General features: G+C 62.3%; 31 protein-coding genes and 1 pseudogene (1 of these 32 running past the window's edge). 14 read left to right on the top strand and 18 right to left on the bottom strand.

All coding sequences use genetic code 11. The features are described from left to right. Positions 1 to 189: 189 nt before the first annotated feature. Genes NTY77_14025 through NTY77_14010 form a run of 4 tightly spaced genes read right to left on the bottom strand, consistent with a single transcriptional unit; the run spans position 190 to position 3,519 of the window. On the bottom strand, positions 190 to 564 hold the full coding sequence (locus tag NTY77_14025) for a metallopeptidase family protein (GenBank protein ID MCX5796607.1): 375 nt from the start codon (positions 562 to 564) through the stop codon (positions 190 to 192). Beyond that, positions 561 to 1,271, bottom strand: a complete 711-nt coding sequence (locus tag NTY77_14020; protein ID MCX5796606.1) for a glycosyltransferase family 2 protein — start codon at positions 1,269 to 1,271, stop codon at positions 561 to 563. The genes NTY77_14025 and NTY77_14020 overlap by 4 nt, the downstream gene beginning before the upstream one ends. Positions 1,272 to 1,276: 5 nt before the next feature. Continuing rightward, the gene (locus tag NTY77_14015) at positions 1,277 to 2,200 is read right to left on the bottom strand and encodes an SDR family oxidoreductase (protein MCX5796605.1); all 924 of its coding nucleotides are present in this window, start codon (positions 2,198 to 2,200) and stop codon (positions 1,277 to 1,279) included. Then, on the bottom strand, positions 2,200 to 3,519 hold the full coding sequence (locus NTY77_14010; GenBank protein ID MCX5796604.1) for a UDP-glucose/GDP-mannose dehydrogenase family protein: 1,320 nt from the start codon (positions 3,517 to 3,519) through the stop codon (positions 2,200 to 2,202). Before NTY77_14010 ends, NTY77_14015 begins: the two co-directional genes overlap by 1 nt. A gap of 67 nt (positions 3,520 to 3,586) precedes the next feature. On the opposite strand from NTY77_14010, the pseudogene NTY77_14005 reads away from it, so the two are divergent. Then, positions 3,587 to 4,842: pseudogene (locus tag NTY77_14005) on the top strand (nucleotide sugar dehydrogenase). 20 nt (positions 4,843 to 4,862) lie between these two features. Further along, positions 4,863 to 6,806 carry a PAS domain-containing sensor histidine kinase gene (locus NTY77_14000; GenBank protein ID MCX5796603.1) on the top strand — a complete coding sequence of 648 codons (1,944 nt, stop codon included), beginning with the start codon at positions 4,863 to 4,865 and terminating at the stop codon, positions 6,804 to 6,806. Between the two features lie 96 nt (positions 6,807 to 6,902). Here the strand turns inward: NTY77_14000 and NTY77_13995 are convergent, their stop codons facing one another. The 14 genes from NTY77_13995 to NTY77_13930 all read right to left on the bottom strand — a co-directional run bounded on the left by NTY77_13995 (position 6,903) and on the right by NTY77_13930 (position 29,237). Next, on the bottom strand, positions 6,903 to 7,574 hold the full coding sequence (locus NTY77_13995) for a hypothetical protein (protein ID MCX5796602.1): 672 nt from the start codon (positions 7,572 to 7,574) through the stop codon (positions 6,903 to 6,905). Between the two features lie 41 nt (positions 7,575 to 7,615). Beyond that, positions 7,616 to 8,332, bottom strand: coding sequence for a ComF family protein (locus NTY77_13990; protein MCX5796601.1), 717 nt, complete (start codon positions 8,330 to 8,332; stop codon positions 7,616 to 7,618). 128 nt (positions 8,333 to 8,460) lie between these two features. Beyond that, on the bottom strand, positions 8,461 to 14,289 hold the full coding sequence (locus NTY77_13985; GenBank protein MCX5796600.1) for a hypothetical protein: 5,829 nt from the start codon (positions 14,287 to 14,289) through the stop codon (positions 8,461 to 8,463). Positions 14,290 to 14,446: 157 nt separating this feature from the next. Further along, on the bottom strand, positions 14,447 to 16,018 hold the full coding sequence (locus tag NTY77_13980) for an LmeA family phospholipid-binding protein (protein MCX5796599.1): 1,572 nt from the start codon (positions 16,016 to 16,018) through the stop codon (positions 14,447 to 14,449). Positions 16,019 to 16,057: 39 nt separating this feature from the next. Then, positions 16,058 to 16,576 (bottom strand): hypothetical protein, encoded by a 519-nt coding sequence (locus NTY77_13975; protein ID MCX5796598.1) that lies wholly within the window; start codon positions 16,574 to 16,576, stop codon positions 16,058 to 16,060. Positions 16,577 to 16,664: 88 nt separating this feature from the next. Then, positions 16,665 to 17,771 (bottom strand): glycosyltransferase, encoded by a 1,107-nt coding sequence (locus NTY77_13970; protein MCX5796597.1) that lies wholly within the window; start codon positions 17,769 to 17,771, stop codon positions 16,665 to 16,667. Between the two features lie 75 nt (positions 17,772 to 17,846). Further along, complete coding sequence (locus NTY77_13965) at positions 17,847 to 18,983, bottom strand: DegT/DnrJ/EryC1/StrS family aminotransferase (GenBank protein ID MCX5796596.1); 1,137 nt, start codon at positions 18,981 to 18,983, stop codon at positions 17,847 to 17,849. Beyond that, positions 18,980 to 20,449, bottom strand: a complete 1,470-nt coding sequence (locus tag NTY77_13960) for a sugar transferase (GenBank protein MCX5796595.1) — start codon at positions 20,447 to 20,449, stop codon at positions 18,980 to 18,982. The genes NTY77_13965 and NTY77_13960 overlap by 4 nt, the downstream gene beginning before the upstream one ends. A 201-nt stretch (positions 20,450 to 20,650) precedes the next feature. Beyond that, positions 20,651 to 21,088: a hypothetical protein gene (locus NTY77_13955; GenBank protein ID MCX5796594.1), complete on the bottom strand. Its 438-nt coding sequence runs from the start codon at positions 21,086 to 21,088 to the stop codon at positions 20,651 to 20,653. 729 nt (positions 21,089 to 21,817) lie between these two features. Then, entirely contained in the window at positions 21,818 to 24,088 is a 2,271-nt protein-coding gene (locus NTY77_13950) for a glycosyltransferase (GenBank protein ID MCX5796593.1), read from the bottom strand. Continuing rightward, complete coding sequence (locus NTY77_13945) at positions 24,085 to 25,407, bottom strand: O-antigen ligase family protein (protein MCX5796592.1); 1,323 nt, start codon at positions 25,405 to 25,407, stop codon at positions 24,085 to 24,087. The genes NTY77_13950 and NTY77_13945 overlap by 4 nt, the downstream gene beginning before the upstream one ends. Beyond that, a complete protein-coding gene (locus tag NTY77_13940) occupies positions 25,404 to 27,269 on the bottom strand; it encodes a nucleoside-diphosphate sugar epimerase/dehydratase (GenBank protein ID MCX5796591.1) in 1,866 nt (621 codons plus the stop codon). Before NTY77_13940 ends, NTY77_13945 begins: the two co-directional genes overlap by 4 nt. Before the next feature lie 40 nt (positions 27,270 to 27,309). Then, complete coding sequence (locus tag NTY77_13935) at positions 27,310 to 28,260, bottom strand: glycosyltransferase family 4 protein (GenBank protein ID MCX5796590.1); 951 nt, start codon at positions 28,258 to 28,260, stop codon at positions 27,310 to 27,312. Between the two features lie 17 nt (positions 28,261 to 28,277). Further along, positions 28,278 to 29,237: a hypothetical protein gene (locus NTY77_13930; protein MCX5796589.1), complete on the bottom strand. Its 960-nt coding sequence runs from the start codon at positions 29,235 to 29,237 to the stop codon at positions 28,278 to 28,280. 213 nt (positions 29,238 to 29,450) lie between these two features. Between NTY77_13930 and NTY77_13925 the strand changes: the two genes are divergently transcribed. The 12 genes from NTY77_13925 to NTY77_13870 form a co-directional block, all read left to right on the top strand. Then, positions 29,451 to 30,281 carry a glycosyltransferase family protein gene (locus NTY77_13925; GenBank protein MCX5796588.1) on the top strand — a complete coding sequence of 277 codons (831 nt, stop codon included), beginning with the start codon at positions 29,451 to 29,453 and terminating at the stop codon, positions 30,279 to 30,281. A gap of 2 nt (positions 30,282 to 30,283) precedes the next feature. After that, positions 30,284 to 31,300 (top strand): glycosyltransferase, encoded by a 1,017-nt coding sequence (locus NTY77_13920; protein ID MCX5796587.1) that lies wholly within the window; start codon positions 30,284 to 30,286, stop codon positions 31,298 to 31,300. After that, a complete protein-coding gene (locus NTY77_13915; GenBank protein ID MCX5796586.1) occupies positions 31,297 to 32,343 on the top strand; it encodes an N-acetylneuraminate synthase family protein in 1,047 nt (348 codons plus the stop codon). The genes NTY77_13920 and NTY77_13915 overlap by 4 nt, the downstream gene beginning before the upstream one ends. Next, the gene (locus NTY77_13910) at positions 32,340 to 33,038 is read left to right on the top strand and encodes a hypothetical protein (GenBank protein ID MCX5796585.1); all 699 of its coding nucleotides are present in this window, start codon (positions 32,340 to 32,342) and stop codon (positions 33,036 to 33,038) included. The genes NTY77_13915 and NTY77_13910 overlap by 4 nt, the downstream gene beginning before the upstream one ends. Continuing rightward, positions 33,028 to 34,053 (top strand): DegT/DnrJ/EryC1/StrS family aminotransferase, encoded by a 1,026-nt coding sequence (locus NTY77_13905; GenBank protein ID MCX5796584.1) that lies wholly within the window; start codon positions 33,028 to 33,030, stop codon positions 34,051 to 34,053. Before NTY77_13910 ends, NTY77_13905 begins: the two co-directional genes overlap by 11 nt. A 1-nt stretch (position 34,054) precedes the next feature. Beyond that, positions 34,055 to 34,780: a WbqC family protein gene (locus NTY77_13900; GenBank protein ID MCX5796583.1), complete on the top strand. Its 726-nt coding sequence runs from the start codon at positions 34,055 to 34,057 to the stop codon at positions 34,778 to 34,780. Further along, positions 34,777 to 35,529 (top strand): class I SAM-dependent methyltransferase, encoded by a 753-nt coding sequence (locus tag NTY77_13895; protein MCX5796582.1) that lies wholly within the window; start codon positions 34,777 to 34,779, stop codon positions 35,527 to 35,529. The genes NTY77_13900 and NTY77_13895 overlap by 4 nt, the downstream gene beginning before the upstream one ends. Before the next feature lie 13 nt (positions 35,530 to 35,542). Next, positions 35,543 to 36,214 (top strand): class I SAM-dependent methyltransferase, encoded by a 672-nt coding sequence (locus NTY77_13890; GenBank protein MCX5796581.1) that lies wholly within the window; start codon positions 35,543 to 35,545, stop codon positions 36,212 to 36,214. Beyond that, positions 36,211 to 36,891, top strand: coding sequence for a PIG-L family deacetylase (locus NTY77_13885; GenBank protein ID MCX5796580.1), 681 nt, complete (start codon positions 36,211 to 36,213; stop codon positions 36,889 to 36,891). The genes NTY77_13890 and NTY77_13885 overlap by 4 nt, the downstream gene beginning before the upstream one ends. Before the next feature lie 16 nt (positions 36,892 to 36,907). Then, positions 36,908 to 38,299 carry a radical SAM protein gene (locus NTY77_13880; GenBank protein ID MCX5796579.1) on the top strand — a complete coding sequence of 464 codons (1,392 nt, stop codon included), beginning with the start codon at positions 36,908 to 36,910 and terminating at the stop codon, positions 38,297 to 38,299. A gap of 160 nt (positions 38,300 to 38,459) precedes the next feature. Then, positions 38,460 to 39,449: a GDP-L-fucose synthase gene (locus tag NTY77_13875; GenBank protein MCX5796578.1), complete on the top strand. Its 990-nt coding sequence runs from the start codon at positions 38,460 to 38,462 to the stop codon at positions 39,447 to 39,449. 77 nt (positions 39,450 to 39,526) lie between these two features. Further along, a protein-coding gene (locus NTY77_13870; GenBank protein ID MCX5796577.1) for a glycosyltransferase family 1 protein crosses the window boundary here: on the top strand, positions 39,527 to 40,516 show its 5' portion. Its footprint extends 138 nt past the window's final position; 990 of the gene's 1,128 nt are visible here — the first part of the coding sequence; it begins with the start codon at positions 39,527 to 39,529; the stop codon falls past the right edge of the window.

Raw genomic sequence — 40,516 nt, 5'->3', positions numbered from 1 at the left:
CAATTCACGTTATCCCCAATCATCCACACCTATTCACAGAAAGAAAAAGAAGCAAAAAGAAAGAGGACCGGCCTATGACGGTCCTCTCTCTCGTCCCAACGACCGGACACTTTAATAAAACGGATTACCGGACATTTCTATTCTCTTGCAACATCGCCGCCGCGGGCGGTCTGGCGGCGGCCGTCCAGGCTAGGCGCCTTCCGGCCACCTCTCCTTGAGGTCCTGGTCCGAGAAGCCGAAGTGGTGCGCCAGCTCGTGGCGCAAGGTCACGCGGATCTGCCGGGAGAGCTCGGCCTCGTCACGGCAGAGGGACTCGATGTTGCGCTGGTAGAGGATGATGCGCGCCGGCGGATGGGTGCCGGAGTAGGGGCTGAGCATCTCGGCCCGCTGCAGGCCGTGATAGAGGCCCAGGAGCGTCTTCGAGCCGCGCCAGCGCCCGGACTCCGGCCCCGGCACGGCCTTGACCGAGATCTCCAGGTCCACCAGGAGGTCGCGGAATTCCCCTGGGATATCGGCCAAAGCCGCTTCGGCCATGCGTTCGAAGCGCGCGCGAGAGAGCTTCACCTGGACTTGGCCTCGCGGCGCAGCCGCAGGGCCAGGCGGCCGTAGCGCCAGAGCTCCCGCAAGGGGGAGAGCTTGGAGGCCCCCTGCCGGCGCGCGGTCAGCACGACCGGGACCTCGGCCACGCTCTTGCCCGCGGCCAGGAAGCGCGCCGCGATCTCCGCGTTGATCTCGAAGCCCATGCTCTCCAGGCGCAGGGAGCGCAGGGTCTCGGCGCGGTAGAGCCGGAAGATCGGCGTGTAGGCCGTGAGCTGCGGCCCGCAGAGGCGGCGGTAGAGGCCGTTGACCCAGAGGCTGGGCAGCCGGCGCCACCAAGGGACCTGGGACGCGCCCGCGGCCGATAGGAAGGGCGACCCGCAGACCATATCCGCGCCGGTGGCCTTCTGGCAGTCCAGCAGGGCCCGCAACTGCGCAGGGTGGAAGGTCAGGTCCGCGTCCAGAGTGGCGATCCAGTCCCCGGACGCCTCGGCGAAGCCCGTGCGCAGGGCCGCGCCCAGGCCGCGGTTGCCCGCATGAGCCATGGCCTTGAAGTTGCGCCGCTCACCGGCGAGGTTGCGCAGCACCCCGGCCGTGTCGTCGTAGGAGCCGTCGTCCACCGCGATGACCTCGTAGGGGATCGCCAGCGCGTCGAGCGCCGGGAAGAGCTCATCGACAAAGCGCCCCGCGGCGGCCTCCTCTTCATAGCAAGGCAGGATGACGGAGAGCAGCACGGCGGCTAGGCCTTGAAGTAATCGATGGTCCGGCGCAGGCCGTCTTCCAGCGGGACCTCGGGCTTCCAGCCCAGCTTGGCGCGAGCCAGGCGGATGTCCGGGCGGCGCACCTGCGGGTCATCGGCGGGCAGGGGCTTGCGGGCGATGCGGGACTTGGAGCCGGTGAGCCGGATGATGGTCCGGGCCAGCTCCGCGACGGTGAGCTCGTGGGGATTGCCGATGTTGACCGGGGTGTTGATGTCGGAGGAGAGCAGCAGGGCGATGCCTCGCACCAGGTCCGAGACATAGCAGAGGCTGCGGGTCTGGGTGCCTTTGCCGTAGACCGTCAGCGGCCGGCCCTTGAGGGCCTGGGTGATGAAGTTGGGCACGGCCCGGCCGTCGTTGCGGCGCATGCGCGGCCCGTAGGTGTTGAAGATGCGCACGATGCGCACCGGGATGCGGTGGAAGCGGTGGTAGGCCATGGCCATGGCCTCTGCGAAGCGCTTGGCCTCGTCGTAGACGCCGCGCGGGCCGATGGGGTTGACGTTGCCCCAGTAGCTCTCGGGTTGGGGATTGATGCGGGGGTCGCCGTAGACCTCCGAGGTGGAGGCCAGCATGAACACCGCGCCCTTGTCCTTGGCCAAGCCCAAGGCCTTGTGCGTTCCCAGGGCGCCCACCTTGAGGGTGGGGATGGGGAAGTGCGCGTAGTCGATGGGGCTGGCCGGGCTGGCGAAATGCAGGACGGCGTCGAGCTTGCCCGGGACATGGATGTAGTTGGTCACGTCGGCCTTGATGAAGGAGAAGCTCGGGTCTTGGAAGAGGTGCGCGATGTTGTCCAGGCTGCCCGTGAGCAGGTTGTCGATGACGATGACCTTGTGTCCCCGCGCCAGGAAATGGTCGGCCAGGTGGCTGCCTAGGAACCCCGCCCCGCCCGTGATGAGCAGGCGCATCAGGGCCGGCCCACGCTGCAGTAGGTGAAACCCGCCGCGCGGACGACGGCCGGGTCGTAGAGGTTGCGGCCGTCGAGGATCAAAGGTATGCGCATCAGCTTTTTGACCTTCTTGAGATCCAGGGCCTTGAACTGGGGCCACTCCGTCACGATGGCGGCCGCGTCGGCCCCGGTCACGCAGTGGTAGGGGTCGCGGCAGAACTTGACGCCCTTGAGCTCCGGCATCCTTTGGGCGATGGGCTGGGACACCGGATCATAGGCGCGCAGGCTCACCTGGCGCGCCTTGAGCATGCGCACGATGTCCACGGAGGGGGCGAAGCGCATGTCGTCCGTGTCGGGCTTGAAGGCCAGGCCCAGCAAAGCCACGGTCTTGCCTTCCAGGTTCCAGAGGTTCTCCTCGACCTTGCGCAGCACCCAGGTCTTGGAGAACTCGTTGATGTCCTTGACGGTCTTGAGCAGATGGAAATCGTAGCCTTTCTGTCTGCTGAGCCAGTAGAAGGCCTCGAGGTCCTTGGGGAAGCAGAAGCCTCCGAAGCCCAGGCCCGGCCGCAGGAACTGGTTGCCGATGCGGTGGTCCAGACCCATGCCTTTGGCCACCATGGTCACGTCCGCGCCGACCTTCTCGCAGACCGCGGCCACCGCGTTGATGTAGGAGATCTTGGTGGCCAGGAAGGAGTTGGCGGCGTGTTTGATGAGCTCCGCCGACTTGACGTCGGTCACCAGGATGGGGGCCTTGATGCCCGCGTAGACCTTGCGCATCACGGCTTCCGCCCGCGGGGAGGTCACGCCGAAGACCACGCGGTCCGGCTTGAGGAAGTCGTTGACCGCGGTGCCTTCGGCCAGGAATTCGGGGTTGGACACCACATCGTAGGGGACGCCCTTGCGGCTGAACCGGGCCACGGTCTTGGAGACCCATTCCCCGGTCTCCACGGGCACGGTGGACTTGTCCACCAGCACCGTGTAGTCGCGCATGCTCTTGGCCACGGCCTCGGCCACGGCTTCAACGGCGGAAAGGTCCGCGGAGCCGTCGGAACGGGGCGGGGTGCCTACCGCGATGAACACGACCTGGGCCCGGCGCCCCGGCCTGCCCATGCCCTCCTCGACCGAGCCGGCGAACCGCAGGCGGCCCGACTGGATGTTGCGATGGAAGAGTTTGTCCAAGCCCGGCTCGTAGATGGGTATCTTCTTGGCCCGCAGGGACTTGAGTTTCTTGGCATCGGAGTCCACGCACACGACGTGATGGCCCAGTTCGGCCAAACAGGTCCCGGTCACCAGTCCGACATAGCCGGCGCCAACGACGCAGATTTTGAATGTTTCCATAGGGGGCGCTAGATTTTTGCAAAATTAGCCTAGTGGAGCAAGGGATTTATAGTAAAATCAAATCCTTATGGGATTGGGTGAAAGGATTCAGGACCGGTCGGCGCGCATCGGCGTACTCGGCCTCGGCTATGTGGGGCTGCCCTTGGCCATGGATTTCTGTCGGAAGGGCTTCCGGGTCACCGGTTTCGAGGTGGACCGGCGGCGCTTGGCCGATCTGGGCCGGGGCAAGTCCTACATCCGCGACGTGGACGCGCAGGAGCTGCGTAAGTGGCAGTCGGCCGGCCGCTTCCGGGCGACCGGCCGCTTCGCCGATCTCTCCCGGCAGGACGCGCTGCTCGTCTGCGTGCAGACGCCCCTGCGCAAGAGCAAGGAGCCGGACGTCTCCAACATCCTCGCCGTCCTGGGCGAGGTGGCGCGCCGGCTGCGGCCGGGGCAGCTCATCGTCATCGAGAGCACCACCTATCCCGGCGCCACCGATGAGGTGATCCTGCCGGTCCTGAACCAGGCGGGCCTCCGGCTGGGCAAGGATTTCTTCCTGGCCTTCTCCCCGGAGCGGGTGGATCCCGGCAACTCGACCTGGGGCATCGCCAACACGCCCAAGGTCGTAGGCGGGGCGGACCCGGCCTCGACGCGGCTGGCGGCGCAGCTCTACGCCCAGGTCGTGAACCGAGTGGTGCCGGTCTCCAGCACGAGGGCGGCCGAGACCGTCAAGCTCCTGGAGAACACCTTCCGGTCGGTGAACATCGCCTTGGTCAACGAGATGGCGCAGGTCTGCCACCATCTGGGCCTCGACGTCTGGGAGGTCATCGACGCCGCGGCCAGCAAGCCCTTCGGGTTCATGCCTTTCTATCCGGGGCCGGGCATCGGGGGGCACTGCATCCCCAAGGACCCGCGGCTGCTGAGCTGGAAGCTCAAGACCCTCAACTTCGACGCGCGCTTCATCCAGTTGGCCTCCACCATCAACGAGGGCATGCCCGGCTACGCCGTGGAACGCGTCGCCGAGGCCCTCAACCGCGCGCGCAAGCCGCTGCGGGGCAGCCGCATCCTGATCCTGGGCCGGCTCTCGACGTCATGGACCTGCTCCTGCGCGCCGGGGCCAAGGTCAGCTATCACGATCCCTTCGTGCCCAGCCTGGAGGTGCGCGGCCGGCGCTTGCGCTCCGTCCCCCTCACCGACCGGACCCTCAAAGCCGCGGATTGCGCGGCCATCCTCACGGCCCACACCCAGGTCGACTACCGGCGGGTCGTGCGCCTCTCGCGCTTGGTCTTCGACGCCCGCAACGCGGCCAAGGGGGTGCGCTCGCCCAAGCTGATCCGGCTCTGACGTTATGAGAGTCCACCGATATGACTGATTCCAACCCCACCCCGTTCGACCGCCTGGCTCTCGACGTGCTCATGCGTCTGGCCAAGACGCTGGGGCAGATGAACCTTTACAAGGCCGGCCACCCGGCCGTGGCCGCCACTCTGCGGCTGGCCGAGGAGAACCTGGCCCAGGCGCTGGAGCAATCCGGGGGGGAACTCAGCTTCTCCATGGACCAAGGCAAGTGGCTGGCCAACGGCCGAATCATCGCGGCTACGGACCAGACGCCCCAGAGCATGCCGGCGCTCTTCGACCGCTTCAAGCTCCACAGCATCACGTTCAAGGCCGGCGTGACCAACGCGGAGCTCGTCGCGTTCTGCGAAATGGCCGCGCTGCGGCCGGAGCCGGGCCAGCCCCTGAACCCCAAGGCCTACCTGGAAGGCCGCGGGGCCGCGCATATCGCCGTCGACGAGGCCATCTACGCCAAGATGGACAAGGCGGGGACCCAACCGGCGGGCGCGGCTGAGGCCGGACTGGGCTTGGGCGCAGGCCCGGGCGGCGGCGGCTCGGGCGAAGGTGGTCCGGGCGGCGGTGGTCCGGGCGGCGGTGGTTCGGGTGGTGGGGGTCCGGGCGAAGGAGGCTCCGCTGGAGCGCTCGCCGGCATCCCCGGCCTGGCCTCCGAAGGCGCGACTATGGACGGAGCCATACAGGCGCTGGTGAGCAAGGCGGTCCCTGATCCGGCGCTGCGGGCGCAGGTCATAGAACGGGTGATGCAGCTGCTGAAGGCCGACATCCAGAAGCGGGTGCAGGAAGTCACCAAGACCATCACGCAGGAGAAGAACGTCCTGCAGAACGAGCAGATCCGGACCCAGACGGTCATCGGCAACATGGTCGAAGGCGTGGTCGTGGTGGACGATCAGGGCAAGATCCTCATGATGAACCCCGCGGCCGAGCAGATCTACGGCACCACTTTGGCCCAGGCCGCAGGCAAGCACCTCACCGAGAAGGCGAGCGCGGAGCATGTGGTCACCCTGGCCGCGGAGCTGAGCGCGCCCGGGGACCGCGAGATCAACAAGGAAGTCAGAACCACCGCGGCGGACGCGACGCGGCGCACCCTGCGCTCCGCGGGCGCCGTGGTCCAGAACGAGGCCGGCAAGGTCGTGGGCATGGTGTCGAGCCTGCCCGACGTGGCCAAGCACAAGGAGCTGCAGAGGATACAGAACGATTTCGTGGCCCATGTCACGCATGAGCTGCGCGCGCCGCTCTTCGCCATCAGCGCGGCCCTGGAGATCATGGACAAGGAGTTCAAGGGGAAGCTCAAGCCCGACGAGGAGAAGATGATGTCGACGGCGATGCGCAACTCCGACCGTCTGGCCGACCTGATCAACAGCATCCTGGACTTCTCCAAGATCGAGGCGGGGCAGATGACCGTGGCTCAGCGCCAGACCAATCCGGAGAAGATCGCGCGCGATGCCGTGGAGAGCCTCACGCCCTGGGCCGCCAAGAAACATATGGAGCTCTCCCTTTCGGTCGCGCCGGGCCTGCCCCCGATCTATGCGGACGACAAGCGGACCGTCCAGGTGCTCGTCAACCTGCTCTCTAACGCCATCAAATTCACCCCGGCGGGAGGCAGCGTCAAGGTGGCTTTGGGTCCGTCGCGGGATAACCGCGACAAATTCCTGGAGTTCTCCGTGGCCGACACCGGGCCCGGCATCGCCAAGGGGGACCAGGGGAAGATATTCGAGAAGTTCATGCAGATCGCCGGAGGGGAGATAACGGCCCCCGGCACCGGGCTGGGCTTGTCCATCGCCAAGGCCCTGGTGCATCTGCAGGGCGGCGAGCTGGGCGTGGACAGCGGCGTGGGTCGCGGCGCTGTCTTCACCTTCACGCTCCCCATCTTCGTCTCGCCTCGCGAAGAGGGGGATTCCCGGGCTCCCGCTGCCAAGGATTCCCGGCCTTGGTGGAAGCAGCTCTTAGGACTCAAGTAGCGTCTAAAATCGGGGACACAATACTTAATTCCCCTGCGCGGCAGAGAGCTAAGTATTGTGTCCCGGAATTCTCTAGGTCTTAAGTAGCCCGGCGTCCTATCTGGGCAACGCCCACAGCAGGACCTTCACCTCGTCGAGGAACGAGGGGAAGTCCGCGGGCTCCACCAGCCGGTCATGGCGGTAGGCCGCCAGCCAAGCCCCGCGGCCGTCGAGGCACCAGTCCGGATGGCTCTCGAAATACTGGCGCAGGTTCAGGCCGAAGAGGGAGCGGACCGCGGCCTCGTCCGTGCCTCGCAGCAGGTAGCGTCTGGAGAATTCCGGGCTTTCCTTGAAGTCGATGTCCTGATAGCCGAACAGAGAGCCGAGCTTGTGGAAGACGTTCTCCGGCCTGAGCTCGAAGCGGGGCAGGCCGCCCTTCGGATAGGACAGCAGGGCCACGGTCTGGCGGTGGGTCTGGGCGTTCTTCCCGTCCCCGGTCTTGTATTGGTAATCGCAGATGATCAAGCCGTGGGTGCCCTCGGGCTTGCCGCTGAGGATGTTGCGATAGGTCCGGTAGCTCCCCTGGGTGAACAGGTGCAGGCTGCGGTAGTCGTCCGCGGCCAAGCCCGCTGCGGTCACCTGGAATTCCAGTCCCAGGCGCTGGGCGGCCGCGGTCAAAGCCAGACACCGCTGCTTTTCCCGGCGCAGGCTCCAGACCAGGCCGCCGATGCCGACAGCGGCGGCTCCGGCGAATATGGCCCAGGGCAGGTATATCTCGAAGCCGGTCATACTCCTATTCTACGAATTTCAAACCGCCCACGCCCTGCGCCTCAGAGGGTCTGGCGCGCGAACACGTAGGCCGCGACCCGCGACGCTCCGGCCCGGCGCAGGGCTCGGCCGCATTCCTCCAGAGATGTTCCGGAAGTGCAGACGTCGTCTATGAGCAGCACGGACTTTTCGCGCGCCTGGGGGGAGGCCCAAAAGGCGCCGGCCAGGTTCTGGCGGCGGGACTGTCGGTCGAGGTCCCATTGGGGGCGCGTGGGCCTGGCGCGTTCGAGCAGGTCCAGCACCGGCCGCCCCGACAGTCGCGCGAACTCTTCCGCCAGCAGCCCCGCCTGGTTGTAGCCGCGTTCCTGCAGACGCCGCGGATGGAGAGGCACGGGGACCACCGTGTCGTGGCCGGAGAGCTCGGGGAACCTGGGCAGCAGGCAGGCCATCCAGCGGCCCGCGGCGCGGGCCGCTGCCCGTCTGCCTCGGTACTTGAAGGCGTGCACCAAGCCCGGTACCGGGCCTCGGTAAAGGAAGGCGGCGCGCACCAGCCGGCAGGCGAAAGGCCGGCCGGTACATGAGCGGCAGAGGGCTTTGCCGCCGGCGATCGGCTCGGCGCAGCGCTGGCAGAAGGGGGGCTGGCAAGGGCTCAGCCTGCTCCGGCAACGTTCACAGAGAGGCGTGCCCTCCTCGGGCGGGAGGTCCTCCCGGCAGTGCGCGCAGGTCTGGGGCGACAGCCAATGCGCCGTCAGGGCGCCGAGCCGCCGCAGCCTCTCCATACTTCTTATACGAGACCGGCGGCGGAAAGTTCCAGGGGTCTTGAAATTTGACTCTTGGAAGGTCCCTGCAGATTGTCAAATGTCAAGACCTGACCCCCAGCACAGCCTTTCCCCAGCCTTTGCGGCGGCTAGAACTGGAACGTCAGGGTCGTGCCCATCGAGTAGGAGATGTACTCCTCCTGCTTGAGGTACTTGTGCCAGAGGCGGGAGAAGGCTCCGTTCAAGGTCAGGCGCAGGTTCTTGGCGATCTCGTAGTCCCCGCTGGTGTTGAGGCTGGCGAGGTCCGAATTGTCGGTCTGCGCCACCGGCGAACGGCGGTGCGCCAGCGAGAGCGTCGTGGTCCAGATGATGCGGTTGGAGAACAGGATCGCCTTCTTGGCTCCGGGCAGCAGCAGGCCCCGGGGCAGGGCCACGTCCATGCGCGTCAAGAGGCTCGGAGTGATGACCGTGACGTCCTGGGTCTTGACCCCGGTGCCCAGCGTGGTCTGGTCGAAGGAGTAGTCCACCTTCGGGGTCAGGTAGACCTTGCGTATGTTGAAGTTGACTTGGACCGTGGCGTCCTGGTGCTGGGTCTTCTGCGTGTTGGCGTCGACGAACAGATCGAGGTTCTTGGAGTCGCGCCTGTTGTAGCTGACCAGGGTGTCGTAGCGCTTGCGTATCACCGAGCGCAGGTCCGTGCTGAAGGACTGGTCCGTGGCGATGGAGGCGCCTACGTTCTCGGTCTTGTGAGCGGAGTAGCGGAAGTTGATCTGCGTGTTGCTCATCCAGCGTTCGCTGTGCACCAGGAGCTCCACCTGGCTGATGCTGGCGACGAGGTCCGGGAACGTCGTGGAGAGGGTCTTGGAGAGCGTCCCGGTCACCTCCGAGCGCTGGATGCTGCGCACGTAATTGTTGGAGATCGACAGGGTCTTGAGCGGCGCCCAGCGGCCGGTCAGGTCGTAGGCGGAGAGCGGCGACCAGCGCTGGGTGGAGTTGAAGGTGTCGCGCAGGGTGCGGTTGGCCAGCTGGGCCGCCGGGTTATGGACCTTGAGCGGGGTGCGCACCCAGAGGTTCAGGTTGGATTGATAGCCGCTCTCCACGTTGTTCCAGACGTCGCCGTCCTGGAGCTGGTAGCCGTTGACGATGTTGACGGAGCGCAGGAGCCGGATCTTCGGGACGATGTCGGCGACGTTGATGGGCAGGCTCACCGAGCCGTTGGCGGAGCGGTTGACCGTCTTGATGTCCCCGATGTCGAAGAAGTAGGTCGTGTTGGTGATGACGGTCGAAATGTTGAGGATGGTGTTCTCGATGATGTCGGCCTGGTAGTTGACCTGGGGGTTGAACCAGGACAGGAATCTGAAATTGGAGGCGACGCCCGCGCTTTGGTTCATGGACTTCGGGAACTGCCGGTTGTGCTCGGTGACGCCGTCGCTGTCGAGGTCGGAGCGGTGTTCCGTGACCTTGGTGAGCGTGTAGCTCGGGTTCAGCGAGGAACCCGTCCAGGGGATGAAGGTCAGGCGCGCCCCGTAGGTCTGGCTGATGTCGCGCGTGTTGGGGTTGCCGACGATCTGGCGGATCGCCAGCGAGGAGTAATCGGTCAGATCGGTCCTGTGGCCGTAGTTGAGGTCCACGGTCTTGGGCAGGAAGCGCGAGTTCACGGGCACCCCGTACTGCATCGCCCCGGAGTAGTCGATGCTGTCGTCGATGCGGGTCAGGGACTCGTACTCCGTGCGGTTGCGCTTGTAGGACAGGCTCAGGCGCGGCCAGGCGCCCCGGGCGAAATTGCCCTGCGCCGTGCCGTTCCAGGTCGTGACTTGGCCGTTCTGGAGGTTGTTGACCAGGTTGGAGAGATTCCCGGTCAGGGCGGTGTTGGGGGTCACCGTGATGGTGCGGGTGAGGTTGAAGCTCATGGGGAAGAAGGAGATGCGCTTGAGGTTGACATAGGCGGAGTCCAGGCGGTTGTCCTGGTTGGCCACCACCGCGGTCGGGGTCTGGAAGTTGCGGTCCATGTAGCGGTCTTTGAAGCCGAAGGTGGCCCAGTTGGTCCAGTCGAAGTCCGCGGATATGGAATGCGCGTCGCCCACGCGCACGACCGCGTTGGCCAGGTATATCTCATCGACCCAGACCCGCCCCTTGGTGGGCAGGCCGGTGCCGACTCCGTCGGCGAGCTTTCGGACCCCGGCCACGAGCTGGGCCACCTGCTGGAGGCTGGGAGCCCCGGAGCTCACGATGACCACGCCGTCGGTCCCCGACTTCCAGATATCCTGCACCCCGTTGTTGGCGGAGCTCAGCTGGTTGATTGTGATCTTCTTCCAGCCTTTGAAACTGAGCGGCACCCGGGCCTCCCAGAAGTTGGTGTCGTTGCCCACGCGCAGGAAGAACTGGTGGTCCGGGTTCTGCGTGTTCAGCCCGGGGTCGCAGAAGGACTGATCGGTGTCACAGTTCACATTGCCGTAGAGCAGGAAGACGAACTGCTTGTGCTGGCTGATGTCCACGGCGCGCGTGAAGATGCGCTTGGTGAAGACCGTGGTCGTCGAGCCCGTCACGGCGCTCAAGGTCATGTTCGCGAAGTCCATCTGGAGGGATTGCTCCGAGAGATTGTTGGTCCCCTGCTGCCTCTGCTGGTCGGCGACGCTGCCGTAAAGGTCGTTGTAGACCGCGGCTGCGTCGCCGCCCGCGTTGAAGATGGGCGCGTAGTTCGGATTGTCCACGGAGTTGACCGGCACGACCACCAGGTCCTCGGATTGGTTCCGGGACTGGGCCGTGGACGGATCTCCGGCCAGGCCCTTCTGCCAGGTGGTGCCCACGACGCCGATGTGGGCGAACTTGAGCATGCCGGTCGCGGCGCCGCCCGGGGCCCGGCGCACGGAGATCCGGAGGTCCTTGATGACCTGCCAGGAGGTCAGGTTCGCCGTGGAGATGTTGAGCGGGATCTGGAAGGTCTGCCAGCCGTTGGCGTTGCCCGAATACGGGCTGCCGAAGTCGATCTTGGTGTGGGTGCCCGAATCGAGGCTGAAGAGCTGGCCGTTATTGCCGGATTGCGCGCAGCCCACCCCGCCGGGCTGGCCGACCGCGCACATGTAGCCGAAGTCCCCGCCGTTGCCGTCGTCGGAGTCGAGCCGGCCGTTCTTGTTGAGGTCGGCGGCGTCGACGATGCCGTTCTTGGCGCCGTAGCGCGAGCATGCGGGGTCTCCAGCGAACAAGCCCTGCGCGGGACGCTGGTAGCACCAGCCGACATCCTCATCCGCGTCGAGCACGCCGTTGCCGTTGACGTCCTCGGTGCGGCTGTCCTGGATGTTTCCCGTGTTGAGCTTCCCGGAGCCGTCCGCGTTCTCGTCCACGCCGCCGAGCCGGAAGTTGAGGAGATTGTTGGAGTTGTCTCCCAGCATGACCACCTCCAGGACGGTCTTCTGCGAGAAGTCCAGGCCCGAGACCGAGAAGGGGTAGACGATCGATATCTCTTGGGTGGAACCCGCGTGGGAGAAGTCGTATTTGACGTCCAGGACCTGCTGGATGTCGTCGGCGCCGGCCTGGGCGTGCTTGTTGATCTCCAGGAGCTTGACGCCCTCGCTGGCCCAACTCCAGTTGAAGGGGCCTCCGGTGGCCGAGCCGTTGCTCCCGGGGTCGGGGGGCACGGAGCCCGAATAGTTCGGGTTGGAGGCGATCTGCCAGGACGTGGCGATGAGGGGGGGCATGTCCTCCTGCTTGATGCCCTCCATGTTGTCGATGAGGGCGTTGCCGTTGAGGTTGGGGTTCTGGCGGCTCTGGGAGTACTCCCCGGCGAAACTGGCCTTCAATTTGGGCAGCAGGCGGATGTCCTTGAGCTTGAGGTCGAAGTCGTAGACCAGCAGGCTGCTGGCCAGCTCGGTGATGTTGGGCACGGTCTGGGACTTGGCCCCGGCCTGGTAGAGCAAGGTCGAGCCCAAAGAGATGTTCTTGGTGAAGTCGTAGGAGACGCGCCCTCCCAGCAGCGACGTGTTGGAGATGCCGCCCAGGGGGGAAACCTCGTAGCTGAGGTCGACCCGGGAGTTGGGGCCGATGCGGTCCGGGTTGAAGAAGGTGACGAAGCCCGAATCGTAGTCGATGAAGTAGTCCACGTTGCGGTTGAGCTTGACGCCGTCGACCGTGATCGTCTCGCTCTGCGCCACGATGGAGGGTTCGAGCTGGAAGGTGCGCAGGCGGTAATGGTACTCCACGTGGATGAGGCGCTGGGAGATGGGGGTGGGGGAATAGATGTTCGGGTCCGCCGTGGAGGAGTCGCCCACGACCGCGAAGGGCTTGGTCAGCCGGAAGTTGCCCAATTCGAAATCCACGTTGATGGTGTCCGGGTACTTCTGGATCGGGTTGAGCCCGGAGCCCACCTCCACGCGCTGCTGGTTGAGGACCTGGAGGACGAAGTTGCCGTGGCCGTCGTCGCGCACGATCTGGGGCTGGCCGAGGTTGTAGACCGTCTTGAGCTCGCGATTGTAGCCCGTCTCCGTCGAAGTCGAGGTGAACAGGTCGGAGGGGGTCTTGATGACCTTCAGGGCCCCGTCGGCGCCCGCGGTCCCCGCCAAGGTCTGGTTGGACAGGGCCTGGCCGGTCGCGTCGATGTAGTCTACGGCGATCGCCCACTCGGCCTGCATCGCGTTGCGGAAGGATATGATGCCGTTGACATAGTCTATGGTGTAATCCGCCCCGGGGGAAAGGCGCGTCCACTTGTCCGAGGTCACCGCCCCGGTGGATTGGTTCGGGTAGGCCAGGTCGTGGGCCGTGAAGGAGGACTGGTTGACGTTGGGCGTGCCGGCGTTCATCTGGCTGAGCCAGACCTGCTCGGTCCCGGTCCGGATGGGCAGCCGATTGCGGGAGGTGCCGATGCCGAGGATGGAGATGCTTCCGAAGCCGATGTCGTAGAACTGGCGCCGGACGTAGGAGGTGTCGAGCAGGTCGATGGCCACGAACTGGGTGTTGCCGATGAACTCCCTGAATTTGCTGGTGCCCTTGGTGCGGCTGGCGATGAAGGAGGCTTTGAGGCCCTTGAACTTGATATCCGCCCGGATGCCGAAGAGCTGCTTGTTGTAGGAGACGAATTCCGTGGGGGGCAAGGAGAGGTCGATGTCGCCGAAGGAGACGTTCTGGACCACCTCGTTGGGGTCGCCCTGATAGACGATGGAGATGTCCTGCTGGTTGGTCTTGGTGTCGTCGTAGTCCACGTTCACGGTGATCTTGGGCCCCACCTTGCCCTGCATGCGCAGCTGCATCTGCTGCTGGATGTCCCATACGCTGGCGCTGGCGGGCCGGCCGGTCTGGCTCTGGTCATGCAGGTAGCGCTTTTCGGAGAAGTTGAACCCGATGATCTTGCGGCCCGTGATGGAGAGGCTCATCTGCTGGGCCGGCATCTCCAGCTCCGGAGGGGGCGGCAGGAGCGACGCCGCGGTGGAGATCGCGAGCTCCTCGGCTTCCGAGCCCAGGAACGGCGAGGGCTCGCTCGGAGCCAGACCCTGCTCGATGCGGGTGCGCGCCTGGGTGAGGCGCTCCGGGCGATAGGCGAAGGGCTTGAGGCCATCCACGAAGTCAAGGAATTCATGGGCCGTCCCCTGCCGGAGAGGAACAACGGCGCCCTCCGTAGACGGCGGGCCCTGGCCCGCCGCTGGCGCCAGCGGCTCCAGGATGTGCTTGGGGTCCGGCCGGTCCAGGAGCAAGAAGGGCCCGGCTCCCGGGATGACGACGACCGGGGCCGCTTCGGCCTCGGGTGCCGCGGGCGCCGCAGAGGCCGGACGGCCCTCAGCCGCTTCCTCCGGAGGAGGCGCCGAGGGCTTGGCCTGCTGGGAGAAATCCGGGTCCCAGGGGGCGGAGAATTGGCCGTATGCCGCATCGCGCGCCGGCGCGAGCGATAATAACAATACGCATAAGGCCAGGAGGCGCAGTCGTCGCAGTCGCAAGAAGATGTCGTCCCGGTCCCGCGCCTCGGCATGCGCGTGGATGCCCGAACGCGGCACGCGGAATCGGCCAATCTTGCGTTCGAGCGTTCTGAGTATATCTGTGACGTGTTACAGTGTCAAGACATTTTCGCGGGGGATAAAACACTATCGAGAATAAGGAGCCGAGAGCGACGGCCGCGCCGATAGACGGCCGCAGTGACCTGAAGGGAAGCTGTCAGGGGACCGACAACCAGCCGCCTGCGACGGTGAGCCCCGCGACCCGGATGGAGAAAGGCATATCCCGGGTGGGCACAAAAGGCTGCGTGAAGCTGCGCAAAGGCCGCAGCAGGAATCCGGGCACCGGCGCGGCTCCGAGCCGGACCTCCCGAAGGCCGATCTGGATGGCGGACGAGCCGAGGATCTCCGCGGCGATTTCCGCGGAGAGCGGGAAGCCCCGGAAAGCCCCGCGCAGCTTCAGGGTCTTATCCAGGTCCAACTCCGAGATGCGCAGGCCCGGGACGCGGTTCTCCAGGAAAGCCCGCAGCGCGGCGCCATCGACTCGGAGCTTCTCGATGCGCAAGGTGTCCATCTTGAGGAAGCGCAGCTCCCCCAAAGCGTTCAGGCTGCCTGTGGAGACGGGCACGAAAAGCAGTCCTTCCATCTCCAAGCGCAGGTCGTTGAGGCGCAGGCCGCGCAAGTGCACCTCGCGGGCCGAGACCTTGGCCCGCCGGTAGACGCCGCGCTGCGCGTCCCAAGCCCCGAGCTCGACGACCAGGTCCTCGGCCGCGAACGCCCCGTCGGCGTAGTGCCGGGATACGAACCTCCGGCCCGGGAAGGGCGGCCGCGCCAGGTGCCTCTGCTCGTAGAGCACCGCCGTCGATCCGTCGGGCAGCGGCCAGCGGCGGACCGGCTCATAGAACCGCCCGAACCAGCCCTGGGGGTCCTTGACGGTCTCGGACGCTTTCGGCAGAGGGCCGATGACGCTCGGGGGCCCCAGGTAGCCGTCTTTGAGCACCAGGAACTGGGAGAATTCGCACAGCCGGCTGTTGACCCCGCGGATCTGCACGTGCGCAAGCTCGCGGAGCTTGGTCAGCCAGTTGAAGTTCACGCAATTGAAGAAGGTGTCGTTGGCGACCAAGGTGACATCGGCGATGGGCCGGCTCGGGTCGGCGCGCGCCTCGGCTTCCGAAAGGATCTCCCCGATCTTCCAGTCGTCTCGCGACGGGGGCTGGCTGGGGAACAGCGTCACGCTGCGCATGGGCACGGGGATGGAGATCGGCCGCAGCCAGCCGGAAGTGAAGTTGAGCATGGTGAAGAACTGCACCGCGGCCAGGCCCCACACCACGGCCCTGGGCCACGGCCAGGCGCCGATGCCCGCCACGGCCAAGGCCGGCAGACCGGGCAGCAGGTAGCGCAGCTGCCGGTTCGGCACGATCGTCCAGAATACATACGACGATATGAACCAGGCCGCCAGCACCCAGCGGCGGTCCCAGTCCCGCCGTTTCTGAGGGACGCAGATCCCGACCAAGGAGAGGACGAGGAACAGCGGCCCCAAGCCGTCCGCCATCTGCCCAAGATAGTTGAGCACCGCGGTCCCGCGCCAGAATGGGACCGCGAAATCAGCCGAAGCCTGGAACAGCCGCGGGATTATGATGGGTAGATGGACCGCATACCAGGGCATGAAGATCGCCAAGGAGACCCCGGCGGCGGCCAGGACCTGGCGGCGGCTCTCCGGCCGGGCCAGAGCCTTGAGGGCGAGGTAGTAGATCGGCAGGAAATAGCTGAAGAAGCTCCACTTGTGCATCATGCCCAGGGCGAAGAGGGCCCCGAAGGCGAGGGACCCGCCTCAGCGCTGGAAATCCTCGCTGCGCATGAAGGCCCAGTAGGCCGCCGCGGCCCAGGCCACCAGCGACAGGTCCACGAGCTGGGTATGCAGAAGGTCCTGCACCGCCGGCGAGCCGGCGAAGATCACCACGCAAAGCAGAGCCGTCTCGTCGGGGCGGAACCGCCAAGCCAGCCCGAACAGCGCGACACAAAGGATGGCGAGATAGAACCAATTCAGCCACAGGGACGCATTGGCCGGGTCGGAGCTGACGTAAGCGGTCTTGAGCAGGAGCTGATAGAGCGGCGGGAAAGGCGGCATCCCGGGCTTGGGGGCCAGGTGGATGACCTCGGACCAATTGCCCGCCCGGATGGCATTGCGATAGTCCAGGGCGATCTCGAGATGGATCGCCTGGTCCCAGGCCGGCGGCCGGCTCTCCACGCGCACATAGGAGCGCAAGGCCAAGGCCTCCCACGCCAGGAAGACCGCCAAGCCCGCCAAGCTCAGCGCCAGCACACGCGCCTTGGGCCGCACCTCGACCATAGGTCGTCAGTATATATTTTTTGGGCTTCTGGGAACGAAGCGAGTGACTCCTATTCGCCGTGCTTAGGGGGGGATTCCGAGGCGGATCCTAGGTCAGGACATCCCGGTATGCGGCCTCATAGCCGGCGAGCATGGCGGGCAGGGTGAAGCTTTCGGCCACGCGGGTCCGCGCGGCCTGGCCCAAGCGGCGGCGCAGTCCCGGGTCGTCCATGAGCGAGACCAGGGCCTTGGCCAAGGCCCTAGGGTCGCCGGGCGCCACCAGCAGCCCGTCCTGCCCGTCAGTGACCGCCTCGGGGACCCCGTCCACGCGGGAAGCCGCCACCGGCAGGCCCAGGGCCATGGCCTCCAGCAGGGCGTTGGGCAGCCCCTCCCAAAGCGAGGGCAGCACGAAGATGTCGCTGGCGCAGAGCCAGGAGCGGACGTCGCCGCGTTCGCCGGGCAGCTGCACGAGCCGGTGCAGGCCCAGGCGCTCGACCTGGGCCAGCAGCCTGTCGCGCAGCGGGCCGTCGCCGATGATGGCGCAGCGCGGCTTGCGGGAGTCCTTGAGCCCGGCCACGGCGTCGATGAGCACGCCGTGGCCTTTCTGATCGTCGAGCCGGCCCATGGCCAGCAGGAGCGTCTCGTCCTCGCGCAGGCCCAGCTGCAGGCGGGCGCGCTTGCGCTCGGCCTCGGACGGGGCCTCGGGGAGCTCGACTCCGTTGTGCACGGTCTTGACCCGGTCCGCGGCGTAGCCCAGCCTGCGGGTGAGGAAATCGCGGGAAGCCTCGGACTCGGCGATGAGCAGGTCGTCGGCGCCCCGGAGCCAGCGGTCCACGAGCAAAGACCAGGAGGACCGGGTGCGGTAGTTGACCCTCGGGGAGCTCACCAGCTTGAAGGGCGCCTTGGCGCGCCGCTTGACGAAGCGGCAGAGCTGGATGGCCTGGTACATGATGGCCTGCACCAGGTCGGGCCGGGTCTCCCGGATGATCCGCGCCAGGGCGTCGGCGTCGCGCAGCGAGGGCCAGCCGACCAGGCCCAGGCTGCGGGTCGCGACCCCCTGCGCCGCCAGGCGTTGGGCGTAATGGCCGGGAGCCTTGAGGCCGACCACGCCGGCCACCTGGAACCGCTCGGCGTCGAGCCGGGTGGCCAAGGTGAACAGGGTCTTCTCGGCCCCGCCTATGGTGGTCGAAGTCGAGACGAAGAGTATCCTAGGCATCGAGTTTGGGGACACAATACTTAATTCGAGGCTTTCGGGCTGAATCCGCGGGAGTTAGGTATTGTGTCCCCGAATTCAGGTCCCCTTGAAGAAGTCCTTGACGGCCTGGCACACGGCGTCCACGGCCGCCGGCTCCAACTCCGGATACATGGGCAGGGCCAGCGCCGTGCGGCAGGCCTCCTCGGTGTGGGGCAGGGCCGTGGGACGGATCAGGACCTCTTGGTAAGCGGGCTGGCGGTGGACCGGGATCGGGTAGTAGACGCCGTTGCCGATGCCGCGCGCGGTCAGGTGCTTGGCCAGCTCGTCGCGCCGGTCGCAGCGCACCACGAAGAGGTGGAAGGTGTGCGCGGTGCCGGTCCGGCCCGGATCGGGCAGGAAGATGGGCAGGCCCTGGAGGTTCTGGATGTAGCGCAGGGCCACGGCCCGGCGCTTGGCGGTCCACTCCGCCAGGTACTTGAGCTTCACGCGCAGGACCGCGGCCTGCAGCTCGTCGAGGCGGCAGTTCTGCCCCACCCGGACGTGGCGGTAGGCCGCCCCGCCCGTCTCGCGGCCGCAGTTGCGCAGCTGGCGCACGGCTTCGGCCAGGTCGGGGTCTCCCACCGTCACCGCGCCGGCGTCGCCGGCCGCGCCCAGGTTCTTGGAAGGGTAGAAGCTGAAGGCCCCCGCCTCCCCGATGGTCCCGACCGTGCGCCCCTTGTAGGTGGTCAAGTGCGCCTGGGCGCAGTCCTCCACGACTTTGAGGCCCTTCTCCGCCGCCAGGGCGCAAAGCTCGTCCATATCCGCCGGATAGCCGAAGAGGTGCACGGGGATCATGGCCTTGGTCTTGGGGCCCGCGGCGGCGGCGGCGGCGGCGGGGTTCATGGTCATGGTGACCGGGTCGATGTCCACGAAGACGGGAGCGGCGCCCAGGGCCGAGACCGCGGTGGCCGTGGCGATGAAGGTGAAGGAGGGGACGAGCACCTCGTCGCCCGGCCCCACGCCCACGGCTTCCAGGGCCACGTGCAGGGCGTCGGTGCCGTTGGATACGCCCACGGCGTGGCGGGCGCCCAGGGCCGCGGCGAACTCGGTCTCGAACTGCTTGACCTCCGGACCCATGATGAAGGTCCCGGAGTCCACCACCTTCAGCACCGCTTGGCGCAGCTCGGGCGCCAAGCGCTCGTGCTGGGCCTTGAGGCTCAACAGCGGGATCGGATTCGTGGTCGTCTGTTTCAATAGGCCCCCTTGGCCATGATCATGGCCGGGATCGTCTTGAGGATGATCTCCAGGTCCAGGCCCAAAGACCAATGCTCGATGTAGAACATGTCCAGGGCGAAGCGCTGGTCGCTGGCCACGTCGGAACGCCCCGAGACCTGCCAAAGCCCGGTGATGCCGGGCAGGGCGTTCATGCGCTTCTTCGCGGTCTCGCCGAAGTCCCGCTGAAGCGCCTCCACCTCGCCCGTGGTCAAGGCCAAAGGCCGGGGGCCGACCACGCTCATCTCGCCTTTGAGCACGTTGATGAACTGCGGGAACTCGTCCAAGGAGAAGCGCCGCAGCCACTTGCCGACGAGCGTGATGCGCGGGTCGTCCTTGGCCTTGAAGAAGGCGCCTTGCGGACCATGGGCGGCCTTGACCGCGGCGACCCTTGATTCCGCGTCCTGGACCATGGTGCGGAACTTGTAGGCGTAGAAGATCCGGCTCTTGTAGCCGTAGCGCTTCTGCTTGTAGAGCGCCGGTCCCTTGGAATCCAAGCGGATGAGCAGGGCCGCCAGCAGCCAGGGCAGGCCCGCGACCAAGAAGACCAGGAGACAGAAGAACAGGTCGAAGGCGCGCTTGGCCGCGAAGTTGGCCGCGGTCAGGGAGGCGTGCTGGATGCGGTAGGCCGGAAGCCCCAGGCTGTGGTCCATCTGCACTTCGCCCAGGCGCAGCTCCAGGAGGTCCGGGAGCATCTTGAAGGCGATCCCGTGCGCGTCGCAGAGCTCGGCCGCCTCGAGGATGCGGCCGTGGGCCAAGGAGGAATTGAACAAGATGAGCTCGTAGAAGGGGCGCCCGGCCAGGAGGCGTTCCAGCTCGGCTTTTGGGGGCAGTTCGGGAAGCTCCAGGATTTCGGCTCCCGGGTGGCGGTCGCGGATGCGCTCCTTGACGATCTTCGCCACGGCCCCCTTCCCCACCAGGAGCGCGGGCAAAGCGGCCTCGCGCCGGGAGACCCAGCCGTCCACCCACAGCACCAGGGCCTGGCTCAGGCAGACCAGGCCCGCGGAGAGCGGCAGGACCATGGCGAGCATCATCCGCGAGTACTCCAGCCGCGAGTAGACGTAGGTGGCCGCCATGGTGGCCACGGTGGCCAGGAGGCAGCCCTTGACGATCTTGAGGAATCGGTCAGCGCCGCTGATCCAGGGGGCGTCGTAGAGCCGCGCGGAGTACCAGAAGATCATGAGCCACAACGGGACTACGGCGTAGAGCATCTGGCCGTAAAGCTCCCAGCCCGGCACGCGCCCGGGGATGGGGAAAGCTGCGACCCATCTCTCCGATCGGAAGCGCCAGAGATACGCCAAGCGGTAAGCGGCGGCCACGGCCGCCGCGTCCAGGGCCAGGTGGAGGGCCGTGCGCGACCCGTGGCGCAGCCACAGCGGCAAGCGGATCGAGCTTGCCGGCCGGCGATCGGGGGGCGGAGCCACAGCGTGCGGCGCTGGAATCGCCATCCGCGCGATTATATCAATTTTGCTTATACAACCCTTGGAGCAGGGCGATGGCCTTGCTCCAGGGATTTCCACCCTGAAGAGGCGACTTGATGAGTCTGGATGGGAAAACCCAGGGCGGCATGTCCCCTGGGCCTTCGACGCGGCGGCTGCGCTTTGTCAGGTGGTCTGGAATCGCTTCATAGACTCATGCCCGTCATCGGCTTACTGCGCGCTTCCGATCTCTGTCGCCTGTTCCGCCAGCATCCGGGCCTCATCCCGGATCCGCTTCGCCGCTCCGCCGCCCAGCGCTTCGCCCGGCTCCTGCAGCCTGGAGACCCGCGGCTTGCGCGGCTCCACCGACTTCACGGGCTCCGCGGCCTTGGTCTTCAGGTTCGCGCCCGCTGCCGGGAGGGCTTCCGGCGTTTTAGACACCGGGGCGATCGCGGAGGGCGCCTTGGAGAGCCAGCCCTTTTGGGGAGAGTCGATGCCTTCGAACCGGCCGAGAGTCGATTCCGGGGTCAGCGTGCTGAATGCGCCCGCTTTTGCCGCTATCGCCAGTTGCGAGGTCATGACTGAGTTTTCGCCGGCTTGCGACGGGACACCCAGGAAAACAAACGCGGCCGCGAGTTCGAGCATGATCTTCAAATTCACCTTTTTCATAATCCCTCTTCCCGTCTTCATACTAATAGTATAAGGCAGGGACCTCCGGGGGAACTCATGCGCGGCTCATATTTTGCTCAAATAAAATTTGGCTCCTGACAGAATTTTGTGAAAGGCCGCTGATCCGTCCTGGCACTCCGACGCGCTGTAGCGTGTCGGAGTCGCGGGCACGAAGCCCGCAAAAGCCCCGTTACGCAACAATGGCAACGGCTCCGCCCCCTTCGGGGGCGGTTCCGCGCGCCCTGCGGGCGCGCGTTCGTTTGAGATCCTCGCGCTCGGCCATCGTCCCGACGGGCTCCTATTTCCGGACTTATCCACCGACTCGTCCCTGGGCTAAGTTGGTGGATAAGTCAGCCGAGGATGCCGTTTGAATTCACAGTTTTATGCCATGTGCCTAAAATTTGGCGGTGTCCCGGAATCGTACATGTCCACACCGCCGGCAGGACCCGTGGAAATGGTCTTGCCGCCGGCCTTCGGCCGTCGGTTCCCCGCGACTCTGCGAGTCGAGCGGGCGCTTTATGCGTCCAGCACCATGAGGTCAGGACTTTTTACGAAGTAATAAGATTTGCATTCATGGTATATGAAAAGCGATGTTGACTGCATTTGTGGCAGTTAATAGCGGCTAAAAGATTATATCCGACTTCCCTGAACCCGCGGCAGGTGCTGCCGTAGAGGCCCGTCGCCTCAAGGCGCCGAGTCGTTCCAGCGCCGTTGACGGCTGCTTCCCAATCACCCTGGAGTCGGATCCTGCCTGTACAACCCTTGGAGCAGCGCGATGGCCTTGGCGGGCGTGAATTCCCGGCGGATGCGCTCCCGGCCCGCTTGCCCGAGGCAGCGCCGCAACTGCGGGTCCTTGAGGAGCCGGGACACCGCGTCCCGGAGCCCGGCCTCGTCCTTGGCCAAGAAGCCCGTCACTCCCGCCTGGACCGCGTCCCGGTTGCCGGGCACGTCCGAGACCACGGCCGGCAAGCCCAGCGCCATGGCTTCCAAGACGGCATTGGGCAGCCCCTCCCAGCGGGAGTAGTGGACGAAGACATCCAGCCCGCGCAGCCGTTCCAGCACCTCCCCGGGCTTGAGCCAGCCGGTGAACTCGAAACGAGCCGCGAGGCCGAGTCCCTGGACGAGACCGCGCGCCGTCGCCTCCAGCTCCCCCGAGCCGATCCAGACGCAGCGCACAGCCGGCCCGCGCCGGCAGAGCTCGGCGGCCAGACGGATGAAGGCTTCCGGATTGCGGGCCTCGGTCAGGCGGCCGCAGGCGCCCACCACCAGGCCTTCATGGGCCCGGAGGGCAGGCGGCTCGGCGGGGCCCAGATATGGGTCGCAGACCGTGTGGACCGGCTTTCCCCAGGAGAGCTTCCGGGCCAGCTGCGCTTCCCCCGGTGAGACGGCCACGATCTCGCCGATGGCGGAGACAAAGAACTCGAGCAGCCAGTAATAGAGGCGGGCCAAAGACGACCTGTCGGTCTGCAGGAAGGAGTAGCCGTGGGGGGAATAGTATATCCTGGGCACCCGGCACAGCCAGGCCGCCAAGCGCGCCAGGACCCCGGCTTTCGAGGAATGGGCATGGACCACGTCCGGGCGTTCCTTGCGTAGGATGCGTATCAGCCTTAGGAACGCGCGAGCATCATTCCAGGGTGAGATCTCGCGGACCATCTCCGGCACATGATAGGCGGACCGCGCTCCGGCGGCCGTGGCGCGGTACTGCTCCGGCTCGTTGCCGGGCCGCACGGAATAGACCAAGACCGTCTCGAACCGGTCTGCATCCAGTCCGTTGCAGATGGCGGCGACCTGGTTGCCGGTGCCGCCGGGCCCGCCGCATTCGAGGACTTGCAGCACCCGGACCTTTTTCTCAACCGCCGCCTGGTCCTGAGCGTGTTTCTCCCAGGCTTGCTCCACGAATCCGGCAAGACGGGATTTGAAATGCCTGACGTCGAACTGGAGGGCATGGGAGCGTATGGCGGCTGGTTCAAAGCGCGTCTGTCGCGCGCGCTGCATGGCGTCGGCCAGGGCCTTGGGAGTCTGCGCGTCGAAAAGAGTCCCGGTCACGCCTTCTATCACGGTCTCCAAAGCGCCGCCTTTCTTGTAGGCGATCACGGGCCTGCCGCAGGCCATGGCTTCCACCGGGGTGATGCCGAAATCCTCATTCTGCGGGAAAAGCAGGGCCTCGCAATCCCGGTAGAGCTCCCGCAAGGCCTCGCCGCTTTGCCACCCCAGGAACTCCACCGGCGCCCCCGCGGCCAGTCGTCTTAGCCGCTGCTCCTCGGTCCCGACCCCGACGATCTTGAGCGGAGCGTTCAGCCTTCGGCAAGCGGCAATGGCCAGGTCCACGCGTTTGTAGGGCACCAAGGCGCCCGCGCTCAGGTAGTAGGGCCGCGGACCCGCGCCGCCGCCCGGAGGTGAGGGGGTGAAGAAGCCGGTGTCCACGGGCGGATGGATGACGGCGGAATCCCGGGTGTAGGCCTTCTGGATGCGCTGGCGGACGTTCTCGCTGTTGGCGATGAAGAGATCGACGCCGCGGCTGGTCTTCTTGTCCCAGCGCATGAGATGCGGCCTCAGCCAGCCGGCGCCCCTCTTCAGCCAGGCCCGGGAGCCGTCCGCGAAATAGGCGTGGAATTCGTCATAGACGTAGCGCATCGGCGTGTGGCAATAGCAGATATGCAGCGGCCGCCTCTTCCCGGGGCGCCGGGTCATGGGCACGCCCTTGGCCACGCAATGGTTGAAGGACAAGACCAGGTCGCAATCGCCCAGGTCGAAGCCTCGGATGGCCGAAGGCATCAAGGGCAGGAGGTAGCGGTAATAGCGATGCACGCCCGGCAAGGAGTTCAGCCAGGAGACGTGGACGCCTTTGGAATTGATGAGCCCGGAGATCCGGTCCGGCCGGTGGATCAAGGTGTAGATCTCGGCGTCCGGGAACAGCTCGCAGGCGGCCTCCAGCACCTTCTCGCCGCCGCGCATCCCGGTCAGCCAGTCATGGACGAAGGCGATCTTCTTCGGAATCAAGCGGGGACACCTTCAGCCGGGGGCTTCAGGCAGGTTGCGAACAGGCCGAGGAAGCACCAGAAGGTCATGTTGCACGCGCCCCAGTAGAATCCGTCGAAGAACAAGAATGTGACGGCGATGCTCGCCCAGCCGACCAATAAAGATTTATAGAAATCCGCCTCTTGGGGATCATCCATCAACTTGATCTTCTGCCATCCGGCGCGGACCAATCCGGCAAAGAAAGCCAACAGCAGCCCGAAGCTCAATATCCCATTTTCAATGGCCCATCGCAGATATTGGTTGTCAGGGGTTCCCCTCCAAGGCAGCGTGCTGTGGAAATAAGGTTTGCATGCCGTGGGGAACTGTCCGAATCCTACGCCCAGCAGCCAACGATCCTGCAAGACCTTGGCCGTCTGGAGGACCGCGAGACGCTGCCGTATGCTTTCTTCCGAGAGTTGAAAGGACTGGAGCCTAACCAAAAGCAGATGCTGAGTCCTTGGCCAAGCCATAAGAATGCCCAGACATAGCAATATGCCGGCCATGATCTTGATAGTTCCCCTCGGATTTCGAGTCAAGCCCAAGGCATGCATCAATATCATGGCCGCCAGCATTCCCACCCAAGCCGAGCGCACTTGGGCCAAGAGCAGGATGGACGATAGCAGGGCTATGGCGCAGAGGTGCGCCCAGAAGAAATGCCTCTTATATCTCAAAAGCCAGAGTCCTAGCGGCAAGAAGGCGACGAGAGTGGAAGCATAGGGGATCCTGTTGCCTTGGGTGCCAAGGGGGCTGCGAGACACGCGAAGTGCTTCATCAGGCCGATAAAAGGGGTTGTCAGGCTGAGCTGTTTGAGTTATAGGGACGGTGGCATCCGTCCCGAGCGGGTTGTAGTCCAAAAAAATTTCTGACAATCCCAGCAAAGAGGCGGCGATGATCACAGGGTAGATCCAATACAGAAGCAGGCGATCCGCTCTTCTTCGATACGCGACTGCGAATATCACGCCGCCGGGTATGAGCCCGCGCACTATCCAGCTGAAGCATTGGCGAGTGGACCACAAGGGATCGCCGCTGCGCAGAATCCCGGGCAAGCAAACCAAGGGCAATAGCCACCAAAACAACTCCCATTTGGTCCACTGACGCTTGAATGCCAGCGCCAATGCCGCGGCTCCCGCCATCGGCAGCACGGTGAGGATGTAGTAAGCGGGCAGAAAATAACCGAACAATGTCCAGCGCACACCCTGTAGGTGGTGCATGGGGTAACCGAGATTCAAGCCCCATACCACCATGACGACGAACAGGGAAAAAGGAGAGCACGCAGGCATGAGCTTTTTCAGCCCGGTCATTTCGCGCTACGCGAAACTGGGGCGGATTTGTAAGAGGGCACGAACTGTTTTAGTGCCTCCAAAAGCGGAGCCGTGTCGGGCCGGCAGCAGAGTTCTCCGAGTTCCTTGATTTTCCCGCGTATGATCGCCAGGTCCGCTTCCTCGGGGAGGGCGGCGAAGATGTCGGGATGGCCGGTGTCCCTGCGGATGTCGCCGTCGCGGAAGAGTTCCTCGTAGAGTTTCTCCCCCGGGCGCAGGCCGGTGAACACAATCTTGATGTCGCGGTCCGGTTCTAGACCTGAGAGGAGGATGAGGTTGCGCGCGACCTCCACGACCTTCACGGGTTCGCCCATGTTCAGCACGAATATCTCACCACCGCCGCCCAAGGCGCAGGCCTGCAAGATGAGCTGGACCGCTTCCTCGGTGGTCATGAAGTACCGCGTCACTTCCGGGTGCGTGACGGTCACTGGGCCGCCATGCTCGATCTGTTCCTTGAAGATATTGATGGCGCTGCCGGAACTGCCCAGCACGTTGCCGAAGCGCACTGACATGAATTTGGTGGCGGGGCTTCCCGCGAAAGCGCGGATGACCATCTCGCCCAGGCGCTTGGAAACGCCCATCACGTTGGCCGGTCTTACCGCCTTGTCCGTGGAGACGTACAGAAAGCGCTCCACACCGTGCTTGACCGCTTTATCGGCCAGCAGGTGTGTATTGAGAGTGTTGTTTTTTACGGCTTCTTGGGGGTTCGATTCCATGAGCGGCACGTGTTTATGTGCCGCGGCATGGAACACCACCTGCGGTTTGTGCGCTGAAAACAGGTTCTCCAACAACGCTTCGTCGCCCACGTCGCCTACGATGGGCAGGCGCACGGTCGAAGAGTTCACGGCCGCGAGCTCGCGGTCGATGTAGAACAGGGCGGTGTTGTGATTCTCCAGAAGCAGCAGCTTCGCCGGCCTAAAATGCAGTATCTGGCGGGAGAGTTCCGCGCCGATGGTCCCGCCCGCGCCTGTCACCAGCACGGTCTTTCCCTTCAGTATCCTTCCGACCGCGTTCAGGTCCGTGTGCACCGACTTGCGTTGCAGCAGGTCCGAAAGTTCTATCTTGCGGATGCCGCGATGGCGCGCCGAATCGGACCGCAGGGTCTCTTCGATGGTGGGGACTGTCTTGAACTGCACCTTCCGGCTCCCATGGTCTTTGCATATCTCCATGAGTTCCTTGATGAGCTGGCCGCGCGAGTGGTTCACGGCCACAACGACCTCGTCCACCCGGTGCTTCTCGATGACGCGCGGCAGGTCGTGCCGGCCGCCGAGTATGTTCACGCCATGAATGCGGTGATGCCATTTGGCGCTGTCATCGTCTATGAAACCGACGAGGTGGTGAGTCCTTCGTCTGTTCCGCTGGATGCCGCGCACGATGCTCTCTCCGAGGTCGCCGGCCCCGAATATGAGCATGCGCGGCAACTCCGCCGTGTCGCCTTGGTAGCGCCACTCGCGGGTGACTCGGATGCCGAACCTGATGAGACCGACCAGGATGAGCGCGAGGAGGGGGTCTATGAAGAGGACCGAGCGCGGGAAATGCGCGTGCTGCAGCAAGAGCACCGCAGCCATGATGACGATCTGGCTGGCCCCTACCGCTTTCAGCAGCGTGGTGAGGTCGGCGATGCTGGCGTATCTCCAGAGTCCCTGGTATGCGCCGAAAAACAATAAAGCGGCGATTCGCAGCGCTACCACAAGCCATACCGTGTGGAGAAACCCGGGCCATTCCTCGGGGGGCATCTGGAAGTCAAACCGCAGAAGGAAGGCCAGGTAGTACGACGCCGCGAAAGCCGCCGCGTCGGCTAGCTCGATGGCTCTGCGCCGGTATGGCTCAAGCCTTTTCTGCATGACGCATATTGTATCAAAGGGATGAGGCCGGCCGGCTATCTCAGGTTTTTGTCGGCAGGCGTCGCCGAAGGCCGAAACTGAATCCGCAGAAAACGGCAAAGGCAGCAGAGAGGAACCCCAGAAGGTGCCAGATGCCGTGACGCATCGCCCACCAGGCGCAGGCGCCCACACAGAGTTGAACCAGGCCGTATCCTGCCGAGACCCTCCAGTGCGGGATCCCGCGCTCGTTGGCCAGGAGTTGGTAGTAATGCCGGCGGTGAGCCACGAACAGATCCTCTCCTGCCCTCAGACGGACCAGCATCGTCGTCAACTCATCCGCATAGAACATGAACAGAAAGGCGCATAAGCAGGCGAAGTCGGCGGGGCTCGCGCTCGACCGTACGGCGGCATATCCGAACACATACCCGAGCAGGACGCTGCCGACGTCGCCCATGAATACCTTGGCGCGGGGGAAGTTGAATGGGAGGAATCCGGCGCAAGCGGCGGCCAATCCGAAAGCGACCCCAGCCAGGGGGTCACCCGGCGCCCGCTGGTGGACAAAGGCCCCGAGCAGGCCGAACCCCACTATTCCTGTTATCCCGGCGATGCCGTTGATGCCGTCCATGAAGTTGAAAAAGTTGGCCGTCCCGACCACAAAGATTGCCGCAAGAACTGTGGATAGGGGATTCAACCCTGCGCCGCTCAACGAGAAGAGCGCGGCAGTGAATTGCGCTGCGAGGCGGACCTTCGGGTCGATATGCGTCCTATCGCCGATAAGGCCGATCAGGGCGATCGCGGCTGCCGGGATCATGAAACGCGCGGGGGCGTGTGCCATCCAACTGACGACAAGGAATGCCAGCAGTATGCCGATGCCCCCGCCCTTGGGAACCGCGGAGGAGTGTGAGCTCCGCGGATTGGGGGCATCCGCCAAGCGCAGTGTGAACCCATAGCGCGCCATGAACCACGCTCCAGCCAGGCCTGCCGCGAAACTGAAAAGCAGGGTGGAGGTCATGGTCGGAGGCATCGGGGCTAAGGAGAACCCCGGGGGTTAAGCACTTCTCGCAACTCCAGCCCTATGATATCCGCCCAGACCCGATGGCCCTCCTTCGTCAAATGAATCGAATCATAAAAGATGGCCGCCTGTCGGACAGCAGGCATTTTCGCAAGCTTGTCCAATATATAAATCGTTTTGATCCCATGTTTTTCCAGCATTTGTCTTACCAAAGGTTCTTTCGAATCGCCGTGCAGCACCTGGGCTCGACTCGGGGAAATGAATATCAGATGCTTGGATTTCCTCTTCTTCAAAAACTCATCCATTTCCTGGAGCTTAATGACGGCTTTTTCAACGACAGCTTCTTGCTCATGCTGGCTTGCGAAGGATTGCCATTCAACATATCTTCTATTATTATCAATTTCGTTCGTCAGGAATAGGATTACTTCTTCTAGCGCGCATGTCGGTTTCTTGTTGAAAAATGGCAAACCGCTCATCCTCGTCAACCCGCGATAGAAATCGCCCTCAGTCACAACTGTCACGTATGTACTCGCAGGAGTGAAATGTGTTCCAACCACCAAGCCATGGATGTTCTCAATGCCCCATCCATTGACGCCCGCATCTCCACCGACATGACCAGCTATTGTGCCGACCGCCAAAACAGCAAACAATTCCGAATTGTCGATATAGCTCCCGCCATAGGCAACAGAATCTCCCAAGAATAGGACTTTGTTCTTCACATCTCCTTGCCAATCGGCTTGTGCCCGCAATCCCAGGTTGTTGACCTTGATTTCGGCTCCATGGAACCTCTTGATTTTCTGATTAGGCAAGAGCCTGTATCCGTAAAATGGCGATGAGTCATATAACGGTGGATTGCCAAGGCCCATGAAACGTCTCAAAATCAGCTCCGTTGCAACGACGGAACAGATGATTGCTACAGCCAGAAACCCGATGATCGTGGTTTTGGTATTTCTCTCGAAAAAGCTATTTTCGTTCATGTGTGCTGAGGACCACGAAGCGGGACCCCGCGAAACATATGAAGGGAATTATCGCAGGCAACCATCTTGCCCAAGCCCCTGTGGGGGGCTAGCAAAGGTTATAATACAAAAACGCCGCCGGATTGAGCCCCTGAATCAGGGATGAGTGTGCTCACGAACAAGGGCCGGCGCCACTGAAAGCGCTATACTAAGGCTTGCAACCAAGCAACCAATATGAAGACAGGAATTATCATACAGGCAAGGACTTCCTCCACCAGGCTGCCGGGGAAAGTCCTCAAAGACCTTCCGTTCGGCAGCGGGATCACTGTATTGGAGCAGGTCATTCGCCGGGCAAAGAAGTCGAAGAAGGCGGATGCGATTATCATCGCAACGACTGAAGGGAAAGAAGATGATCCCATCGTGAAGATAGCCCAAAAGGAAGGGGCGCGGTTTTTCAGGGGCAGCCGGGATGACGTTCTGAGCAGATACCATTTGGCCGCCCAAGAAAACGGGCTCGATGTGATAGTCCGGATAACCTCGGATTGTCCATGCATCGATCCGCAGATAATCGACGCGGTGATTAGTCGGCACATACGCGGTTCATGCGATTACACCTATAATCAGTTTTTTGCGCATGGGTTGGACGTGGAAGTTTGTTCGTCCGTTGCGTTGGAAACCGCTTTCCGAAATGCACGCAAGGATTGTGAAAGAGAGCATGTCACGGTCTATATGCAAGAAAGCCACCCCGAACGGTTCAAAATAGGGGTGGTCAAGGCCGGCAAGACGCTCCGCCGGCCGGGAATAAGGATTACGCTGGATACGGAGGAGGATTATCTTCTGCTTTGCGCGGTCTATGACTATCTTTATCCGAAAAACAGATACTTTGACGCCCGGGAAATAGTCCGTCTTTTCGGGATGCATCCATGGCTTTCGTCGATAAACGCCGGGACTTATCAAAAGATTGCCATAAAGAGCGTCCGGCATGAAATCCGCGAGGCGGCAAGATTCCTTAAGCTGTATGGTTTCCCCGAGGCGGCTCGGCTCCTGAAGCGACACCGGCCCTAAAGATGAAGGTGCTCATCATCACCGAGGGTGGAGGAGACATCGGATTTGGGCATGTCAGTCGCTGCATGGCGATTCGTGCGGCCTTCGCGGAGCAGGGAGTGACTCCGGAACTGATAGTCAATGGGGATAAGGAGTTGTCCCGCATGGCGGAAGATGATGGTTTCCGAGTGCAGGATTGGCTGCATGGGCCGGAACAACTCGCGCAGTCGCTTGAGGATGCGGATATCGCCTTGATTGATTCCTATCTGGCGGGCCCGGGTTTCTATACCGATGTCTCGCGAATGGCGCGGCTACCGGTCTATCTTGATGATTGCCTGCGTCTCAGCTATCCCGCCGGCGTGGTGGTCAACGGGGCCATCCTAGCGGAGGGACTGGATTACCCGCAACGCCGCGATGTCGAGTATCTGCTGGGAGTCCGGTATTTCCCCCTGCGCCACGAGTTCTGGGAAGTCCCGCCCTTGCGCCCCAGGGAGCAGGTCCGGAACATCATGGTCACCTTTGGCGGGTCGGATTCGGCCGGTCTGACGCCCATGACCCTGGGATGCTTGGCGGAACACGCTCCGGATGCCCGCAAGAGAGTCGTCATCGGCAAGTGGTTCAAGAACATATCCGAGATCGAGAGGGCTGGCGACCCGAACACCGAGTTCTACCACACTCCTGACGCGGACGGGATGAGGGAACTCATGCTTGTCTCGGATCTGGCGATTTCATCCGGCGGACAGACTCTGTATGAACTAGCCAGAGTGGGGCTTCCGACCATCGCTATCGCCGAGGCCGATAACCAACTCAACAATGTTCGGGGCTGGGAGAAGACGGGGTTCATCTTCTATGCGGGCCGTTGCGTAGATGCAGGTTTAGCCAAGTCCGTTTTGACCGGGTTTCAACTTTTGCAGAGCCAGACGAGCAGATCGGAAAGAAATCGGATTGGGAGGGGGTCCATGGACGGTGAAGGTGCCCGTCGGTTGGTCAACCGACTGCTGTCTCTCGCGCGGACGCGCGCCCAGGGGCTGCCGTCATGAGTGGCGTCAAGATTGGCAGGTTCATGATCGCCAATTATGGGATGCCCTTTGTCGTCGCCGAAGCCGGCATCAATCATAACGGCGAGCTTGCAAAGGCCTTCCGAATGATCTGGGTAGCAAAGAAGGCGGGCGCCGATGCCATCAAGTTCCAGACCTTCAAGGCCGAGGAGTTCGTCGCCGACCCTCGGCAGATGTTTACCTATCGTTCTCAGGGCCGGAAGGTCACCGAGTCCATGTTAAAGATGTTCAAGAGATACGAATTCTCGGTGGGTCAATGGAAAGCGCTCAAGAGGGAATGCGACGCGGCAGGCATCATGTTCTTGTCTACACCCCAGAATCCTTCTGACCTCGGTGTTCTTCTGGGGCTCGGAGTGAAAGCCATCAAGGTCGGGTCGGACGATTTTACGAATATCCCGCTGCTCAAAACCTATGCCAAAACCGGCCTGCCTATCATCCTGTCTTGCGGGATGTCGGATATGGCGGAGGTCCGGCAATCCTTGGACGCGGTGGGGGCGATGAGGGGATGTCCCACGATACTCTTGGTTTGCACATCACAATATCCGACGCCTCTTTGCGACGCCAACCTGCTACGGATTCGGACGCTGGCAAAGGCTTTCCCGAGGATCCTGATAGGTTATTCTGACCACACCCAAGGTCCTCTGGCGTCCTCCCTGGCCGTCGCGCTGGGCGCCTGCTTCCTAGAGAAGCATTTTACCTTGGACCACGACCTGCCCGGGCCCGACCATTGGTTCTCCGCGGACCAGCAGGGCCTTGCCGTGTGGGTCAAGGCGATCCGAGATTCCTTCTCGATGCTGGGAGACGGCATCGTCAAGCCCACGAAAACTGAAAGGGCCAATAAGCGAGAGTTCCAACGAATTGTCGTGGCCCTGAAGGATATCTCGGGGGGGGAGGCATTTTGCGACGAGAACATCGGGATGCGGCGGATTCCCGGAGGGAGGGGGCTTCTTCCGAACCGTTTCGAATCACTGATTGGGAAACGTGCAAGACGGGTCTATGCAAAAGGGAGCCCCATCGGCGCATGAGAAAGGTCTTTATATTGCTGAATACGCTCGATGAATACACCTTTAGCGATACGCTGAAGAGGTATCTGGGCGATGCGGTCATTTCGATCGGGGATATTCTACCGGAGAATCGGGCGGAGTATGACTTGATAGTGCCCTGGTGCTATCGGAAGAAGATCCCAAACCTCACCAAAAACACTAACGTCGTCGTGTTCCACAGCTCGGATCTTCCGAGCGGGAAGGGTTGGGCGCCCATTTTCCACACAATCATGGAAGGACTGGAGCATTACACCGTGTCAGGGATGCTGGCATCGGATGAGATCGATGCCGGAGATATCGTTGTGAAAGCCAAGTTCGGTATGAAGGACGGCTATACAGCGGACATCCTGAGAGTTTGGGATATCGAGATTACCGCCAGATTGATGAGGGCGATCCTTGACCGATTCGTCGGTAGGCCCATCACCGGGATGAAACAGACGGGCCGAGGCACTTACCGCCCCCGGAGGACCCCAGCAGACAACAGGCTCCGCCCGGATATGAAAGTGCGGGATGTCATCAAGCTGCTGCGGGCATGCGAAAAAAGACATCCTGCCTTTCTGGTCTGCGGCGAGACCACATTCAATCTCCGTGCGGAGCCGGCAGTGCGTCCCGAATTTCCGGACGACCTAGAAATCACATTCTATCCCGGGCAACCCACAAGTCATCATGATGATTGATATTCCTCATAACAGGCCGACCCTGGGCACGGAAGAGTCATGCGCTGCCGCCAGAGTGTTGGAGTCCGGTTGGGTGGCACAGGGCAAGGAAGTCGAGGCATTAGAGGATGAGTTTTGCGCGTTCCTGGGATTGCCGGCCGGGCATGCTGTGGCCTTGTCGAGCGGCACCGCAGCTTTGTTCTTGGCGTTGTGGGTTCTGGATGCCCGGGGCAAGAAGATCCTCTTCCCCGCCTATTGCTGCTCGGCGTTGCGGCATGCTACGGCCATGGCGGGGGGGCATGAGGTGATTGCAGACATCGCCGATGGTTCCCCCAACATCGATGTGAAAGCCATCAACTCCATCACCGCGGACATCGCCATCATTGCGCATATGTATGGTTTGCCAGCGGATGTCTCAGTTGTAAAAATTCCGGTCATTGAAGACTGCGCCCAGGCTTTAGGGGCATCCGTGGACGGTGCGCCGGTCGGATTGCGCGGAGAAATCGGGATATTTTCATTCTATGCGACCAAGCTCATCACCAGCGGGGGACAAGGTGGGATGATTGTTTCAAAGACCCGCACGTTGGCCGATGCCGTCAGGGACTACCGTCAATTCGACTGCCGGCGAGATGCCAAGGCTCGGTTCAATTTTCAGATGACGGATTTGCAGGCGGCCATCGGAAGGGTGCAGTTGAGCAGGCTCCCCGGATTTCTGGATGCAAGGGCCCGGATTTTCGACAAGTATAGGCGTTCTGGGATGGAACTGCTGGATGTGCCATCTCGGGGTCCCCAGCGTCTGTCTCCTGCCAGATACCGAGCGGTGCTGAAGACCGAGTCTCCTGAGAGGACATTAAAATCCCTCGAGGAAGTCGGCATCGGAGCCATCGTGCCGATCAATGACTGGGAACTGCTTGGCCGGCCTGATTCGCTTCCTAAAGCTCTGGGACTGACCAGGATGACGGTCTCTTTGCCAATCTATCCGTCACTGCCGGACGAGGCGGTCGAGCGAGTCATCGCGGCGATTGGAAAGAACTGACATGATTCTTACTGCCCATCAGCCGGTCTATCTGCCTTGGCTCGGGTTGTTCCACAAGATTGCCCTCAGCGATGCATTCTGCAGTTTTGATGATGTCCAATACCTGAAAAGGGACTGGAACAGCAGGAACCAGATCAAGACTGCGAGTGGCCCGATATGGCTCACAGTCCCGGTCCTATCAACCGGACATCGAGAGAAGCCCATACGTGAAATTGAGATTGACAATTCATCAGATTGGCGGAGAAAGCACTGGAAGTCGATCCATCTGAACTACAAGAAGGCCCCCTACTTCAGCAGGTACGCTGATTACTTCGAGGAGGTTTATAGGACCGACTGGAAATATCTGACGGATTTAAACGAGGCAATGCTGAAGTGGTTCCTAAAGGAGCTGGGAATCAAGGCCCATTTCCACAAGGCTTCGGATCTCCACTTCGAGGGCCATAAATCCGGCCTCGTCCTAGATATGTGCAGAAAGATGCACGCGGACCTGTACATCTTCGGGATCCTTGGCAAGGATTACGCTAAGGAGGACGAGTTCTCCCCTGCGGGCATCAAGATCTACTTCCAAGACTACAAGCACCCCGTTTATCCTCAACTGCACGGCGACTTCGTCCCATATATGAGCATCATCGACCTGTTGTTCAATTGCGGCGACAGCAGTTTTGATATCTTGATGAGTGGGAACATCGCCAAGTGCGAATTGCCGGACATCTGGGAGGGCCAATGAACAAAACCATCAACAGGACAAGCCAGGAACTGGACTACGCTAAAGGGATGGATGTTTTTTTCAACAGGGCGAGTGGTTCTCTCACGGACAAGCTGGCCAATTTCCCCCGGTTCGTGAGCCGCCAGGCTCTGGCGACCTTCCTCTACAAGTACGAGATTTTTCAGAAGGTCCTCGACGTTCATGGTTCTATCCTGGAATTTGGTGTCTTCCGAGGAGGTGGGGCCTTCTCGTTCGCGCAACTCAGTGCGATTCTGGAGCCCTATAACTATCAACGCAGGATCATTGGATTCGACACCTTCGAAGGCTTCCCAGAGGTCAGCGAGAAAGACGCAATTCACGGCTCGAAGACCGGCCCGAAGAAGGGCGATTTCTACACCACCAAGGGATTTGACCAAGAATTGGCGGAGAATGTCGCCCTGTTCGATAAGAACCGTTTCCTAAATCACGTCGAGAAGATCTCCTTCGTAAAAGGAGACATCAACGAGACCTTGCCTCGGTTCCTCAAAGAGAACCGCCACCTCGTGGTCTCCCTGGCCTATTTTGACCTCGACATCCATGAGCCCACGAAGAAGGCTCTCCAGATGATTCTTCCCATGATCCCCAAAGGCGGTATCATCGCTTTCGACGAACTTAATAACCCTCAGTGGCCGGGAGAGACGGAGGCGCTGGCCGCGACCTTGGGAATCAATAAGTTCCGTCTGCAAAAGCTCCCCTTCGAGCCATGCCGAAGTTATTGCGTAATCGAATAGGGAGAAAGGGGACATGGGTTTCTCGAAGGAGTGGGACGACCGGTATCGGGAGAACACCCAGATGAGCATCTGGCCTTGGTCGGACTTGGTTTCCTACGTGAGGCGCTACGCTGCCCCCAAGGGCGCTTCCTTCAAGGTCCTGGAGTTGGGGTGTGGAGCGGGCGCCAATATCCCCTTCTTCCGGCATCTTGGTGTCGACTACTACGCGATAGAAGGTAGCGAATTCATTGTCAGGAAACTTTGGGAGGCCTTCCCCGACTACAAGGCCAGGATCGTCACGGGCGATTTTACGGCGGAGATTCCTTTCGAGGGCTCGTTCGATTTGATCGTCGACCGCTCGTCGCTGACCCACGCGACCACTTCCGGGATCAAGAACGCCTTGAAGATGATTCTCGCCCGCTTGAATCCAGGGGGGAAGTTCATCGGGATCGATTGGTTTTCGACCCAGCATTCGGACTCGCGGAAGGGGACCCATCAGGAGGACGAATACACACGCTTCGGGATAGCGGAAGGTCAATTCGCCGGCGTAGGCTGCGTCCATTTTTCCGATAAAAAACACATAGTGGATCTTTTCTCCGGTTTTCGGATCCGGGTCATGGAGCACAAGGTCGTCAGGAAGGAAATCCCTCATGATGAGCACGTGTTCGCGAGCTGGAATTTCGTGGCAGTGAAGGAGGCGGCGTGAGCAGAAGAATACTTGTCGTGGCGGCGCATCCGGATGATCAGGTCCTCGGGTGCGGGGGGACGATTGCGCGCTTGGTCAAGGAAGGACACGAGGCCTTCTGCCTGATTCTCGGCGAAGGCGCGACCTCAAGGGATGAACGCAGGCACAGAAGCAAGAGGATTCGGGAAATATCAGATTTGAAGAAGCAGACCTTGAATGCGAATCGAATCCTGGGCATCAAGAGGGGCTTCTCGTTCGACTTCCCGGACAACCGTTTCGATACAGTGCCATTGCTGGACATTGTGAAGGCCATAGAGAAGGTCAAGGCCGAGGTCGAACCGCAGTTGCTGTTCACGCACCATGCGGGGGATTTGAACATCGACCATCGGGTGACCTACGAGGCGGTCCTTACCGCCACGAGGCCCATTGCGAGCGAACCGGTGAGGGAACTGTATTCCTTTGAGGTCCAATCTTCGACCGAGTGGGCTTATCCCTGCACATTCTGTCCCGAGGTTTTCTACGACATCGCGGCGACCATGAAGCAGAAGCTCGCGGCCATGCGGGAATACTCGGCTGAATTGAGGGAGCCCCCGCATCCGAGATCCTTGGATGGGATCAAGGCTTGCGCGTCCACCTGGGGGTTCAAGACCGGGACTGTTTACGCGGAAGCTTTCCAGGCCATCAGGGTGCTGCGCTGATCTCCTGAGGAACAAAATGAAGATCGCCTTCATCAACATCGCGTTAAGGCCTGAGGCCAAGAGGCAGCACTTGCCGGTCGGGCTGGGATATGTCCTTACCGCCGTCAAAAAGCAAGGTCTTGAGTTCGGCCTGTTTGACATGGCTGTCGACAACATCTCCGTGGACGGGTTGGAGGCCATGTTGGGTCGAGAGGATTACGATGTGTACGCATTCGGGTGCATCGTCACCGGGTACAGATACGTCGATCAGATCTCGCGGATGATAAGGCGGATCCGGCCTGATGCGACCATCATCTGCGGCAATTCCGCAGCGACCTCGATCCCGGAGCTGCTGTTGACGAACACGGAGGTGGATATTGCGGTTTTGGGCGAGGCCGATATCACGATTGTGGATTTGTTGAGAGCTCTGGAACGGCGCATGCCTATCTCTGAGGTCAAGGGGATTGCTTTCAAGAAGGACGGCAAGATCAATTTCACGGGCAAGCGCGCCATCATCCCGGATTTGGACACCATCGGATTTCCTGACTGGGATATATTCAACCTAGAGAAATACGCCCGATACTCCGATGTCAATTCCAATTCCTTCTCCGGGGACAAGGTGGTGTCTTTTCCGTTGAATTCGGCGCGCGGGTGCCCTTTTCAATGCACCTTCTGCTACCACGTTTTTCTGGGTCAGAAATACCGAAGGTATTCGGAGCCGGCCATTGTCGGGGAAATCAAAAGACTGCACGACAGGTACCGGTGTGACTTCGTCGCATTTTGGGATGAATTGACGTTCCCCACCTTAAAGAGTGTTGAATCCAGGGTGAAGGCGATAAAGGCCCTGGATTTCAAGATTCAATGGGGGGCGGACGCCCGGGCGGGGTTGTTCCGTGCAGAGCATTTGGATTTGATAAGAGCCATGAAGGAATCCGGCTGCAATCATATCGGGTTTGCCCTGGAAAACGGGAGCCCGGAGATCCTGGCTGCGATGGGAAAGAAGATGAGCGTCGACCAGTTCATCGAGCAGGCAAAGGTGCTATGGAAGGGGGATGTCGTCCCCCTTGCCAGCGTCATTTTCGGGTATCCCCAGGAAACCCCGGAGACCATCCAACTCACCCTCGATATCTGTGAAGAGTGCGATATCTATCCCAGTGTGGGGTTCCTGCTGCCTCAGCCTGGGACCCCAATCTATGAATGGGCGAAGAAGGCCGGCCGGATAGCCGACGAAGTGGAATATCTATCGAGGATCGGCGACCGGCAGGATTTCCATGTGAACCTGACCAACATGTCCGATGTGGAGTTCGTTGAAACTGTGACCAGGAAATTGGAGGCGTTGGCCAAAAGGCAGGGGCTTAAGCTTGAGTCGGTTTTCAAAACGGTAACCTTCCAAAAGCCCGCGACCGCCAAGCTCCAAGAGCGCAAGTAGTCGATGAATGCGGCGGTGTTGCTGCAATCAGTCCGCAATCCCGAGAGACCAACCGTTTGTCATTTGCGCTGGAGTCATCGTCGCCGGAGACTTGTCGGCCGCCGTGCTGTCCTGGGATATACATTTGATACAATAGCGACGAAGCACGCAGTATTTCCCCATGCCTAGAAAGGCCTCAATCACCGGCCAGATTCCCCGGAACAGTCCCGCTTACTGGAGCAAACGGCGCGTTCTGGTCACCGGGGGTGCCGGGTTCCTGGGCCGCCAAGTCGTGGAAAGGTTGGCCACTCTTGGCGCCGAGGTGTTCGTCCCCAGGAGTCGCGAATACGACCTCCGACTCCCTGACGTCGTACAGCGGGTGTTCCGGGATTTCCCTTGCCAGACGGTCTTTCATCTGGCGGCTCGGGTCGGAGGCATAGGGGCCAATCGGGCCAACCCTGGGAGTTTTTTTTACGATAACCTCATGATGGGGGCCCTACTCATGGAGGCGGCGCGCCGGGTGGGCGTGGATAAATTCGTCCAGGTGGGGACTGTCTGCGCGTATCCCAAATTCACCCCGGTTCCTTTCCGGGAGGCGAACCTTTGGGACGGCTATCCAGAGGAGACCAATGCCCCTTATGGCATAGCCAAGAAGGCCTTGTTGGTCCAGGCCCAAGCTTATCGGAGCCAATACGGCTTCAATGCCATCTATCTCCTTCCCGTCAATCTTTACGGCCCTCACGACAATTCCGACCTGGAATCCTCGCACGTCATACCCGCCCTGATACGGAAATGCCTGGAGGCGAAGGCCGCCGGGCGGCCCACGGTGACCTTGTGGGGCAGCGGCAAGGCCACGCGGGAGTTCCTCTACGTCGGGGACGCGGCTGAGGCCTTGGTCCTGGCGGGGGAGTTCTACGATTGCGGAGAGCCGGTCAACCTGGGCTCCGGGAGCGAGATATCCATTAAGGAGCTGGCGAATCTGATCAAGAGGGTCGTCGGTTTTGAGGGGGAATTCGTCTGGGATGCCAGCAAGCCGGACGGCCAGCCGCGCCGTTGCCTGGACACCTCGCGCGCCAGAGAGGCTTTCGGCTGGACGGCGCAGACCTCGCTGGAAGACGGGCTATCCCGGACCATCCGGTGGTACCAGGAAGCCCTGGCCCTTCCGCGATGACAGCCCCAGCTGGCGAATCGCTCTTGCCCCGCGCGGGGCAAGAGCGCCCGAACTAAGCCCGCGCCAGAATTCCACCAATGCGGATTGCCCTCATCAACCTGACCGGTGGCGGCATGTGTGGAGGGTATCGCAAATATCTGGTCAACATGCTGCCTCGTTTGGCTGGCCATGCCAGTGTGGACTCCGTACTCTGTGCATCTCCAGCCTCCTTGCAAGTGCCGAAATGGTTCCCGCCGCTGCAAAAAGTGAGTTTCGCGGATTGCGGGACGTTCCGGGCCGGATGGCATGCCCCCAACTCGGCGCTTGAGAAAAGTCTGCGGCAATTTTCTCCGGATGTCCTGTTTGTGCCTGCCTCCAGATGGGTGAAGTTCGGGGACGTCCCATCTGTGACCATGGTCCAGAACATGGGGCCGCTTGTACCCATGCGCGGAATCGGGCCCTGGGAAAGACTGCGGCGGGCGGCTCAGTATCTTGAAACGAAACTAGCGGCAAGAAAGGCGGACAAGGTGATTGCAGTATCGCATTTTGTCAAAGAATATATGGTGGACCGGTGGGAGATCGCTCCGGATAAGATCTCCGTTGTTTATTTCGGCGCGAGATCTTCGCAGGAAACAGCTGTGCAGCCGCCGGTCCTTGCTCAGTGTCAGCCGGGACATTTCATATTTACAGCTGGGTCAATCGAGCGTTATCGAGGCCTGGAGGATTTGCTGGGGGCGCTTGAAGAGCTCGCTGTACGCACTGCGCAGCCCGTCAAGCTTGTAATCGGAGGATCGGCGAGAAAGGAGATGATGCCGTATTTCGCAGATCTCCGACGTCGCGCGCATGAGAGCAGATTAGGATCCAGCGTGTGCTGGGCCGGCGACCTGGACAGCGCAGGGATGGCGTGGTGTTATGCGCATTGTTCGGCCTTCGTCATGACCAGCAAGGTCGAAGCCTGTCCCAACATCGCTCTGGAGGCGTTGGCCCATGGCTGCCAGTGCATCGCCGCGGACAATCCCCCTTTGCCGGAGATTTTCGGTGGCCAAGCCGTTTGCTACAAGCCGGGGGATTCCTGTGGCCTGGCGGCG

It is taken from the genome of Elusimicrobiota bacterium (assembly GCA_026388095.1).
Classification (GTDB): domain Bacteria; phylum Elusimicrobiota; class Elusimicrobia; order UBA1565; family UBA9628; genus UBA9628.
The sequence above is the reverse complement of the archived record's forward strand: the minus strand, read 5'-3'. Positions and strand labels throughout refer to the sequence as shown.

What these genes read in the sequence shown, in the direction of transcription:
- NTY77_13925 (MCX5796588.1), top strand. Translation starts at nt 29,451, where the DNA reads ATGAAGACAGGAATTATCATACAGGCAAGGACTTCCTCCACCAGGCTG.
- NTY77_13945 (MCX5796592.1), bottom strand. Translation starts at nt 25,407, where the DNA reads ATGACCGGGCTGAAAAAGCTCATGCCTGCGTGCTCTCCTTTTTCCCTG.
- NTY77_13975 (MCX5796598.1), bottom strand. Translation starts at nt 16,576, where the DNA reads ATGGTCGAGGTGCGGCCCAAGGCGCGTGTGCTGGCGCTGAGCTTGGCG.
- NTY77_13990 (MCX5796601.1), bottom strand. Translation starts at nt 8,332, where the DNA reads ATGGAGAGGCTGCGGCGGCTCGGCGCCCTGACGGCGCATTGGCTGTCG.
- NTY77_13930 (MCX5796589.1), bottom strand. Translation starts at nt 29,237, where the DNA reads ATGAACGAAAATAGCTTTTTCGAGAGAAATACCAAAACCACGATCATC.
- NTY77_13920 (MCX5796587.1), top strand. Translation starts at nt 30,284, where the DNA reads ATGAAGGTGCTCATCATCACCGAGGGTGGAGGAGACATCGGATTTGGG.
- NTY77_13880 (MCX5796579.1), top strand. Translation starts at nt 36,908, where the DNA reads ATGAAGATCGCCTTCATCAACATCGCGTTAAGGCCTGAGGCCAAGAGG.
- NTY77_13960 (MCX5796595.1), bottom strand. Translation starts at nt 20,449, where the DNA reads ATGGCGATTCCAGCGCCGCACGCTGTGGCTCCGCCCCCCGATCGCCGG.
- NTY77_14015 (MCX5796605.1), bottom strand. Translation starts at nt 2,200, where the DNA reads ATGCGCCTGCTCATCACGGGCGGGGCGGGGTTCCTAGGCAGCCACCTG.
- NTY77_13995 (MCX5796602.1), bottom strand. Translation starts at nt 7,574, where the DNA reads ATGACCGGCTTCGAGATATACCTGCCCTGGGCCATATTCGCCGGAGCC.
- NTY77_13955 (MCX5796594.1), bottom strand. Translation starts at nt 21,088, where the DNA reads ATGAAAAAGGTGAATTTGAAGATCATGCTCGAACTCGCGGCCGCGTTT.
- NTY77_13970 (MCX5796597.1), bottom strand. Translation starts at nt 17,771, where the DNA reads ATGCCTAGGATACTCTTCGTCTCGACTTCGACCACCATAGGCGGGGCC.
- NTY77_13935 (MCX5796590.1), bottom strand. Translation starts at nt 28,260, where the DNA reads ATGACCTCCACCCTGCTTTTCAGTTTCGCGGCAGGCCTGGCTGGAGCG.
- NTY77_14000 (MCX5796603.1), top strand. Translation starts at nt 4,863, where the DNA reads ATGACTGATTCCAACCCCACCCCGTTCGACCGCCTGGCTCTCGACGTG.
- NTY77_13905 (MCX5796584.1), top strand. Translation starts at nt 33,028, where the DNA reads ATGATGATTGATATTCCTCATAACAGGCCGACCCTGGGCACGGAAGAG.
- NTY77_13890 (MCX5796581.1), top strand. Translation starts at nt 35,543, where the DNA reads ATGGGTTTCTCGAAGGAGTGGGACGACCGGTATCGGGAGAACACCCAG.
- NTY77_14010 (MCX5796604.1), bottom strand. Translation starts at nt 3,519, where the DNA reads ATGGAAACATTCAAAATCTGCGTCGTTGGCGCCGGCTATGTCGGACTG.
- NTY77_13895 (MCX5796582.1), top strand. Translation starts at nt 34,777, where the DNA reads ATGAACAAAACCATCAACAGGACAAGCCAGGAACTGGACTACGCTAAA.
- NTY77_13900 (MCX5796583.1), top strand. Translation starts at nt 34,055, where the DNA reads ATGATTCTTACTGCCCATCAGCCGGTCTATCTGCCTTGGCTCGGGTTG.
- NTY77_13875 (MCX5796578.1), top strand. Translation starts at nt 38,460, where the DNA reads ATGCCTAGAAAGGCCTCAATCACCGGCCAGATTCCCCGGAACAGTCCC.
- NTY77_13980 (MCX5796599.1), bottom strand. Translation starts at nt 16,018, where the DNA reads ATGATGCACAAGTGGAGCTTCTTCAGCTATTTCCTGCCGATCTACTAC.
- NTY77_13915 (MCX5796586.1), top strand. Translation starts at nt 31,297, where the DNA reads ATGAGTGGCGTCAAGATTGGCAGGTTCATGATCGCCAATTATGGGATG.
- NTY77_13940 (MCX5796591.1), bottom strand. Translation starts at nt 27,269, where the DNA reads ATGCAGAAAAGGCTTGAGCCATACCGGCGCAGAGCCATCGAGCTAGCC.
- NTY77_13910 (MCX5796585.1), top strand. Translation starts at nt 32,340, where the DNA reads ATGAGAAAGGTCTTTATATTGCTGAATACGCTCGATGAATACACCTTT.